Source organism: Streptomyces sp. NPDC087420, from assembly GCF_044744165.1.
GTDB lineage: Bacteria > Actinomycetota > Actinomycetes > Streptomycetales > Streptomycetaceae > Streptomyces.
In genome coordinates, this window is record NZ_JBIUXU010000019.1 from 1 (window position 1) to 55744 (window position 55744).

The 55744-nt window shown below is 70.4% G+C and carries 55 protein-coding genes (1 of these 55 cut by a window edge); 25 read left to right on the top strand and 30 right to left on the bottom strand.

Translation table 11 applies throughout. The annotated features are described in order from the left end of the window. The first annotated feature begins 378 nt into the window (after nt 1-378). A complete protein-coding gene (locus ACIO1C_RS32555; RefSeq protein ID WP_401870465.1) occupies nt 379-1089 on the top strand; it encodes a tRNA-dependent cyclodipeptide synthase in 711 nt (236 codons plus the stop codon). 62 nt (nt 1090-1151) lie between these two features. Next, nucleotides 1152-2393, top strand: a complete 1242-nt coding sequence (locus ACIO1C_RS32560; protein WP_401870468.1) for a cytochrome P450 — start codon at nt 1152-1154, stop codon at nt 2391-2393. 40 nt (nt 2394-2433) lie between these two features. Here ACIO1C_RS32560 and ACIO1C_RS32565 read toward each other — a convergent pair whose 3' ends face one another. Beyond that, nucleotides 2434-3015 carry a CGNR zinc finger domain-containing protein gene (locus ACIO1C_RS32565; RefSeq protein ID WP_401870470.1) on the bottom strand — a complete coding sequence of 194 codons (582 nt, stop codon included), beginning with the start codon at nt 3013-3015 and terminating at the stop codon, nt 2434-2436. 131 nt (nt 3016-3146) lie between these two features. Here ACIO1C_RS32565 and ACIO1C_RS32570 point away from each other — a divergent pair, with 131 nt between their 5' ends. Both ACIO1C_RS32570 and ACIO1C_RS32575 read left to right on the top strand, forming a co-directional pair. Further along, nucleotides 3147-3971 carry an AzlC family ABC transporter permease gene (locus tag ACIO1C_RS32570; RefSeq protein ID WP_401870472.1) on the top strand — a complete coding sequence of 275 codons (825 nt, stop codon included), beginning with the start codon at nt 3147-3149 and terminating at the stop codon, nt 3969-3971. After that, a complete protein-coding gene (locus ACIO1C_RS32575; protein WP_401870474.1) occupies nt 3968-4267 on the top strand; it encodes an AzlD domain-containing protein in 300 nt (99 codons plus the stop codon). The genes ACIO1C_RS32570 and ACIO1C_RS32575 overlap by 4 nt, the downstream gene beginning before the upstream one ends. A gap of 223 nt (nt 4268-4490) precedes the next feature. Here the strand turns inward: ACIO1C_RS32575 and ACIO1C_RS32580 are convergent, their stop codons facing one another. Then, the gene (locus tag ACIO1C_RS32580) at nt 4491-5132 is read right to left on the bottom strand and encodes a hypothetical protein (protein ID WP_401870477.1); all 642 of its coding nucleotides are present in this window, start codon (nt 5130-5132) and stop codon (nt 4491-4493) included. A gap of 287 nt (nt 5133-5419) precedes the next feature. Here ACIO1C_RS32580 and ACIO1C_RS32585 point away from each other — a divergent pair, with 287 nt between their 5' ends. Further along, a complete protein-coding gene (locus ACIO1C_RS32585; protein ID WP_401870480.1) occupies nt 5420-5932 on the top strand; it encodes an SRPBCC family protein in 513 nt (170 codons plus the stop codon). Nucleotides 5933-6013: 81 nt separating this feature from the next. Next, entirely contained in the window at nt 6014-8329 is a 2316-nt protein-coding gene (locus ACIO1C_RS32590; protein ID WP_401870482.1) for an FdhF/YdeP family oxidoreductase, read from the top strand. Nucleotides 8330-8447: 118 nt separating this feature from the next. Here the strand turns inward: ACIO1C_RS32590 and ACIO1C_RS32595 are convergent, their stop codons facing one another. Next, complete coding sequence (locus tag ACIO1C_RS32595; protein ID WP_401870484.1) at nt 8448-8819, bottom strand: hypothetical protein; 372 nt, start codon at nt 8817-8819, stop codon at nt 8448-8450. 159 nt (nt 8820-8978) lie between these two features. Beyond that, nucleotides 8979-9476, bottom strand: a complete 498-nt coding sequence (locus ACIO1C_RS32600) for an SRPBCC family protein (protein ID WP_401870486.1) — start codon at nt 9474-9476, stop codon at nt 8979-8981. A 145-nt stretch (nt 9477-9621) separates the two neighbouring features. On the opposite strand from ACIO1C_RS32600, the gene ACIO1C_RS32605 reads away from it, so the two are divergent. The 4 genes from ACIO1C_RS32605 (at nt 9622) to ACIO1C_RS32620 (ending at nt 14186) form a co-directional block, all read left to right on the top strand. Next, the gene (locus ACIO1C_RS32605) at nt 9622-10521 is read left to right on the top strand and encodes a helix-turn-helix domain-containing protein (protein ID WP_401870489.1); all 900 of its coding nucleotides are present in this window, start codon (nt 9622-9624) and stop codon (nt 10519-10521) included. Nucleotides 10522-10714: 193 nt separating this feature from the next. Beyond that, a complete protein-coding gene (locus ACIO1C_RS32610) occupies nt 10715-11680 on the top strand; it encodes an SMP-30/gluconolactonase/LRE family protein (RefSeq protein ID WP_401870727.1) in 966 nt (321 codons plus the stop codon). Nucleotides 11681-11719: 39 nt separating this feature from the next. Then, entirely contained in the window at nt 11720-12625 is a 906-nt protein-coding gene (locus tag ACIO1C_RS32615) for an MBL fold metallo-hydrolase (RefSeq protein WP_401870491.1), read from the top strand. 97 nt (nt 12626-12722) lie between these two features. Further along, on the top strand, nt 12723-14186 hold the full coding sequence (locus ACIO1C_RS32620; RefSeq protein WP_401870493.1) for a carboxylesterase/lipase family protein: 1464 nt from the start codon (nt 12723-12725) through the stop codon (nt 14184-14186). Nucleotides 14187-14316: 130 nt separating this feature from the next. Here the strand turns inward: ACIO1C_RS32620 and ACIO1C_RS32625 are convergent, their stop codons facing one another. Then, nucleotides 14317-15849, bottom strand: a complete 1533-nt coding sequence (locus ACIO1C_RS32625; RefSeq protein WP_401870496.1) for an MFS transporter — start codon at nt 15847-15849, stop codon at nt 14317-14319. A 115-nt stretch (nt 15850-15964) separates the two neighbouring features. On the opposite strand from ACIO1C_RS32625, the gene ACIO1C_RS32630 reads away from it, so the two are divergent. Together ACIO1C_RS32630 and ACIO1C_RS32635 are read left to right on the top strand one after the other, a co-directional pair. Beyond that, on the top strand, nt 15965-16420 hold the full coding sequence (locus ACIO1C_RS32630; RefSeq protein WP_401870499.1) for an NUDIX hydrolase: 456 nt from the start codon (nt 15965-15967) through the stop codon (nt 16418-16420). 207 nt (nt 16421-16627) lie between these two features. Continuing rightward, nucleotides 16628-17671, top strand: a complete 1044-nt coding sequence (locus tag ACIO1C_RS32635; RefSeq protein ID WP_401870502.1) for a DUF4331 family protein — start codon at nt 16628-16630, stop codon at nt 17669-17671. Nucleotides 17672-17700: 29 nt separating this feature from the next. Here ACIO1C_RS32635 and ACIO1C_RS32640 read toward each other — a convergent pair whose 3' ends face one another. The 8 genes from ACIO1C_RS32640 to ACIO1C_RS32675 all read right to left on the bottom strand — a co-directional run bounded on the left by ACIO1C_RS32640 (nt 17701) and on the right by ACIO1C_RS32675 (nt 29318). Beyond that, nucleotides 17701-18474: a VOC family protein gene (locus tag ACIO1C_RS32640; protein WP_401870505.1), complete on the bottom strand. Its 774-nt coding sequence runs from the start codon at nt 18472-18474 to the stop codon at nt 17701-17703. Nucleotides 18475-18557: 83 nt separating this feature from the next. Then, complete coding sequence (locus ACIO1C_RS32645; RefSeq protein ID WP_401870508.1) at nt 18558-18830, bottom strand: hypothetical protein; 273 nt, start codon at nt 18828-18830, stop codon at nt 18558-18560. 127 nt (nt 18831-18957) lie between these two features. Continuing rightward, the gene (locus ACIO1C_RS32650) at nt 18958-21957 is read right to left on the bottom strand and encodes a glycoside hydrolase family 2 TIM barrel-domain containing protein (RefSeq protein ID WP_401870511.1); all 3000 of its coding nucleotides are present in this window, start codon (nt 21955-21957) and stop codon (nt 18958-18960) included. 124 nt (nt 21958-22081) lie between these two features. Next, nucleotides 22082-24811, bottom strand: coding sequence for an alpha-mannosidase (locus ACIO1C_RS32655; RefSeq protein WP_401870514.1), 2730 nt, complete (start codon nt 24809-24811; stop codon nt 22082-22084). Between the two features lie 71 nt (nt 24812-24882). After that, entirely contained in the window at nt 24883-25689 is an 807-nt protein-coding gene (locus ACIO1C_RS32660) for a carbohydrate ABC transporter permease (RefSeq protein ID WP_401870730.1), read from the bottom strand. Nucleotides 25690-25751: 62 nt separating this feature from the next. Then, nucleotides 25752-26702 carry a carbohydrate ABC transporter permease gene (locus tag ACIO1C_RS32665; protein WP_401870517.1) on the bottom strand — a complete coding sequence of 317 codons (951 nt, stop codon included), beginning with the start codon at nt 26700-26702 and terminating at the stop codon, nt 25752-25754. Nucleotides 26703-26709: 7 nt separating this feature from the next. After that, nucleotides 26710-28047 (bottom strand): ABC transporter substrate-binding protein, encoded by a 1338-nt coding sequence (locus ACIO1C_RS32670; RefSeq protein WP_401870520.1) that lies wholly within the window; start codon nt 28045-28047, stop codon nt 26710-26712. Nucleotides 28048-28313: 266 nt separating this feature from the next. Beyond that, nucleotides 28314-29318, bottom strand: a complete 1005-nt coding sequence (locus tag ACIO1C_RS32675) for a LacI family DNA-binding transcriptional regulator (RefSeq protein ID WP_401870523.1) — start codon at nt 29316-29318, stop codon at nt 28314-28316. Between the two features lie 346 nt (nt 29319-29664). Between ACIO1C_RS32675 and ACIO1C_RS32680 the strand changes: the two genes are divergently transcribed. From ACIO1C_RS32680 to ACIO1C_RS32700, 5 genes are all read left to right on the top strand, one after another. After that, the gene (locus ACIO1C_RS32680; protein WP_327232600.1) at nt 29665-29835 is read left to right on the top strand and encodes a hydrophobic protein; all 171 of its coding nucleotides are present in this window, start codon (nt 29665-29667) and stop codon (nt 29833-29835) included. A gap of 229 nt (nt 29836-30064) precedes the next feature. Continuing rightward, nucleotides 30065-30868 carry an alpha/beta fold hydrolase gene (locus tag ACIO1C_RS32685; protein ID WP_401870525.1) on the top strand — a complete coding sequence of 268 codons (804 nt, stop codon included), beginning with the start codon at nt 30065-30067 and terminating at the stop codon, nt 30866-30868. Next, nucleotides 30868-32169: a PP2C family protein-serine/threonine phosphatase gene (locus ACIO1C_RS32690; RefSeq protein WP_401870733.1), complete on the top strand. Its 1302-nt coding sequence runs from the start codon at nt 30868-30870 to the stop codon at nt 32167-32169. Before ACIO1C_RS32685 ends, ACIO1C_RS32690 begins: the two co-directional genes overlap by 1 nt. Beyond that, entirely contained in the window at nt 32166-32528 is a 363-nt protein-coding gene (locus ACIO1C_RS32695; RefSeq protein WP_401870527.1) for an STAS domain-containing protein, read from the top strand. The genes ACIO1C_RS32690 and ACIO1C_RS32695 overlap by 4 nt, the downstream gene beginning before the upstream one ends. A 207-nt stretch (nt 32529-32735) precedes the next feature. Continuing rightward, entirely contained in the window at nt 32736-33890 is a 1155-nt protein-coding gene (locus tag ACIO1C_RS32700) for an oxygenase MpaB family protein (protein ID WP_401870530.1), read from the top strand. A 36-nt stretch (nt 33891-33926) separates the two neighbouring features. Here the strand turns inward: ACIO1C_RS32700 and ACIO1C_RS32705 are convergent, their stop codons facing one another. The 3 genes from ACIO1C_RS32705 to ACIO1C_RS32715 form a co-directional block, all read right to left on the bottom strand. After that, on the bottom strand, nt 33927-34142 hold the full coding sequence (locus ACIO1C_RS32705; protein ID WP_401870533.1) for a hypothetical protein: 216 nt from the start codon (nt 34140-34142) through the stop codon (nt 33927-33929). A gap of 113 nt (nt 34143-34255) precedes the next feature. Further along, nucleotides 34256-34492, bottom strand: a complete 237-nt coding sequence (locus ACIO1C_RS32710; RefSeq protein WP_401870536.1) for a hypothetical protein — start codon at nt 34490-34492, stop codon at nt 34256-34258. A gap of 128 nt (nt 34493-34620) precedes the next feature. After that, the gene (locus tag ACIO1C_RS32715) at nt 34621-35052 is read right to left on the bottom strand and encodes a PPOX class F420-dependent oxidoreductase (RefSeq protein WP_401870538.1); all 432 of its coding nucleotides are present in this window, start codon (nt 35050-35052) and stop codon (nt 34621-34623) included. A gap of 135 nt (nt 35053-35187) precedes the next feature. Here ACIO1C_RS32715 and ACIO1C_RS32720 point away from each other — a divergent pair, with 135 nt between their 5' ends. Further along, nucleotides 35188-35877: a hypothetical protein gene (locus tag ACIO1C_RS32720; RefSeq protein ID WP_401870540.1), complete on the top strand. Its 690-nt coding sequence runs from the start codon at nt 35188-35190 to the stop codon at nt 35875-35877. 3 nt (nt 35878-35880) lie between these two features. Here the strand turns inward: ACIO1C_RS32720 and ACIO1C_RS32725 are convergent, their stop codons facing one another. The 3 genes from ACIO1C_RS32725 to mptB all read right to left on the bottom strand — a co-directional run bounded on the left by ACIO1C_RS32725 (nt 35881) and on the right by mptB (nt 39777). Continuing rightward, nucleotides 35881-36966, bottom strand: coding sequence for a hypothetical protein (locus ACIO1C_RS32725; RefSeq protein ID WP_401870543.1), 1086 nt, complete (start codon nt 36964-36966; stop codon nt 35881-35883). Beyond that, entirely contained in the window at nt 36963-38129 is a 1167-nt protein-coding gene (locus tag ACIO1C_RS32730) for an FAD-dependent oxidoreductase (protein ID WP_401870546.1), read from the bottom strand. The genes ACIO1C_RS32725 and ACIO1C_RS32730 overlap by 4 nt, the downstream gene beginning before the upstream one ends. 160 nt (nt 38130-38289) lie before the next feature. Further along, nucleotides 38290-39777, bottom strand: a complete 1488-nt coding sequence (mptB, locus tag ACIO1C_RS32735; protein ID WP_401870549.1) for a polyprenol phosphomannose-dependent alpha 1,6 mannosyltransferase MptB — start codon at nt 39775-39777, stop codon at nt 38290-38292. Nucleotides 39778-40044: 267 nt separating this feature from the next. Here mptB and ACIO1C_RS32740 point away from each other — a divergent pair, with 267 nt between their 5' ends. After that, nucleotides 40045-40920: an alpha/beta fold hydrolase gene (locus ACIO1C_RS32740; RefSeq protein ID WP_401870552.1), complete on the top strand. Its 876-nt coding sequence runs from the start codon at nt 40045-40047 to the stop codon at nt 40918-40920. Between the two features lie 21 nt (nt 40921-40941). Here the strand turns inward: ACIO1C_RS32740 and ACIO1C_RS32745 are convergent, their stop codons facing one another. Further along, nucleotides 40942-41781 (bottom strand): class I SAM-dependent methyltransferase, encoded by an 840-nt coding sequence (locus tag ACIO1C_RS32745; RefSeq protein WP_401870554.1) that lies wholly within the window; start codon nt 41779-41781, stop codon nt 40942-40944. 148 nt (nt 41782-41929) lie between these two features. On the opposite strand from ACIO1C_RS32745, the gene ACIO1C_RS32750 reads away from it, so the two are divergent. The 4 genes from ACIO1C_RS32750 (at nt 41930) to ACIO1C_RS32765 (ending at nt 45538) form a co-directional block, all read left to right on the top strand. After that, nucleotides 41930-42835 (top strand): helix-turn-helix transcriptional regulator, encoded by a 906-nt coding sequence (locus ACIO1C_RS32750; RefSeq protein WP_401870556.1) that lies wholly within the window; start codon nt 41930-41932, stop codon nt 42833-42835. Nucleotides 42836-42839: 4 nt separating this feature from the next. After that, on the top strand, nt 42840-43262 hold the full coding sequence (locus ACIO1C_RS32755; RefSeq protein WP_401870558.1) for an aldo/keto reductase: 423 nt from the start codon (nt 42840-42842) through the stop codon (nt 43260-43262). 176 nt (nt 43263-43438) lie between these two features. Beyond that, nucleotides 43439-44383 carry an alpha/beta hydrolase gene (locus tag ACIO1C_RS32760; protein ID WP_401870560.1) on the top strand — a complete coding sequence of 315 codons (945 nt, stop codon included), beginning with the start codon at nt 43439-43441 and terminating at the stop codon, nt 44381-44383. A 96-nt stretch (nt 44384-44479) separates the two neighbouring features. Then, nucleotides 44480-45538, top strand: coding sequence for a protein kinase family protein (locus ACIO1C_RS32765; protein WP_401870735.1), 1059 nt, complete (start codon nt 44480-44482; stop codon nt 45536-45538). Between the two features lie 159 nt (nt 45539-45697). Here ACIO1C_RS32765 and ACIO1C_RS32770 read toward each other — a convergent pair whose 3' ends face one another. From ACIO1C_RS32770 to ACIO1C_RS32805, 8 genes are all read right to left on the bottom strand, one after another. Next, on the bottom strand, nt 45698-46699 hold the full coding sequence (locus tag ACIO1C_RS32770) for a hypothetical protein (protein ID WP_401870562.1): 1002 nt from the start codon (nt 46697-46699) through the stop codon (nt 45698-45700). 298 nt (nt 46700-46997) lie between these two features. Then, nucleotides 46998-47408: a heme-binding protein gene (locus ACIO1C_RS32775; protein WP_401870564.1), complete on the bottom strand. Its 411-nt coding sequence runs from the start codon at nt 47406-47408 to the stop codon at nt 46998-47000. A 140-nt stretch (nt 47409-47548) separates the two neighbouring features. Then, complete coding sequence (locus tag ACIO1C_RS32780; protein WP_401870566.1) at nt 47549-47941, bottom strand: TraR/DksA family transcriptional regulator; 393 nt, start codon at nt 47939-47941, stop codon at nt 47549-47551. Between the two features lie 85 nt (nt 47942-48026). Continuing rightward, a complete protein-coding gene (locus tag ACIO1C_RS32785) occupies nt 48027-48893 on the bottom strand; it encodes an oxidoreductase (protein ID WP_401870568.1) in 867 nt (288 codons plus the stop codon). A gap of 171 nt (nt 48894-49064) precedes the next feature. Further along, nucleotides 49065-49937: a serine hydrolase gene (locus tag ACIO1C_RS32790; RefSeq protein ID WP_401870571.1), complete on the bottom strand. Its 873-nt coding sequence runs from the start codon at nt 49935-49937 to the stop codon at nt 49065-49067. A 371-nt stretch (nt 49938-50308) separates the two neighbouring features. Then, nucleotides 50309-52561, bottom strand: a complete 2253-nt coding sequence (locus ACIO1C_RS32795; protein ID WP_401870574.1) for a PQQ-binding-like beta-propeller repeat protein — start codon at nt 52559-52561, stop codon at nt 50309-50311. A gap of 95 nt (nt 52562-52656) precedes the next feature. Next, nucleotides 52657-53220 (bottom strand): DoxX family protein, encoded by a 564-nt coding sequence (locus ACIO1C_RS32800; protein WP_401870576.1) that lies wholly within the window; start codon nt 53218-53220, stop codon nt 52657-52659. Nucleotides 53221-53321: 101 nt separating this feature from the next. After that, nucleotides 53322-54155, bottom strand: coding sequence for an aldo/keto reductase (locus ACIO1C_RS32805; RefSeq protein ID WP_401870579.1), 834 nt, complete (start codon nt 54153-54155; stop codon nt 53322-53324). A 96-nt stretch (nt 54156-54251) separates the two neighbouring features. On the opposite strand from ACIO1C_RS32805, the gene ACIO1C_RS32810 reads away from it, so the two are divergent. Then, nucleotides 54252-54551, top strand: coding sequence for a DUF1778 domain-containing protein (locus ACIO1C_RS32810; RefSeq protein ID WP_401870582.1), 300 nt, complete (start codon nt 54252-54254; stop codon nt 54549-54551). Then, entirely contained in the window at nt 54548-54928 is a 381-nt protein-coding gene (locus ACIO1C_RS32815; RefSeq protein WP_401870585.1) for a fic family toxin-antitoxin system, toxin component, read from the top strand. Before ACIO1C_RS32810 ends, ACIO1C_RS32815 begins: the two co-directional genes overlap by 4 nt. A gap of 87 nt (nt 54929-55015) precedes the next feature. Here the strand turns inward: ACIO1C_RS32815 and ACIO1C_RS32820 are convergent, their stop codons facing one another. Both ACIO1C_RS32820 and ACIO1C_RS32825 read right to left on the bottom strand, forming a co-directional pair. Beyond that, complete coding sequence (locus tag ACIO1C_RS32820) at nt 55016-55372, bottom strand: DUF2255 family protein (protein ID WP_401870588.1); 357 nt, start codon at nt 55370-55372, stop codon at nt 55016-55018. A 142-nt stretch (nt 55373-55514) separates the two neighbouring features. Beyond that, nucleotides 55515-55744 carry the final stretch of a FecCD family ABC transporter permease gene (locus tag ACIO1C_RS32825; RefSeq protein ID WP_401870591.1) on the bottom strand. 877 nt of this gene lie beyond the right edge of the window, so only the last 230 of its 1107 coding nucleotides appear in the window; its start codon lies beyond the right edge, outside the window; it ends in the stop codon at nt 55515-55517.

Sequence of the window (55744 nt, forward strand, 5' to 3'; positions counted from 1 at the left end):
CCCCCATCACCCCCCAACTCCTCACCACCTACATCCAATTCTTCATCAACCAAGGCCACTACCCCCCACCCCCCAACAACAACAACCCAAACCACTAAACCAACACACCCCCACCCCCCGGCCCCCGGGGGGCAGGGGGCAGGGGGATGGGGCGGCCGATCCCCCCAACCCGGAAACGACACCAACCACATTCGGCCTGGCCTACGCGGGCGTCGCGTCGCCTTCAGTCCGTCACGGCCGGGGCCGCGCCGGCTCATCGTCGGGCTTCGTATTCAGGCCTGACGGGGTTTCACTCGTTCGGGGGAGGTGCCGCATACTTGCCTCCAATCTTGGAATATCACTCATTGTAACGCCTCATTGCTTTGAGTGAGGTGCCTCGTGTCTCCGAACGAGCAGCCATCCCTGACAGAACACGCCGTCGAGGCAGTGCCGTTCGGCGAGCGAAGCGACGCCATCCTCCGCCGAGGGCACCACGCCCTCTTCGGAGTCAGCACGGGCAACAGCTACTTCAGCCGCCAACGGCTGGCGGGTGCGATCTCCTGGGCGACAGCGCGCTTCGACTTGGTCGACGTGATCCATGCCGATCTCTATCTGGACCGGATGTGTGAGGCGTTCGGTTACGAGCGAGCGGATGCGCGCAGGAGCGCGGCCAAGCAGTTACGGGGAGTCCGGCGCCGGATCGAGGGTGCGCTGGAGGATGCCGGTTCGGCCGCGAAGAAGGTACGGGCCAGGCCGTTGTCCGACTTCCTGGAGGACTCCGCGTATCAGGAGGTGCACGCGCGAGCGCGGGCCGCGCTGCGCACCGACGTGGAATTGAGAGCTGTCCGGGACGAGATGGCGTACCACTTCCTCTCGAAAAAGCTGGGCCCGGGTGGGTTTCCCACTGCCATGCAGGTGCGCGTGGCGCAGGACTACGTCGAAGCTGAGCTGCCGTTCTTCGTGGACAGCCCGCACATTCTGGGCGTCGCGTCGTCCGTCCACTGCTACCACTCCGTAATGGCCCTGGGACGCCTTCTGTTCAGCGACCGCGAGGTGGGTCTGAGACCCGCCGACAACCAGGGCTACGCCGTCGTCGCCTGCCAGGACTGACTGTGCGTCCGATCAACTGGTTGGACCCTCTCGAGAAGACATCCCCGGAAGAGAGCAGCCCCATGTCGTCACCCACTGTCCCCTCACCCGAAGCCTGCCCCGTTGTTCCGTACGCCCCGGTGGAATGGCCGTTGTCGCGGCGGGGCGATGTTGTCCCGGCCGAGTGCGCGCTGCTGCGTGAGCAGAGCCCGATCGCCCGGGTACGCACGCTCACCGGGGACGACGCGTGGCTGGTCACCAGCTACGCGCTCGCCAAGCAAGTTCTCGATGACGGCGAACACTTCAGCCTGCGCGCGACGGCCGCCGACAACGTGCCGCGCCAGTACGCCCTGACGATCCCGCCGGAAGTCGTCAACACCATGGGCAACGTCAACAGTGCGGGACTCCACCAGGAGGTGCTCAGGGCCTTCGGCCCCCGGTCCGGCCCGGCGAGTGCCGAGTGGATGCGCGCGCGGGCGTACGAACTGATCGACAGCATGGTCGAGGAAGGACCGCCGGTCGATCTGCGGACACGGTTCGCCGAGCCGTACTCCGCGGCGATGGTCTGTGAAGTGCTCGGCCTGCCGCACGAAGACGGACGGCGCCTCATGGCGGGTCTGGGCCTCGGCTTCGTCACCAGCCCGGCCGTGTTCGACGGATGCACCGCCAACTGGGACAAGGACTACGCGTACGTCCTGCGCCAGGTGCGCGCAGACCGGGACACCCAGCGCGGACTCATCCTTCGGCTGTGCGACCTGAGGGACGACCCGACCCGCGACGGCGGCGCCCTGACCGACGAAATGCTCGCGGCGGTGGTCACCTCTCTGTTCGGGGCCGGCGCCATGAGCACCTACGTGTTCCTGCTCCACGCCGTCCTCACCCTTGTCCAGCACCCCGAGACGATGCAACGCCTCCGGAAGCGGCCCGAGCTGATGCCACAAGCCGTGGAGGAGCTGATGCGCAGCACGCTCTCCATCGGTGACGGGCTGCCCCGGATCGCCCTCGCCGACGTACAGGTCGGTGACGTCTCCGTCCGGGCCGGGGAACTGGTTCTCGTCTGTGTCGAGGGAGCCAACTTTGACCCCGCGCAGTTCGACGATCCCGAGCGGTTCGACATCGACCGCTCGCCCAACCCGCACCTGTCCTTCGGCGCCGGCCCCCACTTCTGTCCCGCCTCGCTCATCTCCCGCGTCCACGCCGCGGAAGCACTCACCGCACTCCTGGACCGCCTGCCCGCGCTGCGGCTGGCCCTGCCCGCCGACCAACTCGTGTGGCGCACCGGCAACATCAAACGAGTCCCCGAACGACTCCACGTCCTCTGGTGAACCCTCGGACCGGCCGCCCCGATCCTCGCCCGCCGCGGGGTCATCCGCCCTGGCGGGTGCGGGAGTAGTGGCGCTTGGCGCGGTCCCGGTTGCCGCAGTCCTGGGAGCTGCACCAGCGCCGGGTCCCGCTCCGGGAGCGGTCCAGGAAGAACCAGCCGCATCCGGGGCCCTCACAGCGCCGGACCCGTCCCAGGGCGTCCCCGCTCAGCAGATCCTCCGTCCGCAGCGCCAGCGCGTGGCGGAGGTCGTCGAAACGGTCCGTGCCGGACTGCCACCGCAGAGGAAAGGCAGGGGGCAGTGTGGTCCTCTCGCGGGCCAGCAGCAGGACCCGGCGCAGTGCCTCCCACTCCCGGGCAGGAGGCTCCTCTTCGTCGACGAGGGCGTCCAGCACCGGCCAGAGGATGGCGCGCAAGTCCATGAGCGCCGCGATCGCGGCCTCCATGCGCGCGGAGTCCGTCATCTCCGTACGGAGCAGCGCCTCCGCGCGGTCGGCGGCGAGCAGCCCGGTGGCGACGGCCCAGCGCGCCCACGCCTCCGCGCCCTGGACACGGTCGGCGGTACGGGCGGGGTCCAGACGCCAGGCAACGGTGTTGACGAAGTCGAGTACCGGGTGGCCGCCCACGAATGACGCGCCGGAGTCGTGAGGGCTTCCTGAGGCGGCGGGAGTGCTAAGGGCCGGTTGCTTGCTCATCACTCCTTCACCTTACTCCTCATCTAACAGCCATAGGCCATTTTGACTGTTAGGCTTGAGCCATGGACAGTCTCCGATCAGCGAAGGGCGCCGTCTCACCGCGTGCGAGCTTCCTCTCCGGGCTCAAGACCGGGTCCGGGCTGGCGACCGCTTCCTTCCTCCTCGCCGTCAGTTTCGGCGCGATCAGCGCCTCACAGGGCTGGGGACATCTCGCACCGGTGATCTGCTCGATGATCGTGTTCTCGGGGTCCGCCCAGTTCGCCCTGCTGGCGACCCTGGGGTCCGGCGGCGGGCTCGCCGGCGCCGTGACGTCCGCGGCGCTGATCAACAGCCGTTTCATCCCCATGGGCATCGCCGTCGCCGGCGATCTGCGCGGCGGCCGGTTCCGCCGCGCGCTCGAAGGCCAGGCGGTGGTCGACGGATCATGGGCCGCCGCCCATCTCGGGGGCGGGCGGTTCGACCGGTACCTGCTTTTCGGCGCCACCGCGATCCAGTGGCCCGCCTGGGTCGCGGGCACCGCCCTGGGCGTCGTGGTGTCCCCCGACCCCGATCTCCTGCACCGGCTCGGGCTGGACGTCCTCACCCCGGCCCTCTTCGTCGCGCTGCTCTTCGACGAAGTCCGCCGGGAACGGATCAACCGGCTGCCGGCCCTGCTCGGCGCCGTACTCGCGGCCGGTCTCATCGTCTTCCTGCCCGCCGGACCGGCCCTGGTGGGCGCGGCGCTCGCGGCACTCGTCGCGCTCTTCAGGGCACCCGCCCCGCCGCGCGTCCGGCCCGAAGAGGCCGGAAGAAGGAACGGCGCCGAAGCGGCGGAAGCAGCCGGCCGGCCCGAAATGGCTGAACAGGCAGCGGAACCCGCCCTCTCCGACGAAGAGGTCACACCATGACTCTCTGGCTCACCATCGGCGCCGTCGCCGTCCTCAGCTTCACCTGCAAAGCCTTCGGCCCTGCCCTCTTCGGCGGGCGCACACTGCCCCCACGCGCACAGTCGGTGATCGCCCTCGCAGCCCCCGCCCTGCTCGCCGGCTTCATCGTCGTGGACGTACTGGGCCCTCGCTGGAGCGCCCTGGACCTCACCGTGATCGCCGGACTCGCGGTCGTACCGCTGCTCCTGTGGCGCAGGGCCCCGCTCCTCGTGGCCCTGGTGGCCGCGGTCGCCGTAACGGCACTCCTGCGCCTCTAGGGCGTGTCCGCGAAGTGGCGTCGTTCGCCCGAAGGGCGTGGCTCGCGGCGTCTGGTGCGTGCGATCGCAAGGCGGAGGACCGAGCGTGTACTGGATGTACTCGCTCGGTCCGACAACGCGGCGAGCGCGCGTGCCAGGCGTCGCGGGCCAGACGCCACTTCGCGGACACGCCCCAGGGCGTGTCCGCGCGGCCGGCGTCGACCGGGTGATGGGCGCCCACGGGTCAGCCGCCGGGGAGTTTGAATCCGGAGGCGACGTTCAGTGTCGTGGAGAAGGTCAGGTACATCAGCCAGATTCCGGTGGCAATGTGGAAGAAACCGAGCCCCTTTTCGCCGTACACCATCGTCCTTCCCTTCGCGGTCGCCGTCCCGCGCCGGCCGAGCGGCACACTCGCGAAGAACTCGAAGACGTAGACGCACGCGAGACCGGTGAACAGCAGGCCGACCGGCCACGCCCCGACCCGGTAGAAGACCACCATGCCCAGGACGGAGATGATGGTGAACGCGATCGACATGCCGCCGTTGGCCCGGGTGTCCGACTGCTGGTAGCGGTTCCAGCCCAGCGCGAACCAGTGGATGCCGTAGACGCTGAAAGCGAGCGCGGCCATGAAGAGGGCCTTGTCGCTGAACACCTGGAACCAGGTGAGCCCGACGAAGAGGTAGATCCCGGCGAGCAGCTGGCACAGGCCGGGCATGAAGATGCCCCACACGCCGGTGGCCCGGTCCACACTGCTGTCGCGCACGGGTGTGCGGAAGAGCTCCTGCGGGCCGTAGATCAGGTAACCCGTGCCGAGGCCGAAAAACCCGAGGACCACGGGCACGAAGGACGACTGGGGAAATACGAGGGCGAATTTGTCGGAACCCATACGGCGCTGCCTTCGTTCGGGGAATCCACGGAATGGTGAGACTCGGGTGTCCGGCCTGCCACAGATGGCCGGACCGTCGTGACGTAAGACCGACGTAAACCCATGTGCGCGGGATCGGTGTCCAGACACGCCGTAATTGCCCCGTTGACGCCCGGGTGGGTGGAGGACGGCGGTCTTCGCCGGGCCCGATGGCCCGGAGCTCCTTACGCTGGTCACGTCGGCCGCTGCGCCGCATCCGCGTGCTGCCGCCTGTCCCCAGGCCGCGAAGAGAACGGGTCAGACACGAGATGAGCACCATCGAGGCATCCATCGACGTCCGCGTCCCGGTCCGTACGGCGTACAACCAGTGGACGCAGTTCGACAGCTTTCCCCGGTTCATGGACGGCGTGCGACGCGTGGACCGGCCGCAGTCGACCCTGACCCACTGGGTGACGCGGTGCGGCGGGGTGACCCGCGAGTTCGACGCCGAGATCCTGGAGCAACGCCCCGACGAGCGTCTGGTCTGGCGCAGTCTGGACAGCCCGCGCCATTCGGGGACGGTGACCTTCGAGTCACTGGACGACGCCCACGCGCGGGTGACTCTGAGGATCGACTTCGCGCCCCGCGGATTGCTTGAGCGGGCCGGTGACTCCTCGGGCTTCGTACGCCGGCGGGTACAGGGGGACCTGAAGAACTTCAAGGCGTTCATTGAGGGGCAGGGCAGCGAGACCGGGCAGTGGCGCGGCGCGATCACCGACAGCCGGGTACGGCCGGACTCCGGGCAGGACCGCCCAGAGGTACCCGACTGGCCGAGTGGCTGACGCCGGGTACTTGCGCGCGGCGTGGGAGCGTAGGGGCGGGGGTGTTCGGGCAACCGGGGGAGCACAGAGAGGCCGACACGGGTGAAGAAACCACCGACCGCCGACCAGGCCGGCGAACCGACCGGTGACCGGGCGGAGATCACCCCGCCCAAGGAGTGGGCGGCGGGTGTGCCCGCGGTGGCCCACGCGCTCGCGTACTCCCTGGCCGAGAATTCCGTCCCGCGCACCACGCGGACGCTGTTCGACATCAACCAGACCAAGGGCTTCGACTGCCCCGGCTGCGCGTGGGCCGACCCCGAGCCCGGCAGCCGGCACAAGAACGAGTACTGCGAGAACGGCGCCAAGCACGTCAACGACGAGGCGACCACGCGCCGGATCACCGCCGACTTCTTCCGCCGCCACCCGGTCGGCGAACTGGCGCGCAGTTCCGACCAATGGCTCAACCAGCAGGGCCGGCTCACCGAACCCATGGTGAAGCGGCCGGGATCCGACCACTACGAGCCGATCAGCTGGCACGACGCGCTCGGACTGATCGCGGGCGAACTGCGGGGCCTGGACTCACCCGACGAGGCGGTCTTCTACACCTCGGGGCGGGCCGGCAACGAATCTGCCTTCGTACTCCAGCTCTTCGCCCGGGCGTTCGGCACCAACAACCTCCCCGACTGCTCCAACATGTGCCACGAGTCGAGCGGCGCCGCGCTGAAGGAGACACTGGGCACCGGGAAGGGCAACGTCAGCCTCACCGATCTCTACCATGCCGACCTGATCCTCATCCTGGGCCAGAACCCGGGCAGCAACCATCCGCGGATGCTCTCCGCTCTGGAGGAGAACAAGCGCAGGGGAGGACGCATCGTCGCGGTCAACCCGATGCCCGAGGCCGGTCTGCTGCGGTTCAAGAACCCGCAGACGCCCCGGGGCGTGATCGGACGCGGCACCCAGATCGCCGACGACTTCCTCCAGATCAGGCTCGGTGGCGATCTCGCGCTCTTCCAGGCGCTGAACCTGCTGCTGCTGGAGGCGGAGGACGCCGCGCCCGGCACCGTCCTGGACCGGGCCTTCATCGACTCGCACACCAGCGGGTTCGCCGAATGCGCCGAGCACCTGCGCAAAACCGTGTCCTGGCCGGAGGTGCTGGCCGCCACCGGGCTGACCCGCGAGGAGATCGAGCACGTACGGGACCTGGTGCTCGACAGTGAGCGGGTCGTGATCTGCTGGGCGATGGGGCTCACCCAGCACAAGCACGGCGTGCCGACCATCCGCGAACTGGTCAACCTCCTGCTGCTGCGGGGGATGATCGGCAAGCCCGGGTCCGGAGTGTGCCCGGTGCGGGGCCACAGCAACGTGCAGGGTGACCGGACCATGGGGATCTGGGAGAAGATGCCGCGCACGTTCATGGACGCCCTGGAGCGGGAGTTCTCCTTCAGCCCGCCGCAGGCGCACGGCCTGGACACGGTGGACTCGATCAGGGCCATGCGCGAGGGCCGGATCAAGGTCTTCATGGGCCTCGCGGGCAACTTCGTCCGGGCCACGCCCGACAGCCGGGTCACCGAGGAGGCGATGCGGCTCTGCCGGCTCACGGTGCACATCTCCACCAAGCTGAACCGCTCGCACACGGTCTGCGGCGACACCGCGCTGATCCTGCCCACGCTCGGCCGCAGCGAGCGGGACGTACAGGCGGGCGGCGAGCAGTTCATCACCGTCGAGGACTCGATGAGCGAGGTGCATGCCTCCCGCGGGCACATCGAACCCGCCTCCAAGCTCCTGCTCAGCGAGGTGGCGATCCTCAGCAGGCTGGCCCGCAGGACGCTGGGTGACCGGGTGGCCGTGCCCTGGGAACAGTTCGAGGCGGACTACGGTTCCATCCGCGACCGGATCGCCCGGGTGGTACCGGGGTTCCAGAACTACAACGCCCGGGCGGCGAAACCCGGCGGGTTCCTGCTGCCGAACCCGGTGAACGAAGGGGTGTTTGCCACCGAGGACGGCAAGGCCCGGTTCAGCCGCAACGCGTTCGCCTCGCTGCACGCCCCCGAGGGGCACCTCATCCTCCAGTCGCTCCGCTCGCACGACCAGTGGAACACTGTCCCGTACACCTCGAACGACCGCTACCGGGGCATCCACGGCTCGCGCCGCGTCGTCATGGTCAACCCGGCCGACCTGGACGCGCTCGGCCTGTCCGACGGCGACCGCGTCGACCTGGTGGGCCAGTGGCACGACGGCGTCGAACGCCGCGCCGAGGATTTCCGCCTGGTCGCCTACCCCACCACCCCCGGCTGCGCCGCCGCCTACTACCCCGAGACCAACGTCCTGGTCCCCCTCGACAGCGTGGCGGAGATCAGCAACACACCCACCTCGAAGGGCATCATCGTCCGCCTCGACCCACGTCGGCCCGCCCCATAACCCCAGTCCCAGCCCTCCCATGCGGCTCACGCGGCGGGGAGCAGTCCATTCCGGCCCCGGGAAGCCGGTGGTGGGTGAGTACGCCTCACGGACCGCCACCAACACCACACTCCGGGAGTCAGTCCCCGTACACGACGATCAGGCACAGTGCCGCGAACGGCACAACGGACAGGCCGAGCAGCGTCAGTGTCGCCGGGACAGCCGCAGTCAGCCGCTCTTTGCCCTTGCGTCGACCCGAGAGGAAGACCACGCGGGCGAGGACCGGCGGCGACGCCACGAGGGCGACGCAGATCACCGGTGCCACGAACCGGCTGAACGTGGTGGTGCCGGTCTCGGTGACCGACTGCCAGGCGATCGCCACGAAGATGTAGGCCGGGCCGACCAGCAGGACGAAGGAGAGGACCGACGCCACGGCGACGGTCAGTCCCTCCGTCAGCCGCTCGGCACGCGTGCGCTCCCGGCGCGCTTCCGGTCTTTCGTTGTACCCCATGCCCATTCCCCCCCCAAGTGCGGCTGTTCGGTGGCTCCCAGAACCACCGGCCGCCATGATCGCATGGGCCCGTCGGCACGCCGGTGATCCCTGCGCCTCCGTACGGCACCGCGGGGGCTGCCCGGATGGGCGGCGGGTGAGGGCGCTCGATGCGTGTGTTCATTGTTCGGCGATCCATTGGGCCAGGGCGATCAGGGTGGTCTCCGCGCTGTTCGTCATGTAGTCGCGCAGCGCTTCCAGGTCGCCTCGGGTGGTGCCCAGGACCGGGTCGAGGCGCAGGAGTTGCCAGGACTGCTCCACGACCGTTCCGCGTCCCTGGGGGCGGAGGGTCCAACTCCAGCGCACGATCCCGTCCTCGGCGCCGCCGACCACGAAGGTGAAGGCGGCGCCGGGGTCGGCTCGTACGATCTGGGAGCGGGTGGTCCACTGCCTGCCGTCCTTGTGGTTGCGGCCGCTGAACCAGGCGCCGGCCCGGGGGCCGGCTCCCTCGTCGAAGGTGACCTCTGTCGCGTTGGGGCTCCAGCGGCCGATCGCGGACACGTCGCTGACCAGGTCGTACACCCGGGGCGGTGGGGCGTCGACCCATACGCGTCGGGTGAAAGCGAAGTCCGATGCGTCCAGGGGCTTGGAAAGGTCGTGTTCGTTGGTGATGGTCACGGGGGGCCTCCTGTGTGTGTGGGGGGGCGGTGCCTCGTCGGCGTACAGCCACGTCATCACTGGTGCCGTCGAGCAGCCACTCCCGCCGGTGCCTATCCACGCCAGGGGCAGGCTGTGCCTTCCGGCTCGGCCCATACTCGGACCCATGAGCGGAAAAGTGCAGCTCGGAGACTTCTTGCAGACGCGGCGCTCCCAGCTGCGTCCCGAGGATCTCGGGGTACCCACCTACGGAGAACGCCGACGGGTGCCTGGCCTCCGGCGCGAGGAGCTGGCGCTGCTGGCGGGGGTGAGCGTCTCGTACTACACCCGGCTGGAACAGGGGCAGTCGCTGAACGCGTCGCCACAGGTGCTGGACGCGATCGCCCGGGCACTACGGCTGGAGGAGGCCGAGCGCCTGCACCTGCACAACCTGGCCCGCTCGGCCAACGGGCCCGGCCGGGGCCGGCGGCCGGCGCCGGAGCGGGTGACGGCGGCGACCGGTCAGTTGCTGGAGGCACTGGCGGACGTCCCGGCCATCGTGATCGGCCGACGCAGCGACGTCCTGGCATGGAACCGTCTGGGGCACGCGCTGTTCGCCGGGCACCTGGACCCGGGCGCCCCGGACCGGCCGGCGGAGCGCCCCAACATGGCCAGGCTGGTGTTCCTCGACGCGCACACCCGTGACCTGTACGCGCACTGGCCGGGCAAGGCAAGGGCCGTGGTGGGGAACCTGCGCCTGGTGGCGGGCCGGTACCCGGACGACGCCTCCCTGCACGAGCTGGTGGGCGAACTGAGCGCGAAGAGCACGGACTTCGCCTCGATGTGGGCCGACCACCGCGTCAAACCCTGCGCCGTCGACACGTACGAAATGCGTCATCCGCTGGTCGGCCCGCTGACCGTCACTCAGCAGACCCTGAGCCAGGGGCCGGGCCAGAACATCGTGGTCGCCACCACGGAGGCCGAATCGCCCTCGCGCACCACGCTGGCCCTGCTCGCCCAGGCCCTCGTCCGGCCCGTCGCCCAGGGAGACCCGGCACCACCGGGAGCCCGGGCCGAGGCGGGCTGACCCTCCACACCACCCACCGGGCCCGGGCCGGGCGCCGGTCGACCTCCGCGATCGTGCGTCCGGCCGGGCGCGGCCGCCCGCCAGCCTCCGCCCGGCGTAACTTCCTGGCGCCTGGTCCTCCGGGCCCAGGCCATCACCCCATCCCTGTGCGTCGGCGTACCGCCGCCGCATGCCCGAAAACAGTGAAGGCATCATGTTCAAGAAGCTGTCCACGACCGCCACCACCGCCGCAGTCCTGTCCGCGGCCGTGATCGCCGCGACCGGTGCCGTACCGGCGTCGGCCGTCTCCGCACCGCTGAGCGACGCCCGTATCGCCGCCCACTTCGACCTGGCCAAGGGCCAGATGCCGGAGAACATCGCCCTGGCCTCCGACGGCAGTGCGTACGTCACCTTCGCCGGCGCCCGCCAGCTCGCCCGCGTCTCCCCCAAGGGAACCGTCCGCGTCCTGGCCACCCTGCCCGCGCCCGCCGACGGCGGCGTCCACACCCCGGTCCTGGGCTTCCCCCTGACCACCGGCGTCGTCCGCGCGGAGGACGGCACCCTGTACTTCTTGTACGCCACCGGCACCGCCGACCTGACCGGCGTGTGGCGCCTGCGTCCCGGCGGCACCCCGAAGCGCATCGCCGCGCTGCCCGCGGCCGGTCTGCCCAACGGCCTGGACCTGGACCGGAGGACCGGGACCCTCTACGCCACCGACTCGGTCCTCGGCACCGTCTGGAGCGTGCCGGTCACCGGCGGGACTCCCACCGCGTGGTCCACGGCCCCCGAGCTGGCCTCCACCGGATTCCTCGGCGCCAACGGCCTGAAGATCCACGACGGGGCGGTGTGGGTCACCAACCTCGACCAGGGCACGGTCCTCCGTATCCCCGTCCTGCGGGACGGGCGCGCCGGCGCGGTCCGGACCCGGGCCACCGGCCTCGCCGGGATCGACGACTTCGCCTTCACCGGCCACGGCGACCGGATCCTGGCCGCCCTCAACGGCTCCAGCGAGGTCGCGCTCGTCCAGCCCGACGGCACCCACTCCATCGTCCTGACCGCCGCCGACGGTCTCCAGAACCCCACCTCCGTCGCGCTGCGCGGCGACACCGTCCATGTCGGCAGTGCCGCGTATGTCACGGGCGAGGACCCCAACCTCGTTCTCGCCCACCTGAACGACTGACACCACGCCCCGAGCGGAACCACACCTCAGGAGAACGCCTTGCAGAGCACGAACGACCTCACCCTCGGCGGTGTCACCCTCACCCGCATCGAGGAGACGCACGGTCCGATCATGCCCGCGGACCAGTTCTTCCCCGACCTGCCCGAGCAGGCCTGGAAGGACCACCGCGAGTCCCTGGTGCCCGACCACCTGGGCGCCGACGACACCATGGTCCACGTGGCCATGCAGACCTGGCTGCTCCGCAGCGGCGGCAGGACCATCCTCGTCGACACCGGCGTCGGCAACAACAAGTCCCGGCCCGCCGTCGGCGCGTGGGACCACCTCGAGCTGGACTACCTGGGCAACCTGGAGCGTGCCGGGGTACGGCCCGAGGACGTCGACCTGGTGGTCAACACCCACCTGCACGTCGACCACGTCGGCTGGAACACCCGGCTGGTCGACGGCGCTTGGGTGCCGACGTTCGCGAACGCCACCTATCTGATGCCCAAAGTGGACTTCGAGTTCTGGAACCCGGCGGACAACCCGGCCGTCGCCGGCGGGGTCAACGAGAACGTCTTCGAGGACAGCGTCGCCCCCGTGCACGCCGCGGGCCAGGTCCGCCTGTGGGAGGGAAGCCACACCATCGACGAACATCTGCGCCTGGAAGCCGCCCCCGGCCACACTCCGGGATCCAGTGTTCTCAAGCTGATATCCGGCGACGAACGGGCCCTGCTGGCGGGTGACTTGCTGCACACTCCGCTCCAGATCGCACACCCGGACCACAACAGCTGCTTCTGCGAGGACCCGGCGCGGGCCCGTACGACCCGCCGCAGGCTGCTCGGCTGGGCCGCCGACGTCAACGCCCTTGTCCTGCCCGCCCACTTCAGCGGTCACAGCGCCCTGGAGGTCGAGAGGACGGACAGCGGCTTCGCGATCAAGAAGTGGGCGCCGTTCACCCGGTACTGACCCTGCTTCCACCCCACCGCCGCTCCGGACGACCCGGAGCGGCGGCCCCCACCGGAGCACACCAGCCCCGAGCACACCAACAGCGAGGAGAAGCGGGATGGCCCCCGCCGGTTCTGTCACGGTCACCACCACCTCCGGCCCGATCCGCGGCCGCCGCGGCGAACACGGCTCGGCCTTTCTCGATGTGCCGTACGCCGCCCCACCCGTCGCGCACGGGCGTTTCGCCCCGCCGGGCCCTCACCCGGGGTGGACCGAGGTCCGTGACGCGACACGGCCGGGGCCGACCGCGCCCCAGCCCGTCCGGGACTCCTTCGGCACCCTCGACATGTCGCCCTACTTCGGCCCCGGCTGGCAGCGCGGCGACGACTATCTCACCGCGAACATCTGGGCCCCGGAGCCGGCCGGCCCGGCCCGCCCGGTCATGGTGTTCGTACACGGCGGAGGATTTGTCGCCGGCTCGGGCCGCGCGCCGCTCTACGACGGAACGGCTTTCGCCCGGGACGGTGTGGTGCTGATCACCGTCAACTACCGGCTGGGCATCCCCGGTTTCCTGCATCTGCCCGACGCCCCGGACAACCGCGGCCTGCTCGACGTCCTGGCCGCCCTGCGGTGGATACGGGAGAACGCCGCCCGCTTCGGCGGCGACCGCGACAACGTCACCCTCTTCGGCCAGTCCGCCGGAGCCATCATCGTCGGCGGCGTCCTCGCCGACCCGGCCTCGTCCGGCCTCCTCCGTCGCGCGATCATCCAGAGCGGCACCGGCACCGGCGCCTTCACCCCCGACCAGGCGGGCATCGTCACCGCCGCTGTCGGACGCGAGCTGGGCCTCGTACCCACCGCCGGATCTCTGGCCGACGTCCCCGACGATCGTCTTGTCGCCGCCACGGCCGCGCTCACCGGGTTGGACCTGCGTACGTCCACCCACCACGACCCGCTCGGCGGCATCACCCCCTTCAGCCTGGTCGGCGAGGAGCAGCCGGCCCGCGCGGTCGCCGCCGGCCGGGGATGCGAGGCCGACCTGCTGATCGGCGGCAATCTGGACGAGGGCTCCCTGTACCTGGCCCCGCTGGGACTCCTCGCGGGCACCACCGACGACGACGTCCGCGACACCGCGGCGAAGTTCCACGCCGATCCCGGCGAAGCGGTCCGCGCCTACCGGGCGCGGCACCCGTCCGCCTCCACCGCCGAGCTCCGTACCCGCATCCTCGGCGATGGGCTGTTCGGAGCCGGCACCCGGCGGATGGCCGCCGCCCACGCGCGGGCAGCGGCCGGGCGGACGTACCACTACGAGTTCGGCTGGCGCTCCGACGCGGTCGGCGGGCGGCTGGGCGCCAGTCATGTCATGGAGCTGCCGTTCGTCTTCGACCACCTGTCCCTGCCGTCGCTGCGCGGCCCGCGCGGGCTCCTCGGCATCGCCGAGCCGCCCGCCGCGCTCGCGTCACATATACACCGATCATGGATACGGTTCGCCGAGACCGGGGATCCTGGCTGGCCCGTCCACGAGCCGCCCGAGGGTCACGTCCAGCCCATCGGCCACGTCCCGCCCGTCGGCCTCGGCTGACCGGGATCCCGGCGCCCCGCTGCCCCCGGGTGGGACCGGACCCGGGGGCAGCGGGGCAGGGCGTCGAAGTGATCACCGGGTGGTGAACCCGGTCGGCGCGTTCGGTGTCAGCGCGCCGGTGTGTTCGGTGTCAGCGCGCCGGTGTGTTCGGGGAGGTCCCGGAGACTGCCTCGTCCTTCGCCTGCCCCGGAGTCTGCGGGTCCTGCTCCCCCTGTCGAGCCGAGAGCGGCGCGGCGATGTCCTCCAGGGATTTGCCCTCGGCCGCGACGGCGAAGAACCAGGCCACGATCCCCGCGAGCACCATCAGCGTCGCGCCGACGCAGAACGCGATCACCGCGTCGCTCACCACTCCGCTGTCGGTGAGTTCGGCGAACAGCAGCGGGCCGGAGATGCCGCCGGCCGCCGTACCGATCGCGTAGAAGAAGGCGATCGCCATGGCACGGGTCTCCATCGGGAAGATCTCGCTGACGGTGAGATACGCGGAACTGGCGCCGGCCGAGGCGAAGAAGAGGACCACGCCCCAACAGATCGTCATGGTGGTGGCGTTGAGCCAGCCGTTGCCGAACAGCCAGGCGGTGACGAACAGCAGAAGCCCGGACACGACGTAGGTGCCCGCGATCATCGGCTTGCGGCCGACGGTGTCGAACAGCCGGCCGAGGAGCAGCGGGCCGAGGAAGTTGCCGAAGGCGATGGCGGCGAAGAAGTACCCGGTCGAGCCGCTGGAGACGTCGAAGAACTTCACCAGGATCGAGCCGAAACCGAAGGTGATCGCGTTGTACAGGAACGCCTGGCCGATGAAGAGCGAGAAGCCCAGCACGGCGCGCTTGGGGTACTCGCGGAAAAGCGTCCTGCCGATCTCGATGAAGCCGATCGATCGCCGCTGCTCGATGGTGAGGGCGCCCGCCGGCTCGGGCAGCGCGCGGCCGATCTCCGTCTCGATCTCCTTCTCCACCCCGTCGACCAGTTCGTTCGCCTCGTCGGACCGGCCATGGATGAACATCCACCGGGGGCTCTCCGGCACGTGGCGCCGTACGAGGAGGATCACCAGGCCCAGGACCACTCCGAGGGCGAAGGTGAGCCGCCATCCCAGGTCCTTCGGGAAGATGTCCGTGTTCAGGGCGAGCACGGAGAGCAGCGCGCCACCCATCGCGCCCAGCCAGTAGCTGCCGTTGATGATGAGGTCGACGCGGCCCCGGTACTTGCTGGGGATCAGTTCGTCGATGGCGGAGTTGATCGCGGCGTACTCCCCGCCGATACCGAAGCCGGTGAGGAAGCGGAAGAGGAAGAACCACCAGACCGAGAACGACACGGCGGTCGCGGCGGTCGCCGCCAGATACACCGCGAGGGTGATGAGGAAGAGCTTCTTGCGTCCGTACCGGTCGGTGAGCCAGCCGAAGAAGAGAGCGCCGGCGCACGACCCCGCGACGTACAACGCGGCCGCCAGGCCGGTGACTTGCGCGTCGGAGATCGGCAGGCCGCTGCCGTCCTCCGAGAGGCGGCTCGCGATGTTGCCGACGACGGTCACTTCCAGGCCGTCGAGGATCCATACGGTTCCCAGGCCGATCACGATCATCCAGTGCCAGCGCGACCACGGGAGCCGGTCGAGCCGCGCCGGAACCTTCGTGGTGATGGTCCCGGTGACCGCGTCTCCGGATGGGGTCATGTTCAGCCTCCTGCCTGACGGCACCCCGGTTGCGCCCGGGGTGCCGCGTCCGGCTACCCGTGACCGAAAGACGCAAACGCGGGTGCGGACCGCGGACGTTCGGTAGCGTGCGGGGATGAGTTTCCGGCTGGCGGCGTACGCCGTGTGTGTCCAGGACGGCCGGGTGCTGCTCGTCCATCACTCATCGGGGAACTGGAGCCTTCCGGGCGGCAAGGTCGAGCACGCGGAGGACCCGTTCGACGCCGTGATCCGGGAGGTCGCCGAGGAGACCGGCTGCGAGGCGGTGGTCGAACGCCTGCTGGGCGTGGACTCCAGGGTGATCCCGGCGGCCGTCGCGCGAGCGGGGATCGCGCACCAGAACGTCGGCGTCTTCTACCGGGTCCGTATCACCGGCGGCCGGCTGCGGCCCGAACCGAATGGCGAGACCACCGGGTCGGTCTGGACTCCGGTCCCGGAGGTCGTACGCCTGCGCCGGTCGTCGCTGGTCGATGTCGGCCTCGCCCTGGCGCGGACCCTTCCGCCGACCGGCCATGCCGCCGCCGTCCCGGTCGGCGGCTTGGTCCAGCACTGAGGCGAGTGGCCCAGCGCGCGTTCCCGCTGCCCGGCCCGACGGGTGATCCGTCTCCACGCGGCTGCGCGTACGCAGGCGAGGTAGTCTGATTTGGGGGGAAAAGTAACCCTTGGGGAAGTCGCCCCCGAGGTGGCCCACGAACATGGCGATTGCGTGCCGGTCCGCGTGTTCTCCACGCGCCTCGGCGCGGTGTTTGGAGTGAGTGCGATGTCTCACCACCTCGATTCGCCCGCCGCCAGGGCTGATGCCCGGTTGAACATCTCGGACCTCTACGTGTTCCGGGGCGACCGCGGCACTGTCCTCGCGATGAACGTCTGCTCCGATGCCGCGGGCCCGGACGTGCCCAAAGGCTTCCACCCGGAGGCCCGGTACGAATTCAAGATCGACAGTACGGGTGACGCCGTCGAGGACGTGTCCTTCCGCCTCCGTTTCGGAGCGACGGACGCGGACGGTTCACAGGCCGTCGAGCTGTGCCGCCTCGTCGGAGCGGAGGCGGCCGACGACGCGGCGGAAGGCACGGTGCTCCTCGCCGGCGCGACGGGGCGGACCCTCCGCACCGGGAGCGGTGTGCGGCTGTGGACCGGTCGGGCCGGTGACCCCTTCTGGATGAATCCGGACGTGGTGGAAGCGGTCGGCCAGGCCTTCCAGCACGGCACCGACGTCGAGCTGCCCGCGCCGGACTCCGGAGAGGCGACCGACGAGGTGACCAGCCTGTTCTCCGGGATGAAGGTACGGTCCATCGTGCTCGAAGTACCGGACGACGACCTGCTGCCCTTCACACGCAACAGGGACATCGGCGTCTGGGGGGTCACCGCGCTGGCCACCGACGCCGGCGGCTGGCACCGTATCAACCGGTGCGGCATCCCGATGGTCTCGCCGATCTTCGCGCAGTTCGACGACGAGCTGGCGGAGAAACTGAACCGGACTCCTCCCGCCGACGACATCCACACGTTCGGCACGGAGATCACCGACCGGGTCGCCGCTGTTGTCGGCACCCGCGGCACCACGTCGGATCCACACGGTTACGGCCTGGAGGTCGCGGAGCGAATCCTCCCGGACATCCTCCCGTACACGATCGGCACTCCCGCGGTGTTCGGTTTCGCGGCGTTCAACGGCCGGGCGCTGAACGACAACGCGGGCGAGGTCATGTTCTCCCTCGCCACCGACAGCGCTCTGAGTATCGGCCTGACCAAGGACTCCGTCGACGCCCTTCCGACACCGTTCTTCCCGTACGTGGCGGCCACCGCCTGACGTAGTGGCCGGGACGGGGAGGCGACGGCCTACGGGGCCGAGGAGTCCGCGGCCCCGTACCGGGCGATCACGGAGAACCGTGTTCTGTACGGGTCGGTCAGGGTGGCCGACCGGCCGTACGCGGTGTCCTCCGGGGTGGTGGAAGTGCCTCCGGCCGACCTGGCCCGTGCCACGGTCACGTCGGTGTCCGCCACCTCGAAGGTGGTCGCCCAGACCGGGGCCGGAGCGGTGTCCAGGCCGAGGATCCCGCCGATCTCGTGGCCGTCCGGCCGGCGCAGGAAGGTGAAGTCAACACCGGGAAGGTCCTCGTTGCCGTCCAGTGTGAAGTCGAAGACGGTGGTGTAGAAGGTACGGGCGGGGCCCGGGTCGGCGGTCACGAGGTCGTTGCGGACCAGGGTGTCGGGCTCGTTGACCAGACGGCAGCCCAGGTGGGTGCGGCCCTGCCAGAGCCCGAACCGCGCGCCGGTGGGATCGACGGCGGCGGCCGCCCGCCCCAGGTCGCCGACTTCGTGCGGAGCTCTGATCAGTTTGCCCCCGGCGTCCGCGATACGACGGGCGGTGCTGTCGCAGTTGTCGGTGGCGAGATGGACGGTCCAGCTGTCGCTCGTGTCCGCCCGGTCGGCGACCTGGCGCAGACCGGCGACCGGCAGACCGCGCACCAGGCAGTCGGTGCCGAGGTCGCCGGAGGTGAAGTCCCAGCCGAACACCGCCCCGTAGAACGCTTTCGCGCCCTCCAGATCCGCCACCGCGAGATCGATCCAGGTGGGGGTGCCCAGCGGCTGGTTCTGGGTGACCTGACTCATCGGGTGCTCCTGCGCTCGCGGTGGGAGTGGCTGACTCGGCCAACGCTAAAGGGGAACTAGGCCAGGTCGTGTCCTATATCGGGTCAGTCCAGGATCACCATGATCATCGCGGCGACGATGGTCAGGACGGCGCCCGCGAGCATCAGCGTCCGTGCCGTGGCCGCCGCTCTGGCGCGAGTCCTTCCGGTCGCCCGTGAGCCGCGGGACGCGGGCGGTGCGGCCGTACTTCGCGGGCAGCTGCGCTTGCCGCAGAAACGGCAGCCGGAACGGGAACGCTGGCCGGCCGAGGGCTCCATCCAGTACGCGCCCAACAGCGCGGCGCCCGAACCCTCTCCCCCGGCAGACAGACCGGACATCTCCATGCCCGGTCCAACGACGCACTCGTCGGCCGGCGTCGGCATGGCCGCGTCCCGCAACCGAATCGACACACGCCGGGCCCCGGCGATCGTGACAGGGCCCGGCGGTGTCAGGGATGAGAGCCCGTCAGATCGCCTCGACGCGCAGTCTGATCGTGCGGGACTCGGGGCGCAGGGCGAATTCGGGCCATACGTCCGGTCCGCAGGCGCGGGAGCCTAGGCCGTGTTGGGCGGCGTCGATGATCAGGTACGTCGTCGACGACTCCGGGAGCTCGTAGGGGTGGGCCGCCCGGGTGATCTGCTGGGGGGTGTGGCGGCTGAGGGTGAAGCCGGGGCGGCGGCCCCGGGTGTCGGGGAGGGCGGTGACGCGCATGACGCCGGTGTCGTCGCTCGTCAGGGTCAACTGGCGCAGTGCGGACCGGTGCCCGGTCTCCTGGGGGCGGGCGTACTCGACGGAGAGGTCGCGCAGGGGGAAGGAGAAGCGTCCGGTCCTGGCCGCGCGCACGCTGTCGGGGTAGGACTCCCGCGGGCCGAGGCCGAACCAGTCGGCGCCGTCGACGGGAGCCGACTCGTCGGGCAGGTCGAAGCGTATGCCGACGCGCGGCCAGACCGTGGGCCAGCCGCTCGACGGGCTGGTTTCCACGCGCAGTTCGACTTCACCGTCCTCCAGGGACCAGACGGATTCCACCATCACCCACAGGGCGGAGTTCGCCGCGGAGACCTTGTCCAGGGTGCGCAGGGCGTCCGGGGTACGTTCCACGCCGACGCGTCGTGTGGTGAGACGGTCGAGTCCATGGCCGCGCCACAGCGCCGCGTTGGAGATTCCGGAGACGCTCGCGTCGCTCTCCTCGATCTCCCCGGAGGTGCCTTCGTCGTTGTCGGTCGGGGCGCGGAACAGTTCCAGCCGCGGGCCCGTCACCGGGCGCCCGGCGAGTCGTGTGAGGGAGCCGCCGGTGAACTCGGCGATGCCCAGTGTCAGTGTCCCGCCGCTCGGCCGCCAATCGGTGCGGGGCCGGACCGCGGGTGCGGGGCGGGGGGCCGAGCGGTCCAGTTGTGCGGTCGCGAGCACGTGCCCCTCGCTCGCCCAGGCGGTTTTGGTCGCCAGGGCCGCGTCGAGGGTGAGCCAGGTTTCCGCGTCGTGCGACACCGGGACCGCGGGGAGGAGTACGCGCGCCGATCCGCCGGCCGGGATCACGGGCGTCTCCAGGTGTCCGGAGGCGGCGGACGTTCCGTCGTGTTCGACGCGCCAGGAGAACCGCAGGTCGGACGTGTCGGCGGAGTGGCGCAGGTTGGTGATCTCCACGTGGTCGGCCGCGTGGCCGGACGCGCCGTCGGCGCCGAAGGTGAAGCGGATCGGCTGCACGACGGCCTTGAACTCGTAGAGGCTGGGGGTGGGGACGTCGTCGCTGAGCAGCATGCCGTCCATCACGAAGTTGCCGTCGTGGACGACCTCGCCGAAGTCGCCGCCGTACGCGAAGTACGGCGTGCCGTCCGGGGCGGTCGTCGCGATTCCGTGGTCGCGCCATTCCCAGACGAAGCCGCCGTGCAGGCGCGGGTGCCGGTGCGTCAGCGCCTCGTACTGGTCGAGCCCTCCCGGTCCGTTGCCCATCGCGTGCGCGTACTCGCAGAGCAGGAACGGCTTGGTGCGCTGCCGGGCGCCCTGCGCGGGAGTGCAGTCCAGCAGCGGGGCGCGTGAGCCGTCGGTGCCGATCTGCTCGGTCTCCGGCACCGAGGAGTACATGCGTGAGTAGAGGTCGGTGTATTCGCCGGTGTGGTCGCCCTCGTAGTGGACGGGCCGTCCGGCGTCGCGGGCGTGGACCCACGCCGACATCGCGGCGAGGTTGCTGCCCGTCCCGGCTTCGTTGCCCAGGGACCAGATCACGACACTGGAGTGGTTCTTGTCCCGTTCGACCGTGCGCCGAATGCGGTCGAGGTACGCCTCGCGCCACGCCGGGTCGTCGCTCGGATTGCCGGTCCAGCCGGTCTGGTCGAAGCCGTGGGTCTCCAGGTCGCATTCGAGGACGACCCAGAACCCGAGCTCGTCGGCCAGGTCGAGCAGCCGGGGGTGCGGCGGGTAGTGGCTGGTGCGGATCGCGTTCACGTTGAAGCGCTTCATCCGGGCCAGGTCCTCGCGGGCGTGCTCCTCGTCGAAGACGCGGCCGCGCTCGGGGTGCGTCTCGTGGCGGTTCATCCCGTGGAAGACGACGCGACGGCCGTTGACGAGGAACCGGTCGCCGCGGATCTCGACCGTACGGAACCCGATCCGCAGGGCGACGCTCTCCGCGGCGGTCGACACGGTGACGTCGTACAGGCGCGGTCGCTCTGCCGACCAGGGCTCCACGGCGTCGAGGTCGAGCGGGATCACGTCGGCCGGGGTCGCCCAGACCCGCTCGACGCCGAGTTCCGGGAGCCGGAGGGTGACGGGGAAGGCCGCCGCGTCGGCGGTGATCTCCGGTTCGATCCGGCCGTGCCCGTCGCCGAAGCCGGTACGCAGCCAGACGTCCTCGACGCCGCCGACCGGGCGGGCGATCAGCGTGACGTCGCGGAAGATGCCCGGCAGCCACCACTGGTCCTGGTCCTCGACATAGCTGGCCGCCGACCACTGGTGCACGCGCACCGCGACGACGTTGTCGCCCGGGCGTACGGACGAGGTCACGTCGAATTCGTGGGCGAGCCGGCTGCCACTTGCGCCACCGATCTCCTCGCCGTTCACCCAGAGCCGGAAGAGCGACTCGACGCCGTCGAACCGGAGGACCACCCGCTCGGCGTCCGTCCACGCGGCGGGGATCTCGATGTGGCGGCGGTAGTCGCCGGTGGGGTTCTCGTCCGGGACGTGCGGCGGGTCGATCGGGAACGGGAACTGCACGTTCGTGTAGATGGGCCGGCCGTACGCCCCGTCGCCCTGGAGCACCCAGTGGGAGGGCACCGGGATGCTGTCCCAGCCGTGGTCGTCGAAGCCTTCGGCCGCGAAGTCCTCCGCCGCGGACGCCGTGGGCGACAGCCGGAACCGCCACGGTCCGTTCAGGGAGAGGGAGGGGGCGTCGGAGTGGAGCCACGAGCGCGCCGGACGCAGCGCGCCGCGCCCTGGCGCGGTGTCCGATACATACCCGGAATGGGGGGAGGGCACGAGGTCACAACTTTCTCGATGGCGGAAGGTCGGTTGGCGGCGTCCGCCGGTCGCGGCGCCCGGGGCCCGGTGGACTCCGGGCGCACGACCGGCGGTGCGCCCCTTTTTGTGCGGTTACGGAGGTCTACCGGACGACAACCGTGCGGATCTCCCACGGGCCGAGGGCGAGGTCGAGCCCGTCGGCGGCCGGTGTGGTGGACAGGGGCCGGCCGAGCAGGTCGACGGTGGTGGCCTCGGTGAACGCGCCGGTCACACGGGCGTCGGCTCCGGTGCCGCTCATCGCGACCAGCCGTATCTCGGTCCCGGTGCCACCGCCCTCGGTGGTGACGCGGCGGACGGCCGACACGAAGACGTCCGCACCGTCGACCCGGATCCCGGCCGCGTCGGGGGGCAGCCGGTCGCCGGCGGGCGCGGTACCGCGGGTGACGAGCACGTCGTTGCGGAAGAGTTCCGCGAGGCCGACCGCGTTCGCCTGCTGCCAGCCGGCCGCCGGGGGCAGGACGGCGAAGCGGTTCTCGACGCGCATGCCGAGGTCCTGCGCGCCCGGTGCGGCGATCTCGGTCGCGGCGGGCTCGTCGCGGAACGGATGGATGTTGACGCTGATCGAGCCGATCGCGCGCAGGAGGGTGACGGCGAGTTCGGAGCCGTCGCCGACCACTTCGTACTCGGAGGAATGGTCGAGCAGGACGTGTGCGGCGCCGGCCGATACGAACGAGTCGGCGGGGAAGGTCGGGATGGGGTATTCGCCCCAGCCTCCCTCGGCGGTGAGTCCGCGCGCGGTGACGGCGAACTGCCCGGCGGAGGCGGACCCGGTCACCGGTTCCGGCAGCGGTACGTGGAAGCGCAGCCGGTGGTCGGCGGAGCGGTTCAGGAACGAGGTGGAGACCCGTACGAACGGCTCACCCGCCCGTACCTCCACCAGCGTCTCCACCGGGGTCGGTACGGTCTCGGCACCGCGCACGTCGCGGTCGGAGGAGAGCGCGGCGGGCCATTCGTAGACGCGGGTGACCCGGGTCCTCGACCGCAGCGGGCCGTTCTCCAGGACCTCGACGGCGACCTCGGCCGGCTCCGAGACGAGCACGTCCCGGGCGGGCGGCCCGTAGTTGTAGCTGTCGCCCCGGTCACCGCCGTCGACCAGGCGGCCGACGCCGCGCAGGACGGAGCCGTCGGCCCCGGTCACGTCGAGGGTGCCGTCGGCGGCGACGGCGACGTCGACCAGTCCGTTCGACAGGGTGCGGTCCGTCGCGGTCGCGGGGACGAGCGCCGCTGGCAGCGCGGGCGTCCGGTCGGTGGGTCCGACCCGGAAGCTCGCGAGCCCGGAGGCGGGAACGTCGACCAGCGCGAGCGCGGTCGCGCGGGCCTCCTCCAGCGTCAGGACCCGCCACTCCCCCGGGTGCGCGGCGGCCGCCTCGGCGACCTTCCCGCGCAGGATCATCAGGTCGAAGGGTCCGCTGCTCGGCACCTCGGCGAGGTGGAAGACCAGGGATCCCGGGGTGAGTTCGTACGTGTCGATCAGCCGGCCGAACAGTTCGCGGCGGTGGATGCGCCGCAGCACACGTTCGAGCTGGGAGGCATCCATGCGCTCGTCGCTGAGCACGGTCGGCGCCTGGGAGATCAGCTGCACGGGGCGTACGGAGCCGTCGGCAGCGGTCGCGGCCAGCCCACGCCCCTCGGGCGGGGCGACAACGTCCACCTCGACCGCCGCCGTACGCGCGAACGGCAGCGGGTTGGCGACCAGGTGACCGTCGCTCGGCACCAGGGCGGCGGCCTCGGCGAGGGCAGCGTCCCTTACGGCCCGCGCGGCCTGCGCGGCCTCGGCGAGCCGCGCGTCCACCTGGTCGCAGGTCTCGTCGGTGCCGGAGCCGACGACCGAGTCGTGTGCGGCCGACTCGATGATCTTGTGCCAGGCGAGTGAGAGGAACGGCGTGTCGTCGCGGCGGGACCACAGGGCGTTCATCCGCTCGGCGTGGTCGATGGTGCGCTCGGCCACGGCCATGCGCTGCTTGAGCCCGAGCCGTACGGAGAGCACACCCGGAAGGATGTTGCCCCGTACGTGGCTGCGGAGTTCGCCGGTGACGACGGTGGAGACCTCGTCGCGTACGTGCGAACGGATGTACTCGTCGAGCGTCGCGATGGTGATGGCGCGCTCGTCGCTCGACGCGCGGCGCAGCCAGGCCGCGAGCCGCGGGTCGGGCGCGTTGTGGTCGGTGCCGGCCATCGCGAGCACCGGGTCGTTGCCCCAGCGGTCGGCGGTCATCTCCGCGTACTGGCCCAGCGCCCGGCCGATCTCGTCGGGCACCAGCAGGACGTCGAGGCCGTTGTCGTACCCGTCGAAGAGGAACTCGGTGCGCACCTCGGAGCCGTCGGGGGCGCGCCAGCGGAAGGCGTGGCCCTCGACGGAGCCGGGAACACCGCGCCACAGCGCGGCGTGCTCGATTCCGGCGCGGGCCAGGATCTGCGGCATCTGCGCGATGTGGCCGAACATGTCCGGCAGGTACCCGATGGGCATCGACCCGCCGAGTTCCGCCGCGGCCGCCCATCCCATCCGGAGATTGCGTACGACGGTCTCGCCGGAGCAGAGGAACTCGTCGAGGAGGATGAGCCACGGGCCGATGGCGAGCCGGCCGCCGGAGACCAGGGCCGCGAGCCGGTCCCTGTTCTCGGGCCGCATCTCCAGGTAGTCCTCGATCGCGGCCATCTGCCCGTCGACGGTGAACCGGAAGTCCGGGTTCGCCTCGGCCGTCTCCAGCACGGTGTCGAGAGCGGCCACGAGCCGGTGCCGGAACACCTGGAAGGGCTCGTACCATTCCCGGTCCCAGTGGAAATGGGGCACGAAGACGGCGGAATTCTGCATGGGTCAGGGACCTTCTGTCGGCGGGTGCGGAGAGAGGCTGGGGCGGAGCTGCGGGACGTCGGGCTACGGCGTCACTTCAGTGAGCCGGTGGCGAGCCCGGTGCGCCAGAACCTCTGGAGGAGGATGAAGACGATGATCACGGGCACGATCGAGACCAGCGAGCCGGTGATCACGGACTGCTGGAGGAGCGGGGCCCTGGCCGTCTGGCCGTTCCACGTGTAGAGGCCGAGGGTGACCGGGAAGAGCGACTCCTTCTGGAGCATCACCATCGGCAGGAAGAAGTTGTTCCAGATGGCGACGAACTGGAAGAGGAAGATCGTCACCAGGGACGGTGCCATCAGCCTGGAGGCCACGGAGAAGAACGTCCGGAACTCTCCCGCGCCGTCGAGGCGCGCCGACTCCAGGAGTTCCTGGGGTACGGCGGCGGAGGCGAAGATCCGGGCCAGGTAGACGCCGAACGGGCTGACGATGCTCGGCAGGAACACCGCCCAGTAGGTATTGACGATCCCGGTCGCCGAGAACAGCAGGAACAGCGGGAGCGCGAGCGCGGTCGTGGGGACCAGGACGCCGCCGAGGATGACGGAGAAGAGGAACTCCCGCCCCCGGAAATGGAACTTGGCGAGCGCGTAGCCGCACAGCGCGGAGACCAGTGTGCCGACGGCCGCGCCGAGCACCGCGTAGATCACACTGTTCAGGGCCCACTGGAGGAAGATGCCGTCGCTGCGGGTGAACAGGGTGTGCAGGTTGCTGAACAGGTTGAAGTGGGAGAACGCCAGGCCGTTGGTGGAGGCGAGGTCTCCTTGCGGTTTGGTCGCCGCGACGATCAGGAAGTAGACCGGCAGCAGGAAGTAGATGGTCAGGAGGACCATCACGGCCATGACCGCCGTACGACTGGCCCTGCTCTCACGGACGGTGGGTTTGTCACTCACGATCAGGTTGTTCACAGTCCGGCCCTCTTCGACGTCAGCCGCATGAACCCGAAGCTCAAGACGAAGGTGATGAGGGCGATGACCACGGAGATCGCCGCCGCCTGCTGGTAGTTGTTCCCCGAGGCCACCGCGTAGGCGAGCATGTTCGGGGTGTAGGTGCTGGAGATGTTCGAGGAGATCTGGCGCAGCACGGCCGGCTCGGCGTAGAGCTGGAGTGTGCCGATGATCGAGAACACCGTGGTGAGGACGATCGACGGGGCGATCATGGGGACCTTGATCTGCCAGGCGATGGCCCAGTTGCTCGCGCCGTCGAGCTTGGCCGCCTCGTACAGCTCCTGCGGGATCGATTGCAGTGCCGAGTACATGATCAGCATGTTGTAGCCGGTCCACAGCCAGGTGGAGATGTTCGCCGCCGACCACAGGACGGCGCCCGGTCCGAGGAAGTCGGGGTGGAGCCCGATGCCGTTCAGCAGGTCGACCACGGGGCTGAGCTGCGGCGAGTAGAGGTACGACCACATGATCGCGGCGATGACGCCGGGTACCGCGTACGGCATGAACACCGCGATGCGGAAGAACGACTTGAGCTTCAGTAGCGGAGTGTCGAGGAGCAGCGCCATGATCAGGGCGACGAACAGCATGACCGGCACCTGCACGATGCCGAAGAGCCCGATGCGCCCGATGCTGGACCAGAACTCGGTGTTCTCAAAGACGTGTGCGTACTGCTGGAAACCGCCGAACGTCGTGTACGAGGTGCCGTACTGGCCGCCGGAGCGGCGCACGACCCGGAAGCTCTGCCAGATCGCGTACCCGACCGGCACCAGGTAGAAGAGCACGAACGGGAGGAAGAACGGGGTCAGGAACGCGGTGATGACGCCCGCCCGGGGCCCGCCGCCGTTGAGACGGCGGCGGGAGCCTCGGGGCGCCGCCACCACGCGTATCACGCGGGTTTCGGTGTCGGTCATGCTGTGGTCACTTGCCTGCCTGGGCGGGGATGGCCAGGTCCTTCATCGATTTGAGCGCGGTCGCCTGGGCGGTCTTGAGCGCGTCGGCGAGGGTGCCCTGGCCGGCGGCGGCCTTGGCCATCGCGTCCTGGAGGCTCAGGTTGACCGTCTTCTGGGTGGGGCCCCAGGTGAAGCTGGTGTCGATGTTCTTGGACGACTCGGCGAAGACGTCGAAGATCTTCTGGTTGTTGTAGTAGGGCACGCCCTTGGAGAGCTGGGGCAGGCCGGTGCCGACGGGGGACGCCGAATAGAGGCCGCCGAGCTTGTTCTCCAGCGCGAGGGCTTCCGGGTCGGTGTTCAGCCAGGTGTTGAACTTGACCGACTCGTACAGGTGCTTGCTGCCCTTCATGAACGCGACGGTGGAGCCGCCCCAGTCGCCGGACGCGGCGCTGGTGCCCCAGGTCGGCATCGGGACGATCGTCCACTTGCCCGACTGCTTGGGCAGGTTGTCGCGGAACATGCTGTAGCCCCAGGCTGCGCCGACGTAGCTGGCGATCTGGTTCTGCTGGTACGCCGCGTACATCTGGGTCGAGCCGTTGGCGAGGTCGGTGCGCACGAGCTTGTCGTCGATCATCTTCTGCCAGTAGTCGGCGACCTGCTTGCTCTGCGGGGACTCGACGGTGACGTGCCACTTGTCGCCGGAGTACGAGTACATCTCCGCGCTGTTCTGCCAGAGCAGGCCGTTGAACCACTCGGCATTGTTCGGGTCGAAGAACGTCATGGTGAGCTTGGGGTCGGCGGCGTGCAGCTTCTTCGCCTCGGCCGCGTACTCGTCCCAGGTCTTCGGTATCGCGAGGCCGTGCTGCTTGAAGATGTCGCTGCGCACGTAGAGGGCCATGGGGCCGGTGTCCTGCGGGAGGGCGAAAACGCCGGTGCCCGCGAAGCTGGTCTGCGACCACGTCCAGGGGACGAACTTCGACTTGGCGGCGGTGGCCTCGGAGCAGGCCGACGCGTCCACGAAGGCGTTCTGGGTCCGCAGGTTGGGCAGCTCGTCATAGCCGACCTGGGCGAGGTCCGGCGCCTTGCCCGCCTTGAGGGCGTTGCTGATGGTGCCGTACTGGTCGTTGGAGATGTTCTTCGTCTGAACCTGGATGTCAGGGTTCTGCTTGTTCCACAGAGCGACAACCTCGTCCATGCCGGGAACGGTGTTCCAGTACTGGAGGGTGACCTTCCCCTTCGCCGGCTCGCAGGAGGTGGCGGCGGAGGAGCTGTCCGGCTGATCGGAGGACGAACAGCCGGCGAGCACGGCGATGCTCGCTGCCGCTGCGACGGCGGCGAGGCGGACGCGCGAGGCGGTGTTTCTCATGATTTCCTTCCAGAGTGTCCAGCTCCAGCGCTGGACGCGTCGACGTTGACACCTCAAGGCACGGGATGCCTTCTGGTTGGAATGCGTGGGTGTGGTCACCGGCGCGACGGCGTCGGACCAAGCGTCGAACGACGTTGCGGGAGTGGCACATCCAGTTCGCGTGAGCGCTCACGTGAACGTTCACGGAAGTCCGTGAATTTTCCGGAAGTTTGCGCTCCGGTCCGGATGTATGTCAAGACATTCGGGTCAAGTACAAGTCCGGCAGGTTAAGCGGAGCCGCCCGGTCTCAGCTCGGCCCGGACGACGAGTTCGTCGGCCTCCAGGGGGTCGACACCGGTCAACAGGCGTCCGACCTGGTCGATCGCGAGGGCGCCGAGCCGGCGTGTGTCGAGCGCGACGCTGGTGAGCGGAGGTTCGACGAGCGCGCCGAGCTGGAGGCCGTCGAAGCCGATGACCGCGAGATCCCGGGGGACGCTCCTGCCCATCCGGCGCGCTTCGCGCAGGGCTCCGATGGCGACGATGTCGTTGAAGGTGAAGAGCGCGGTGACCTCGGGGTGGGCGGTGAGAAGGGCGTTGAGGCCGAGTCCCCCGCCGTCGGCCGACTGGGCCGCCCCGGCCACCAGGCCGGGGTCGACGCCGTGGGCGACGGCGGCCGAGGTGAACCAGACACGCCGGATGCTGGGCTCGGCGCGGTTGTCGTGGTCGAGCATGCCGATCCGCGTGTGGCCCCGGGCGACGAGGTGCGCGATCGCGGCGTGGACGCCGGCCTCGCCGTCGATCCGTATCGAGCTGAACCGTCCCATCCGGGGCTCACGGCCGATGAGGACCATCGGCATGCCCCGGGTGAACCGGTCGAGGTCGCCCTCGGAGCAGCTGAAGTAGCCGACCACCGCGTCCACCTGCGAGCCGATCACCTGGAGCGTGCCCAGTTCCTCCTCGGCCCGGTCGGCGGTGTCGTATACGACCACGTGCCAGCCACGGGCCCGTGCCGCCTCCAGGGCCGCGGCGGCGACCTCTGTGAAGAACGGGTTGAGCAGGTCCGGGATCACCAGGCCGATGGTGGTGGTGTCCTGCCGGACCAGACCGCGCGCGAACCGGCTCGGCCGGTAGCCCAGTTCACGTGCCGCGTCCAGGACACGCTGCTTCGTGGAGCCGTCGATCTCCGCCTTGTCGTTCAGCGCCCGGGACACGGTCTGGCGGGACACTCCGGCCGAGCGGGCGACATCATGGATCGTCACCCTTCGGGGTTCCGACTTCGACGGCGACACCATCGCGCACCTCCCGCTGCTCGCGGGCGCTGACGTGCCCCGCAGGGCCCGAGTATGCCCGACGCGCCGTCGGACCTCCCCTTTCCCCTCGGTCGCCCCCGCCTCCCCGCGCCCGGCCCGGGGCACCCGGCCCCGCGCGGGGAAAGGGCCCGCCCGGGAGCCGCCTCGCCGTGATGCTTTCGTTTCGGAATCGCAACCGAGGACGTGACAGGCGATGAGTCGAATCCCTGATTCTTTCCTCCTGCCGGACACACCCCGGCGACAACTCCGCGCGCCGGAGGAATGACGTGAGATCCGTAGGTGTGGAGTGATCGTCCGGGGGCACACGCTGTCCTGGAGGTTGATAATCATGGTTCCCCTGCTACTCGTTCTTCTGCTCGCCCTGATTCTTTTCGGCGCGGGTTTCGCACTCAAGATTCTGTGGTGGATCGCCATCATCGTGCTGGTCGTCTGGGTGCTCGGATTTGTGGTCCGGCCCGCGGCCGGCGGCGGCAAGCGAGGCCGCTGGTACCGCTGGTAGACAGCGTTTCTCGCACCGTGTGGGTGGGGCCCCGTCAAAGATGCCGGGGCCCCGCCCACGTGTGACGCGAGCCACGTGTGACGTGAGTCCTGAGCTCTTCGCGGGCTGGACAGAGCGGCCGGGCAGAACGTAAGAAAGGCGGGGCGGTCATTGTGCCCCGGCCTGAATAGTGACGAAGCGGCGCGACGTGCGAACTCCGCTGGTATTCCGGTAAGTACGAGGGTGTCAAATGGATATTCGAAGCAGGAACCGCGTCGTGGTGACCGGCCGGGAGGACGGGCCGGTGGTGATGCTGGCGCACGGATTCGGGTGCGACCAGAACATGTGGCGTCTGGTGGTGCCGGCTCTCGCGGAGAATTTCCGTCTGGTCCTCTTCGACCACGTCGGGGCCGGCCGATCGGATCTGGCCGCCTGGAACACCGAGCGGTACTCCTCTTTGGACGGGTATGCGACGGATGTTCTGGAGATCTGCCGCGAACTCGGTCTGGGACCGCTCACGTTCGTCGGGCACTCGGTCAGTTCCATGATCGGGGTACTGGCCGCGAACCGGGAGCCGGAGCACTTCGAGAAGCTGGTCCTCCTCACTCCCTCGCCCTGCTACCTCGATGACGGCGAGTACCGGGGCGGATTCAGCGCCGAGGACATCGACGAGCTGCTGGAGTCTCTCGACAGCAACTATCTGGGCTGGTCGGGGGCGATGGCACCGGTGATCATGGGCAATCCGGAGCGTCCCGAGCTGGGCGAGGAGCTGACGAACAGCTTCTGCCGTACGGATCCGGCGATCGCGCGCGCGTTCGCCCACACGACGTTCCGCTCCGACAACCGGGGCGACCTGCCGGGAGTGAGCGTCCCCACCTTGGTGGCGGAATGCTCCGACGACGCGATCGCCCCGACCGGTGTAGGAGCCTTCGTCCAGGCGCAGATCAAGGGGAGCCGGCTGGTCACGCTGGAGGCGACCGGTCACTGCCCCCAGTTGAGCGCCCCGGAGGCCACCGCCGCGGCCATCACCGCGTTTGTGCGGGACGTCCGATGATGTGCGCGACGGGAGACCCCGCGCCCGGTGTGCCCGAGTCCGGGGCCGGCGAGGAGGAGGACGGGGACGGTGACGGGGACAGGCCGAACAGCGGGAACGGGCGGGCCCTGTTCGCGTCCCTGCTGGAGGACAGTGCGGAGGACCTGTACGAGAACGCCCCGTGCGGCTATCTCTCCACCCTCCTGGACGGCCAGATCGCCAAGATCAACGGCACTCTGCTGGGGTGGCTCGGCTACCGCCGCGAGGATCTCGTGGAACGCAGACGCTTCGCCGACCTCCTGACCGTCGGCGGCCGGCTCTACCACGAGACCCACTTCGCCCCGCTGCTGCGCATGCAGGGCGAGATCAGCGGAATCGCGCTGGAACTCAAGGCCGCCGACGGCAGCCGCCTCCCGGTCCTGGTCACCTCCACGGTGAAGAACAGCGCGGACGGGCAGCCGCTGCTCATCCGCACCACGGTCTTCGACGCGCGTGACCGCCGGGCGTACGAGATGGAACTGCTGCGGGCCCGCCGTGAGTCCGACCAGGAACGCGAACGGCTCCAACGCCTGAACGCGACGCTCCAGCAGACGCTGCTGCCGCCGGCGCTGCCTCCGGTGCCCGGCCTGGAGGTCGCCGCGCACTACCGCATCGCCTCCGCCGACCTGGTCGGCGGTGACTTCTACGACCTGTTCGGCCTGACCCCGGGAACGTGGGGCCTGTTCCTCGGTGACGTCTGCGGCAAAGGCGCCGCGGCGGCGGCCGTCACCTCCCTGGCCCGCTACACCCTGCGCGCCGCGGCCGTCTACGACCCGGCCCCCACCACCGTGCTCGCCAACCTCAACACCGTCCTCAACCATGAGTACCAGGGGCACGACCCGCGGTTCTGCACCGCCATCTTCGGGGTCCTCACCCCGGACGGCGACGAGGGCGGCTTCCACGTCACGCTCGCGGGCGGCGGACATCCGCCCGCCCTGCTGATGCGCGCGGACGGGTCCGCCGACTACCTGCCCACCCCCGGAGGGCAGCTCATCGGCGTCATCCCCGACGCCCACTTCACCACCACCACCGTGCGTCTGGGGGCGGGGGACACCCTCCTCCTGTACACCGACGGCCTGACCGAGGCCCACACTCCCGAGGACGGCGAACGCTTCGGCGACGACGCGCTGCTCGACCTCGCCCAGGACCTGGCACCCACCACCGCGCCCGCCGCCATCGCGCACCTGACCTCTCTCCTCGACTCCTTCGGCGAGGGTCTGGACGACGACACCGCCCTCCTGGCCATCAGCGTGCCCCTGCCTCGTACCGGGGACGCCCGGTGAACCCGCTCAGCGTCCACACCCACAGCTCCACGGCCGGTCCGGTCCTCGAACTCGCCGGCGACCTCGCGTACGACTCCGCCCCGCCGGTCCGCGATCTCCTCTTCACCCTGGACCTGGAACCGGGACAGCAGTTGCTGGTCGATCTCGGCGGCCTGACCTTCTGCGACTCCAGCGGCATCACCGTCCTCATCGCCGCCCGCAACCACGCCCTGGCCGCCCGGGCCACCCTCGCCCTCGCGGCCGTCCCCCACCATGTCGCCCGCATCCTCCGCCTCGTCGGGCTCGAACCGGTCCTCACCACGTACCCGACCGCCCAGGACGCCACCGACTCCTGGACCCGGAGGTCGGCCGGCTCCTGAGACCACCCGGCCCTCGCCGCCAGAAGGCGGGGCGGCCGTTCGGGTGAGAGGGAAACGATTCCTTCGCCGGTGGGGGTTATGGGGCTGCCGCCGCCGGCGCGAGCATGCTGGTGCCCGGTGGTCCGTGCCGGGTCGCCGCCCGCTGATCCGGGTCGACTCGGGTGACCGGTGCGGCGCACGCCCCGCACCCTGAATGTGAGCCCTGCTGTGGCACTGACAACGGCGACGATCGCCGCGGAACTGGAAGCGGCGAACAAGGTCGGTGATCCCAAAGCCGACACACTGGTGTCCGACCTGATCGACAACAAGGAGATCGACGGGGTCAACGCCCTTTTCCGTACCGTCGGAACGCTCAAGCCGGGGCAGGATCTCTCCCCGCTCCCCCCGAGGCTGGCCGAGTTCCTCAAGGAGGCCGCGGCCCCGCCGCCGGACTGGTCCGAGGCGGACGTCAAGGCGGCGGAGAGCTTCTTCGCCCACCACCACGGCGAAGTCAGCATGCTCCAGGGGACGGTGGGCCTGATCGGTACGTACCTCTCCCCCGCCGGCGCCTTCACCCTGCGCTCCACCGGCCGCCTCGGCGGTGTCGAAGGGCCCGGGCGGCGCCTCTCGCAGTCCTCTCGGCTGTTCCTCGACATGGGCGACAAGGACGCGATGAGGGACGGAACGCTCGCGGCGAACGTCACCAAGGTGCGGCTGGTGCACGCCTCCGTACGGCAGTTGCACAGGAAGAGCGGCGAGTGGGACTACGCCACGTGGGGAGAGCCGGTCTCGCAGAAGTACACCACCGGCGCGGCCTGCGTCTTCTCCACCCAGATCCTGCAAGCGATGAAGCGCTTGGGCGTTGACGTGTCGAAGGACGACGCCAACGGGTTCATGTGCGCCTGGCACTACGTCAACCACTACCTCGGCACGGCCGAGAAGTGGTTGCTGCCGAAGGACGCGGAGCAGGTCGAGGCGTTGTGGAACCAGGAACGGGACAAGGAGTGGAAGAGGACCGACGACGGCGTCTTCATGACCGCGCAGGCCGTCGACTTCTACAAGAAGTTCTACCCTCCGGGGGTGCACGACGCGTTTTTCGCGATGGTCCGCCACGCCCTCACCGACAAGTACGCCGACATGGCCGGCCTGCCCAAGAGCGTTCTCGGCGTGGCCGCGGAGCCGCTGTCGGCGGGGCACGGTCTGGTCAGCACGGTGGGCGGCGGCCTTCTGGGCGGCGGCGCCAAGAAGGCCGTGGGTGTCAACCCGTACAAGGAGGTTCTCGGCATCGCGTCCCGGGGGTACAACGGCGTGCAGAAGTTCGCGCTGACGCATGACCAGGACAACCAGCCGCAGATGCATCAGGAACTCCACGACAACCGCTGAGCCGCCTCTCCCCGCCGCCCCGCCGGGTCCTGGGCGTCAGTCCGGTGTGCCGTGTGCGCGCGCCGCGGTGTCCAGTGACTCGGTGAGGGTACGGAGCCGGTTCCGCAGGTCCGCCGCCTCGTCCGGGCCCAGGCCGGTGGCCGCCATGATCTGGGCCGGCACCTGCCGTACCTGCTCACGCAGGGCGTTGCCGTCCGCGGTGGGGCGGACGGTCACGGAGCGCTCGTCGTCCGCGTTGCGCTCCCGCGTCATCAGGCCCGCCAAGGCGGAGGGGGACCCGTGTACTGGATGTACTCGGGTCTCCCGACAACGCGGCGAGCGCGCGTGCCAGGCGTCGCGGGTCGTCGCGCGGTAGGCGACGGCGCTCATCTTCGGCTCCAGCACGCCGGGGGCGACATCGTCGGGGACCCCGTCGAACGTCGCGCGTTGAAGGCTGTCGGCGGCAAGCTGAAGATCAAGGTGCCGCAGGACGTGTCGATCGACGCCTCCGTCTCCTTCGGCCCGATCGAGAACAACGCTTCGGCATCGCGGTCCGCCTGGAGATCCACCTCCCCGGCCTCGACCCCGAGCAGCAGCGTCAGCTGGTGGACGCGGCGCACCACGTGTGCCCGTACTCCAACGCGACCCGCGGCAATGTGGAAGTCGACCTCGTCATCGCCTGAGTCCTCCGCGTCATGCGCGCCGGGGGTGGGCCGGCCGGACGGTTCTCCGCCCGGCCGGCCCGGCCCTGTCAGCCGATTCGGGTGCCGTACACCTTGTCGACCGTCATCGTGATCAGAACCCTCCGGTCGGACACCATCACCGACCGGTACTCGTCCCAGTCCGGGTGTTCGCCCGCGGCCACGCGGTAGTAGTCCACGAGTGCCTCGGCCTCGGGACCGTGCGGGTCGTTCCCCGGCCCGACGAGGGTGGCGGTGCCCTCGACCGTGGCCCACGCCCAGCCGTCCTGGCTGGTCACCTCCAGTGTGGCCCGCGGATCCCGGCGCAAATTCGCGATCTTGGCGGTCTTCTCGGTCGTGGACACCCAGATGACACCGGTGTCCGGATCGTATGACGGCATGACAGGCGAAAGCTGGGGGCGGCCGTCGGACTTGATCGTCGCGAGGACGCCGAGCCTGCTTTGCGCGAGCAGCTCGTACGGGTCGAAGATTTTGTCTGTCATGGTGACTACAACCCGTGACCGGACGCTGCGTATTCCAGGTGCGGCAGCCCCCGGGCAGTCGCCGCCTGACAGCCTTTCAGGACGGTGAGTACGCGTGCTCATGTGCGGGCGGCCGCTCGGTCGAAGACTGGGCACATGACGCGAACTCCCGTACCGACCAGCTCGATTGCCCCCTCCCCGCGCCGTTCGCGGCTCGCCGTCGCGGGCACGGTCCTGGCGGTCGCCGCCCTCGCCGCGCTGGCGCTGACCGCGTGCGGCACCGCGAAGCCGGGGGCAGGGGGCTCACGGGGCGCGTCCGCCGGCCCGGTCGGGGTGCGGCTCGACGCCCCGTCGCCCGGGCCGGATCCGGAGATGGCCTTCCTGAGGATGCTCACCACGGTCGCGGAGCCGTGCACGTTCGACAGCCCGACCGGGGACGACTCGATCCCCGAGGGAGACAGGCCGCGGAGCGGTCCGCCGGGCAGGCTGCCGGTCGGCGACGCCCCGTCCGGCCTTCCTCCCGCTCCCACGCCGGAGCGGGGAACGGAGTTGAACGACGTCGACCGGTGCGAGAGGCACCTCCACGAGGAGCGCGTCGGCCGGGCGCTCTCGGACCTGGCGGATCCCACCCCCGCGCGGGTCAGGAGAATCCTGAACGACCTCGGGTACATCGACACGCGCATCCACGGCCTCAAGCGGTCCGGCGCGACCACCCGGTTCTTCGTGGACCTGCGGTTCATGGGCGGCCGGCTCGCCCTGAAGGGCTCTGCGGCCGGCGCCAGGACCGTCGTCGAAGGATTCGGGGTGCGCGAGACAGGCCCGTTCGACCCGGGCGCGTCCCGGTGACGGCTACGCGAGGTGCCCCTGGAGATCGCCCTCCGCCCCGGTCGTAGGGAATCGCAGACCGCAGAACGGCCGCGCGGTCAGGTCCCGCGCGTGGCGGAGGACCGTGGACGGGGCCGGTCCCGGCGCCGTGTCGAGCAGGTCCCTCACCGCCGTGCGTACCGTCTGCCTGACAAACGCGTACACCCGGTCCGGGGACGCGGCGCGGAACGCCGTACGCGCGTAGTGCTCGATCGAGTCGACGATGACCGCACCCGCGCCGACCAGGGGTGTCGGTACGTAGTCGACGCCGCGGCGGCGCAGGATCGCGGCGGTGGTGTCCTCCTCGGCGAGCACCGCGTTGGCGGATCCGATGACGGCTCCGCAGCGCAACCGCCCGGCCAGCGCCGGGTCGACGAGGTCGCTCACCGAGCAGGGCACCAGCACGTCCACGTCCTGCTCGGCCCAGTCCCGGACGGACCGGCTTCCCGGGATGTCCGGGACTCGTGGATCCGTGTCGTACGTGAGGACCGTGGCGCCCGCCGCGACCAGTTCCCCGGCCAGTACTCCGCCGACCTTGCCGACGCCGTGCACCAGGACGCGCAGTCCCGTGACGGGGCCGCGGGTCCACGCCTCGACGGCGCCCAGCACGCCGAAGGCGGTGGCCGTATGGGGTTCGACACTGCTTCCGATCGCGTTGAGCACGTACGGCGTCATGCGCGACAACCGCTCCATGTCCGCGGTGCTCACCCCCATGTCGGCGCCGGTGTACAGCGTGCCCGCGTGGGTGTTCAGCACCCGGGCGACGGCCGCGAGCAGGTTGTCGTCCACCGCGTCGGCGCCCGTGACCAGCATCTTGGCTCCCCAGAAGCCGGTGTGATGCAGGCGGTGCTTGAGCAGCATCTCGGTGGCCAGCCGGCGGGTGAGACGCCTCGGGTCGGGGACGGGGGGTCCGCCGGCCTGTACGCGCAACCCTCCGTTGGCGGGCAGCGGTTGAGCCGGGTCCCCGGTGGCGAACGCCAGGTGGAGGGTGGTGCCCCGGGGGCCGGTGAACCGGCTGACCCGTACGGCTCCTTCCGGTCCGGCCGGTCCGGCTCCGGCCCGGCCCGTCATGTGAGCGCCGAGGCGGGGTGGTGGTGGGCGCTGTGGCCGTCGAGTGCCAGGTCGGCGCAGATCCGGCCGAACATGGGGACGAACTTGAAGGCCCATCCCGCCGACTGCACCACCACACGCTCCCCGTGCGGGACCGTCGCGGGCAGGGTCCCGAGGTGGAACTGACGGCCGGAATCGGCGGGCAGCGAGGCGAGGCAGGTGCCCGCGCGGATGCCCCGGGGAACGAGACCGGGGATGTGGTCGCGTACCCAGGCGGCGGTGGTGGCGAGATCGCCGCCGTGCGGGAGACGGGGCGCCGCCGGATCGTCCTCCTCGACCGGCCGCTCGGCGTCCGACGCGGCCCGGACGAGACCGCTGCCGGTCCATGGGTTGTGACCGAATCCGTAGAAGGAGCCGTTGCCGACGCCGTCCTCCGGTTCCAGGAAGGCGTACCAGGTCGGCAGGTCCATCTCCGCCGTACGCCGGGCGAAGTAGGCGGAACTCATGCGGAAGACACGCGGATTCAGCGGGCAGCCGAGCGGTGCGAGCACCTCGTCGGCGAACGCCCCGGCGTTCACGATGACCGCGCCGGCCCGGTGTACTCCGTCGTCGGTCCGGACCGTCACGCCGTCGCCGTCGGGTTCGACGGCCCGTACCCGTTCCCGCCCCCGGATCCGTACCCCCGTCAGAGCGCACAGCCGTGACAGGGCGCCAATGGTCCCCTTCACGTCGATCACACCGCCGTCGCGCTGGTGGAAACCCTCGTGGTCGGCGGGGAGCCGGGCGAAGCCGAAGCGCGACTCGATCTCCGGCGCCGACAGCCATTCATAGGGCACGCCGAGGCGTTCGAGGACCGCGCCCGCCGCCCGTAGCTCTCCCTCGCTCGTCGCCAGGCCGACCCGCCCGAACCACAGACTGCCGGTCGCGTGGACCAGCCGCCGGTCCGCCGCGGACTCCAGGGCGTGCCAGAGGGGCAGGGTCTCCAGCGCGAGGCGTGACCAGCGCTCCTCGCTGTACTGGATGCGCCACTGGCGTTCGAGACCCGCGGAACTGGCCCTGTCGTGCCCCGTGTCGAACCGTTCCAGCACGGTCACCGAGCGCCCGCGCCGGGCCACCTCCCACGCGGACGCCAGCCCTATGGCTCCGCCGCCCACCACGATCACATCCGCGTCGTCCGACGACATTCCCCACCCCATCGCCCGTCACCCCGGCCGGAATTCAGCACGGACGGCGCATTACTTCCCCTCTCGCCCCGGCGCGGGAACGCAACCGCTCCCGGCGTGCGGAAGCGTGTGTGCGCGGTGTTCGCACCTCGCGCGCCCTGGATACGGGATCCCGGGTCGTCTACGTACCGCCGGCCGCCCCGACCACACCGTCCGCCGAGCGGTCGGCCTCGTCCTCCGCGCGGCGCGGGCCCGGTACGCGCGCGCCGGGCGGGGCGGCCGGTTCGCGGCGCACCAGCAGCGTGCCGATCACGCACACGACCCCTGCCAGTACAAAACCGTGCGGCGGGGTGCCCCCCGAGGGATGGGTCTCGTACACGAGGGCCGCCGACAGCACCGCCAGTACGCTGCCGGCCCGGCCGTGCCGGCTGGTGGCGGCGATCACCGTCATGCCCCACAGCAGGTACCAGGGCTGCACCATCGGGGAGAGCGCGACCAGGGCCAGCAGCGCGAGCCCCAGCGCGTGGACCGGGTCCAGGCGGCCGCGCGCCGCCCGCCACGCGAGGTGGGCGATCACCGCGAGTGCCGCCGCCAGGCCCAGCGTCTGGACGGCACCCTTGATCACGTCCGGATCGGTGCCGATGAGCGTGTGCAGCACCTTCCCGAGTCCCAGGCCCAGGTCGCTGGTGGCCGACAGCGGGGTGTGTATGTCACCCGCGACACTCTGGGTCCTGAGCCAGCCGAAGCCGGTGCCGGCGATCAGTGTCACCGCGACGGCGACCGCGACGGCGACCAGGCCGGGCCCCAGCAGACCCTTCGCCGTCCGGCGTACGAGCGGGCCGCTCGCCGCCCTGCCGACGAGCACGCCGATGAACAACAGGGCGAGCGCGGCAGGGGACTTGACCATCAGGGCGAGCCCGACCAGCGCGCTGCCCGCGATCCATCTCCCGCGCAGGGCGAACACCACACCGGCCAGCAGGAGACCGATCATCAGGCCATCGTTGTGCGTGCCGCCGATCACATGGATGAGCAGCAGCGGATTGAGCGCCCCGAACCAGAGAGCGCCGCTCTCGCTCCTGCCCTGCTCCCGGGCGAGGTGGCGCAGCGCCCACACGATCAGCACCAGTGCGCCGAGGGCCAGCAGTCGCATGCCCAGCACCGCGGGGACGATCGCCCCGTCCGCCGTCCAGGTCACGCCCCGGGCGAGGATCAGGAAGAACGGGCCGTACGGGGCGGGGGTGTCGGTCCAGTTGCCCCCGACGCTCGCGGCGGCGTCGCCGCCGAGGCCGCCGGGGTCGACGACCGCCGGCCCGGCGGTGTAGACGTCGTGCCCTTCGAGGACCATGGCGCCCTGGGCGATGTAGCTGTACACGTCGGCGCTGTAGAGCGGCGGTGCGAGCAGAAGCGGGGTCACCCACCAGGCGAGGGTGACCAGCGTGTCCCGTACGCGGGCTCCGGCCTTGCCGTACCGCCACCAGGCCACGACGAGCAGGGTCAGGCCGAGGTACGCGAGGACGGCGCCCGCCACGCCGACGGCGGAACCGTGCCGTACCCAGAGTCCCCACGGGTCACGGGCCGGCAGTGCTCCCGCGACCCAGCCGCCCACGGCGATCGCGACGGAGCCGACCGCGCCCAGCCGACGGCATCCGCCACCGCTCATTGCCCACATGAGCGGTCAACCTATCGAAGTTTCATCGAACGAATGCACGGGGCTTCACGCTTTCGTGGACGCCGTCCCGGCGCGGCAACGGACCCCGTCACGGCCCCGATGAATTCCACGTGCCTGCCACCCGCGGGACCAACCCCTGCCGAGTGGTTGAGCCCGGCGGGCCGCCGCCTGCTCCGCCTCCGTGAGAAGGCCGGGGCTGACATGCTGACGCGTCGCTCCTGCGGCACACTGGAACAGGGCGGGTCTCAGGCGTGAGGGAGCAGTATCGTGTCTCATTCGTCGAATGAATCCATTCAGCCCCGGTTTCGTACCGTCGAGGGGTTGTCCGTCCGCTTCGCGGAGAGCGAGGACCGCGGTGAGGACGCTCTTCTGCTCAGCCCGTGGCCGGAGAGTCTGTTCGCCTATCGGCCCACGTGGTCGCGGCTGGCCGAGCATCATCATCTGGTGGCCATTGACCTGCCGGGGTTCGGTCATTCCGAACGCCGTGACGCGCTGATGTCACCACGGGCGATGGGAGAATTCCTGCTTCACGTCGCCGAGGCCTTCGGCCTTGACCACCCGCACGTCGTCGGCCCCGACGTAGGCACCGGGGCTGCTCTGTTCGCCGCGGCGCTCCACCCGGGGAAATGGCGCAGTCTGGTGGTCGGGAGCGGAGGGGCGGCGTTTCCTCTTCAGCTCGGCGGCGTATTGAAAGAGTGGGTCGAGGACGCCGACATCGAGCGATATCGCGGCGCCGACCCGCGAGCCATAGTCGCCGCCGCGCTGGCGACTCTTGAACGGTATGTGATTCCTGACGACATCACCGAGGATTACCTTTCCGCCTACGAGGGCGATCGATTTGTTGAATCGATGAGTTATGTGCGTACGTACCCCACAGATCTTCGCGCTCTCGGGGATTTGCTGCCGGGGATACAGACACCGGTACAGCACATCGCCGGCGGCCGGGACGGAGTCGTACCACCGGCCAACTCCGAATACCTTCACGCGCGGCTGCCGCACAGCAAACTCGACATCGTCGACGCGGGGCACTTCACCTGGGAGGACGCCGCCGACGCCTACGCGGCGATCGTCACGGCGTGGTGGGACGGAGGGTACGCGGCCACGGGCTCCGGGTCGGTGGGAGCGCGTCGCGGGCGCGGGTAGGTACGTGAATCGACGGTGTTGTTATTCCGGCCTGCGCCATACGAAGACTTCGGTGCTTGGTCCTCGTTCGGAGAACCGGCCGGACGGGGAGACCTCCCGGAGCAGCCGTTCGAGGTCCGCCTCGAAGGCGTCGCGCCGGCCGCCGAACAGGTGGGGCGCGGAGAACGAGTGGGAGAACACCCATGCGGCGACGTCCTCGCAGGTGCGTACCAGCGGCTGACCGCCCGGCACCACGAACCGCTGGGGACCGGCGAAGCCGGCACGGGTGAGTACGGCCGCCTCGTCGCCGGGTGTTCCGTGGAGGAGCACTCCCCTGCCCGCCCGCCGGACCGGCCCGAGGTAGCGCTCGGTCAGGCTGCCGACGGCGTCATACGGGACTCCGGGGTGGGGCAGGCCGTCGGCCGTCCGGGTCTCCGTCTTCAGGTCCGCGATGTGCAGGAGAGCCCCGCCGGGTACGAGCATGTCCTTGACGGTGGACGCCACCAGGCCGCGATCCATCCAGTGGAAGGACTGGCCGAAGGCCGCGACGGTGAAGGTCCCGAGGTCCGTGGGGAGTTCCTCGGCGCGGGCCAGGACCCACCGGGTTCTCTCGGCGATACCCACCTCGCCCGCCCGCCGCCCGGCCTCCGCGACCATGCCGTGGTCCGGGTCCACACCGACCACCTCACCGAACAGGTGCGCCAGGCTCAGGGCGAGGGTGCCCGGTCCGCATCCCACATCGAGGAGGCGTCCCCGGCCGTCGAGCGTGAGAGCCTCGGCCAGTACGTCCGGGAGTCCTGGCGCGTACGGGAGCCTCCCCCGCCGGTAGTAGGGGGCCGACCCCAGGAACAAGGTGTCGTCCCACTCCCACCCCTCAGGCATGCTGGTTCCTTTCCCTGCCCGTCCCACCGTGGACGGTCCGCCCCGCCACCGTGATGATTCCACGGCGCCGAGGTGGGGGTTGGGGAGCGGCCCCGCGTATGCAAACCAGTACCAGGCACGCGCCACCGACCCGACGCACACTGGAACCATGGAGCACCACGACAACTCACCCGACCGGAACGAGCTGGCCGGCTTCCTGCGCGCACGCCGCGCCGCGCTCGACCCCCGGCGGATGGGTATGCCGGACGACGGCCGCCCGCGCCGGGTGCCGGGCCTGCGCAGGGAGGAGCTGGCCCAGCTGGCGCATGTGAGCATCGACTACATCGTGCGGCTGGAGCAGGGCAGGACCCGCCAGGTGTCCCGGCCTGTCCTCGACGCGCTCGCGGACGCGCTGCGACTGGCGCCGGACGAACGGTCGTACCTCTTCGCCGTGGCCGACGTCACCCAGACCCCGCCCGCGCGGCAGCCCGCCGAGCAGCGCGTCGATCCGCAGCTGCTGCGGCTGCTCGACGGCATGCCCGACATCCCGGCCCTGGTCCTCGGGCGCCGACAGGACGTCCTGGCCTGGAATTCCGCCGCGGTGGCCCTGCTGACCGACTTCGGCGCGCTGCCGCCACGCGAGCGCAACCTGTACCGGCTGACGTTCCTCGATGAGGCGTTTCGTGCCCTGTACGCGGACTGGCCCCGCGTCGCGCGTGAGTGCGTCGCGGTGTTGCGGATGGAGGCGGGCCGCCACCCCGACGATCCCGTCCTGACCTCACTGGTGGGCGAACTCAGCGTCCGCGACCCGGACTTCAGGGCCTGGTGGGGAAGCCATCAGGTACGGGGGCCCCGAGAGCTGACCAAGACCTATCGCCACCCGGTCGTGGGCACCCTCACCCTCGACGTACAGCAGCTCTCCGTCGACACCCGGCCCGACCAGCGTCTGATCACCTACACCGCACCACCCGGCAGCCCGGCCGAGGAGGCCCTTCACTTCCTCCTCCACTGGTCCGCCCGGACCACCGGCCGGCGGAACGACCGGCCCACGGAACGGCCCCGGCGCGACCGCTAGTGCCGTGACCTGCCGGGAACTGGGCATCGGCGTCGTCCCGTACAGCCCGCTCGGCCGGGGCATGCTCACCGGCAAGCTCACCTCGCGCGACGCGCTGGCCGAGAACGACTACCGGCGCGGGATGCCGCGCTTCGCCCAGGCCGCGTTCGACGCCAATCTCGCGGCCGTCGAGACGGTACGACAAGTCGCCGGCGCCCATGAGGCCGCGCCGGGACAGGTCGCGCCGGCCTGGCTGCTGGCCAAGGCCCCGGACGTCGTACCGATCCCCGGCACCCTGCACTCCTCCCGCCTGGCGGAGAACAGTGCCGCTGCCGACCTGGCCCTCACCGCGCAGGAGATCGGCCGCCTCGACGCGATCCCCGTGAGCGGCGACCGGGAGAGCGAACTCGGGCAGAACTGGTCGTACGGGGTCACGCCCCAGCGCTGATCAGGCTTCGACCCGCCTGGTACCGGCCCGCATGGGCAACACCCTCCCTGGCACCCCGCCCGCCACGGCGTGACAGTGGATTGAGGGCCGTCGGACGGATCCCCCGCCCGCCGGAGCACCCGCCTTCGGTGGGCGCCGCCGGTCTCCCGGTTCGGACAAGCTCGGAGAAGATCATCATGAAGACTGACGTCACGTTCCCCAGCAGCGGGCTGAAGCTCGCCGGCCATCTCTACACCCCGGACGGCCTCACCTCCGGTGACGGGAACCCCAGCCCCCTCCCCGCCATCGTCGTCGGTCATCCCGCCAGCGGCGTCAAGGAACAGGCAGCGGGCCTGTACGCCGAACGCCTGGCCCGCGAGGGATTCGTCGCCCTCGCCTTCGACGCCGCCCACCAGGGCGAGAGCGAAGGCACCCCGCGCGGCCTGGAGGACCCCGCCCACCGCGTCGAGGACATCAAGGCCGCCGTGTCCTTCCTCAGCGTGCGCCCCGAGGTGGACCCGGACCGTATCGGGGCTCTCGGGATCTGCGCCTCCGGCGGCTACGTCGTCCCGGCCGCCGCCACCGACCACCGGATCAGGGCGGTCGCCACCGTCAGCGCCGCCGATGTCGGCCGCCAGTTCCGTGAGGGCGCCGACGGTACGCAGGACCCCGCCGTCATCCAGGGGATGCTCGACGCGGCCGCCGCGGCCCGGACCGCCGAGGCCCGTGGCGAGGGTGTCGGGGAGTTCCCGGTCTTCCCGGCCACGGAGGAAGAGGCCAGGGCGCTCGGCCGGCACGCCTTCGAGGGCTGGGAGTACTACTGCACCGACCGCGCGCGGCACCCGCGCTCCGCGAAGTCGTTCACCTGGAACAGCGTCGACCGCATCGTGCCCTTCGAGCCGTTCCGCTTCATCTCCCTGATCGCCCCGCGCCCGCTGCTCATGATCGTCGGAACGGAGGCGGTCACCTCGCACATGACCACGGAGGCGTTCGCGGACGCGCGGGAGCCCAAACGGCTCCACTGGATCGACGGTGCCGGCCACGTCGACCTGTACGACAAGGACACGTACGTCACCCCGGCGGTGGCCGAGCTGACCGACTTCTTCGGGAGCCGGTTGAGCAGTCCGGTGTCGGTGAACTGACAAGGGGAACGTACGGGGGTCACGCGACCGTTGACCGTTCGGCAGGAGTGCGCCGAAGTCGATGCGGAGAGGGAGGCCCCGGTGGCTGGGACCGACATGACGCGCGGTGCGCGCTTGGCCGCCCATGGCGCCGTCTCCACGTCCCTCGCCCTGCTGAGTGACGACGAGCTGCACGCGCTTGTGGACACCGCCGCGCCGCTGGGTACCGGCATCGGAGGGAAGTCGGCCTTGTTGGACGTGGACGGGACCCCTGTCTTCGTCAAGCGGGTTCCTCTCACCGACCGGGACCGTCAGCCGGACAACGTGCGGTCCACGGCGAACGTGTTCGGGTTGCCCGCCTTCTGCCACTACGGCCTCGGCGGCCCGGGCTTCGGGGTCTGGCGAGAGCTCGCCGTCCACACGATGACGACGAACTGGGTGCTGGCGGGGGACCACGAGGGCTTCCCCCTGATGCACCACTGGCGGGTACTGCCGGACTCGACGCCTCTGCCCGGGGAACTGGCCGACGTCGAAAAGACCGTCGCCTTCTGGGGTGGCGGATCGCAGGTGCGCGATCGGATCGAGGGCCTCCGGCGGTCGTCGGCGAGCGTCGCGCTGTTCCTGGAGTACATCCCGCGCACGCTCCACGCGTGGCTGGGCGAGCAGATGGACGCCGGAGACGAGGCCGCGGACCGGGCCTGCGCCATGGTGGAGCGGGGCCTGGAAGCCGGAACCTCATTCATGAACGCCCGTGGACTCCTGCACTTCGACGTCCACTTCGAGAACATCCTCACCGACGGCCGGCGCCTCTACTTCGCGGACTACGGCCTCGCGATCTCCTCCCGCTTCGAACTGGCGCGGGCCGAGGCCGGCTTCTTCGCCCGTCACCAGACCTATGACCGCTGTTACAGCGTCTCGTACCTGGTCAACTGGCTGGTGACCGACGTGTACGGGTACGGGAGGGACGACCGCGAGGCGCAGGTGCGCGCGTACGCCCGAGGTGAACGTCCCACGGGAATGCCGGAGACGGCCGCCGCGATCCTCGCGCGCCACGCGCCGCTCACCGCGGTGATGGCGGACTTCTTCCGCGAACTCCGGGACGGGAGCAGGGAGACTCCGTACCCGCTGGAGGAGATCCGCCGTACGGAACGGATCAGTCGTGGGCGCAGGCGCTGAACCCCACGGACCGGTCCCGCGGGGGCCCCGGCCGACAAGGGGGCCCCTACCCGGTTGTCGCCCGGGTCGGGGCCCCTGCGGTCCGTGGGAGGAAAGCGACTTCGACAGCTCAGTGGCTGTCGGGCGTCATCACCGCGTGCTCTGTGGCAGGACCGCCCCTCACAGGGCAGCGTCACCGGCGGCCGACCCGAGGAAGCTCTCCAGCAACTCGTCCAGCTTCACCTCGGTGGCTCCGGCCGGCGCTGTGGTCTTCTCGCCCTTGCCCATACGAAGGACCAGCGCGAGCTTCTTCACCTTCGCGTTCTCGGCCAGTTTGGCGAGGTCCACGGACACCTCGGTGAGCTCACCGTTCCTGAGGGCGAAGTCCGCCCCGACCTTCACGTCGGGGGCGTCCTTGAAGTCCTTGTCCGCCGGCAGTTCGACGCCCGCCGGAAGTTCCTTGGCAAGCGGGCGGATCCCGTCGAAGAGGCCGGTGATCAGCGTACGGAAGGGAGCGGTGGCGGTGACGTGGTCCGTACCGTCCTTCTCGCCCGCGGTCTTGAACTCGACCTCACGGGAGATGACTCCGCGCAGGGCCTTCACCATCTTGTTCTGCGTCTTGGCGTCGAGCGTGGGTTCCGCCGACGGCTCGCCCTGGCTCAAGGCGTCCTGCTGAAGGTCCTTGGTCGCGACCTTGACCCATTCGCCCTCAAGAATCTTCTTGAACGCGCCTGCCTCCTTGGGCAGTTCGTCCGCCGGCGGCGCCGGGGTGCCCGTCGCGGCGGCAAGGGTGGCCACGTCCGCGCGGAAGTAGGTGTAGTCGCCGACAACCCGGTATTCCAGCAGGTCACCCTCGGGGCCGCTGACCTTCATCGCCACGCCCGTGAAGTCCTTCTCGCCGGACTCGGAGAGCGGCTTCTTCGACTGCACGGACAGCGAGATCTTGGCGCCGCTGAGCAACTCGGCGACCTGGTCGGGCAGTTCCTCGCCCGGTGCCGCGTTGGCGTCCAGCGCCTGCAACGTCTTGGCGTCGGCGTCCAGGTCCAGCTCGAAGGAGAGCGAGCGCTCGGCGCCGAGCTTGTCGAAGGCACGGTCGAGCTTCTGCCCGGCGGAAAGGTTCTCCACCGTGCCGCAGGCGGCGGAACCCGCCAGGACCGCCGTGACGACGGCGGTGGCGGTCAAGGTCTTGCGTATGACAGAAATGGTGGACTCCTCATAGGTACGACCAAGGTGCTGGTCATCCCTAAGACCCCCCAGCCTGGTGCGAAGTTGCACGTGCACGCACAGTCGTGACCAGTTCGTTGCCGTACGGAACCTTTCCAGCCACGCGAATGCGGCCGCGTCTATGGCCACGCCGAGGCCGCACTTGAGTAAGGCGACCGCGCCGTCCTCCCCGGCATGCGCTCCCGCCGCGGCGGGGGGAGTGATCCCGGGCCGGACCTGAGGAGAGGGCTCTGGTACGAGGAGTGTGTCGCCGGTTTCAGAAGCCGGCCGCTGCGGCTTCCGCCACGGCCTGGTCCTGTTCGCCCGAGCCGCCGCTGACGCCGACTCCGCCGATCACCTTGCCGTCGCGGTGGAGCGGGATGCCACCGGCGAAGATCATGATGCGGCCCTGGTTGGATCCGCTGATACCGAAGAACTGCGCACCCGGCCCCGCGTTGTCCGCGAGATCCCTGGTGGTGATGTCGAAGGCGCGGGCGGTGAAGGCCTTGTTGATGGAGATGTCGATACTGCCGATCCAGGCGTCGTCCATCCGTATGTGAGCCACGAGATTTCCTCCGTGGTCCACCACGGCGATATTGCTGGGCCGGCCGATGTCACGGGCCTTTTTCTCCCCGGCCTCGATCACCCGGCGGGCATCGTCCAGGGAAACCGTCTCAATGGTGGTCATGCCGCCCTGCCTCCCATGGTCAGCGTTGCCGTCGTCCGGCCCGCAAAAAGACGCCGGGTCCCGGCAACTCCGTCCCCCTCACGCTTTCCAGCGTCCCATGGCGGAAGAACCTGTCAACTCATGGCTTCGGCCGCGGCTCGTCACCTTCTCGCCTTGCGGGCCGCGCAGCTGATGCACGTGCGCGCCGTGGGGCGGGCGGTCAGCCTTTCCGGGGAGATGGGGCCTCCGCAACGCTCGCAGACCCAGTATTCGCCGGTACGGATGCGCTCGGCGGCTTGTTCCAGGTCGTCGAGGTCGGCGTGTGCCTGCTTCAGGACATCCCTCAGCTGGGCCCGCTCGAACGCGACCGTGGCACCTTCCGGATCGTGCTCGTCGTCGTTGGCCACCAGCGCCGACGCCTGGACGACGTCGTCCCACAGGCGCGTCAACGACTCGATCAGCCGCCCGCTGCCCGCCCGGGCCTCATTGATCGCTTCCGTGGCCGCCCTCCGCTGGGTCGGGGAGCCTCCGGCACTGTTCGTACGACCTTCCATAGCAGACCGTAACAAAACTCGACAATCAGCTATTCCGGTGGCCCGGTAGGCCGGCGGTGAAGCTACCCCTGCGGTCTCCGGCGTGTCACGTGCCGATGGCGTCCAGCTCCGCGACCGCGTCGGCCGGCAGTTCCAGCTCCGCCGCGGCGACGTTCTCGCGCAAGTGGGCGACCGAGGAGGTACCGGGGATCAGGACGGTGGTGGCGGAGCGCTGGAGCAGCCAGGCCAGGGCGACCTGCTGGGGCGAGGCGTCCAGGCGGGCGGCGACGTCGGTGAGTGTCCGGGACTGGAGCGGGGTGTAGCCGCCGAGGGGGAAGAAGGAGGCGAAGGCGATGTTCTCGGCCGCGCAGCGGTCCACCAGGGCGTCGTCCTGGCGGTTCGCGAGGTTGTAGAGGTTCTGCACGGTGACGACGGGCGCGATCGTCTGCGCCTCGGTCAGCTGGGCGCCGGAGACGCCGCTGAGACCCAGGTGACGGATCAGGCCCTCCTCCTGGAGCTCCGCGAGCGCGCCGAACTCCTCCGCGATGGACTGGTCGGACGTGCCCTCGACCGACCCGAGACGCAGATTGACCACGTCCAAGGTCTCCAGGCCGAGGTGTTCCAGGTTCCCCCGGACCTGGGCCTTGAGTTTCCCGGGCTCCAGCGAGGGGACCCAGCCCCCGTCCTCGGTCCTGCGGGCGCCGACCTTGGTGACGATGTGCAGATCGGCCGGGTACGGGAACAGGGCTTCCTTGATGATCTCGTTCACGACGACGGGACCGTAGTAGTCGCTGGTGTCGATGTGCGTGATCCCGAGGTCGACCGCCGCGCGCACCACCGCGACCGCCTCGTCCCGGTTCCCGGGCGGCCCGAAGACACCGGGGCCGGCCAGCTGCATGGCACCGTAACCGGCGCGGCTGAGGGTGAGATCGTCGGCGAGGGTGAGGGCCCCGCCGGGGAGGTTCCGGCTCATTTCTTCCTCCTGGAGGGTTTTGCGGCTTTCGCTTGGTTCATTCTGTCCCGGGCCGGCCGGTTTGCCTGTTTTCACCGTGCCGGGACCGTCATCCCTCCGTGCGGGTGCTCGATGCGGCGGCCACCGCCTGGGTTGCCCGCGTCCCCGCGTCCCCGCGTCCGGCGCACGCGGTCAGCGCAGGGCCGCGATCTCCGAGACCGCGGCTCGTGATGCTTCCTCCACCAGCCGGATGCCGGCTTCCTGGGTGGTGTGGCCGTTCGTCAGGACGGCCAGGAAGTAGGCCCTGCCGTCGATCTCGATCCGGCCGATGCTGTTGACGTCCCACTTCTTGGTCAGGGTCCGTTCCAGCCAGCCGTTCTTGAGGGCGGTCGCCGCCGGGTCGTCCGCCGCGGCGGAGACGCCCCAGTCCTGTGTCGGCGCTATGTGGCGCATGAGCTTCTGGATGTACGCCCGCGATTCCGGCGTGAGCGGCGACTTGGCGTCGAACACGCTCTGGAGCAGCCGTACTTGGTCCTCGGCCGTCGTCTGGCTCACGCCCCAGACCGTACCGTCGCCGCCCTGGGTCCCGATGAGGCCGAGCCGCTTGTTGGCCGCGTCGAGCCCGGTCGCGCTGCCGATGACGGTCCACAGCGCGCTTGTCGCGTCGTTGTCGCTGTTCTCGATCATGTCGGTGGCGTAGGTCCGCTCCTTCGCCGTCAGCTCACGCTCGGCGTCCTGCGCCTGGAGCAGGAGCGTGGCGAGAATGTCGACCTTGACGATGCTGGCGGTGTCGAAGGCGCCGTCCCCGTACGTGGCCCACTTGCCGCTCGTCGTGTCCAGCAGCGCCACGGACAGCTCCCTCCCGGCCAGGTCCGCGGTGACGGTGGCGAGGGCCGGTGCCAGATCCGCCGGGGCGGGTGTCGGGGACGCGGTCGGCGCGATGCCGGAGGACGTCTCGTTCTTGGCTTCGGCACTCTCGCCGCCGCCCTCGCCCTGACTGCTCGCGGCGCCGTACACCGCGGCGGCGACCGCCAGCAGCGCGGCACCGGTCGCCGTCCACACCACCCGCCGTCTCCTGGCCCTTCGACGGCGCCGCTGCTCCCTGCGGGAGCGGGTGCGGGAATGGCGCCGACCAGGCATGTCCTCATGCACGCGTTCGATGGTAATCGAGGGTCAGTTCGACACGGTTCAGCCCATTCATCCCGGGATGTCGGCACGCATGAAGCGCGTCTCGCCTTGTGCGCGCACGGGCCCATGTCGCCCTGCGGCAAGCCCTCTTGGGCGGCGCCATCGGCATGATCGGGCCGGGCTACGGGGCCGGCGTCCGGAGTCGTACGGCACCGTCACGGACGACCATGTCGTACGCGTCACACCAGCGGCGGCGTTGGATCCGCCGATTCACGGACCCATCGGACGGAGGCTCGCATTCCGCCCTTTTAGATCTTTAGGGCCCACAGCGTGCCGTCCTTGTCCGCGACGAAGACCCGGCCGTCGCCGGATTGCGGGGCCGCGGCGAAGGTCGTGTCGAAGTCGCCGGACCAGACCTCACGGCCGGTCCGGGCGTCGAGGACGCGCAGGCGTCCCCATGAGGTGAACAACCGGTCGCGGGGCGTGGTGAACAGCAGGTATCCGCCGGTGAGGCCCGCGCTCTCGCCGGCGCAGTGCCAGCGCTCCCGGCCGTCGTCGGCGTCCAGGTACACCGTGCCCTTACCGGTCGGCAGGGCGAATCCGCCCGCGACACCCAGCACGGACTGAACGCCCGCGACCCGTTTCACCGAGCCGTCGTCGCCGTATTCGGAGGCCTGCCGGTAGGGCCCGTCGTAGGTCCACTTCACCGTGCCGGTGGCCGCGTCCACGGCCGTGGGCCCGCGGCGGTCTCCGGCCGCCAGCGGCAGGAAGACAGTGGTGCCCGACACGACCGCCTGCCAGGTGGGCCCGACCGAGCCCGCGGGTTCCTCGTTGTTGTTGAACGGCGTGCGCCAGACCACGTCCCCGGTGTGCGCGGAGCGGCAGACGAGATCGGTGGCGGCCTGCTTGCCGGCCTCGTAGCAGAGAAAGAACTTTCCGAGCGAATGCGCCAGGCGGCCCTTCGCGACGAGGCCTCGCTGCTGCCACACCGTCTTGCCGGTCCGGCCCGACAGCGCCGTACCGCCCCTGACCACCAGATCCCCCACGCCCAGTGCCTCTCCCGGCCCGTCGGGACGGAAGCTCCACCGGTCCTGGCCGGTGCGTGGGTCGAGGCCGATCACGCTGTTCTCACCCGCCACGACGATGAGGCCGCTGGGCCGGTGCACGTCCCAGCTCTGGGAGTCGAGCGGGTGGCGCCACAGTCTTCTGCCTCCGGCGGCGTCGAAGGCAGTGAGGGAGGGGCTCGGTTCGTCGGTCTGCGTGGTCCCGAGGATGGCCGCGCCTCCGGCCACCGTGAATCGTGGGCCGCCGCCCGCGCTCCCGCTCTGCCCGTTCTGCTCGGCCCTCCACAATCGCTTGCCCCGGGCGGTGTCGAACGCGTGCACCATGACCGGGTCGTTGCCGCCGGCCACGTACCAGCGGCCATCGCTGACGATCGACGTGGGGTCGTTCCTGTCGAGCTTCTGGCCGTCTCCGACGCTCTGCGACCAGGCGACCGGGCCCTTGCCCGGTTCCTGGGTGAGATACAGGCCGGCCGCGGTGCCGACGGCTCCGAGCGCCACCACTCCCGCGCCCCACCGCAGTGCGCCGCGCCGGGTGAGCGCGGGCGGACGTGGGGGCTCAGGAGCCGAAGCCGTCGTGGCGCCCGGGGAGGGCTGAGGGGGCGGGCCGCCCGGATCCACGACCGTCGGCGTGCGCCGCGCGGGCACCCGGGGCGGGTGCCCGTACAACGCGCGAAGCGCCGCTCCGAGCTCCGCGGCCGACGTGAATCGCCGGGCGGGTTCCTTCTCCAGCAGCCGCAGGACGAGTTCGTCCCACACGGCCGGGACACCGGGCAGGACGCTGCTCGGTGCCGGGGGCGTGTCGTTGAGGTGCGCGGTGAGATGACCCAGCGTGTCCGGAGCGCTGAACGGCAGCGTACCGGTGAGCAGTTCGAAGAGCAGGCATCCCACGGCGTACAGGTCACTGCGTTCCTCGGGGCGGCCGCGGGCCTGCTCCGGCGCCATGTAGGCGGCCGTCCCCACGACAACGCCCGTGCGGGTCAGCAGGTCACCCGTGCCCGAGGGATCCGCGGCGCGGGCGATCCCGAAGTCTAGTACCTTCACCCCGCCGTTCGCCGTGACGAACACGTTCGCCGGCTTGATGTCACGGTGCAGGATGCCGGCGGCGTGTGCCTCGGCCAGCGCGTCGCAGATCTGCGCGCCCCACCGCGCGGCCTCCTGCCCGGACACCGGACCGCTGCGTACGACCGTCTCCAGCCCGTTGCCCCGCAGGAACTCCATCACCAGGAACGGCACGCTGCCCTCTGCCGTGACCGTCTCTCCGAGATCGTGGACGGCCACGATGCGGGGGTGTTCGAGCGCCGCGGTGATCCGCGCCTCGCGCAGGAAGCGCGCACGCAGTTCACCGGCCGCGCTGCCGCCGCCCGCCAGGAGCGAGACGACCTTGACGGCGACGGCGCGTCCGAGCCGTTCGTCGAACGCCTCCCACACCTCGCCCATCCCGCCGCGCCCGACCAGCCGCCGCAGCTGATAACGCCCGGCCAGCAACACATCGCCCACCACACAGCCCCCGCCCATTGACTCAGCGGCCGCATGTTATCCCGACGCCCCCGGCACACGTTCCCCTCCCGCACACACCTCCATAACCCCTTCGCCTACGGCCTTCCACCGTCCGCGTCGGCGTCGGCGTCCTCGTCCGCGTCCAGCCTCTCCGCCGCCAGTGCCGCCGTGCGCCGGCCGACCACGGCGGTCGCCGCGGCCGCGCTGGCCGTGAAGGCCAGCAGCAGGAACAGCGGGCGGTCCAGCTTGTGGCTGGTGAAGTGGTCCAGCGAGTAGCGACCGGGACCGGCGAGCCCGAGCGACGCCGCGACATAGCCGAGGAAGGCCGGGTGCTCGACACCGCCCTGGTGGGCGAAGAATCCCGACGGCACGTGGACCGAAGCGGCTCCCGCCATGGCCCCCGCGGCGGCCGCGCCGGCCATCGGGGTGGCGAGTCCCAGTGCGAGCAGCACGCCGCCGCCGACCTCACCGAGCCCCGACGCGATCGCGCTCTGCCGGCCGGGCCGGAAGCCCATCTGCTCCATGCCCTTGGCCGTGCCTTCGATTCCGGCCCCGCCGAACCAGCCGAAGAGCTTCTGCGAACCGTGCGCGGCGAGCACGCTTCCCGTACCGAGCCGGACGGCCAGCAGTCCGAGATCCTTGCGATTGATCAGCGACATGGTCAGGCCTCTCCCGTGACGTGGGCTGTGGGTCCTCTCATCAGCCTGACGCGAACGCGCCTTCTCCGCACACGAGGAGTCCTGAGGGGGCGGCCACCACCTCACAGCACGTCGAGGGACCGCTTGCGGACCGGGGCGGGAAAGGCCCGGTCGAGGGTACGGAGATCGTCGTCCGTCAGGTGGATGTCCAGGGCCGCGTGGTTCTCCTCGACATGCGCGACGGTCGACGCCTTGGGGATCGCGACCACGTCGTCCCGGCGCAGCACCCAGGCCAGGGCCACCTGGGCGGGCGAGGCGCCGCGAGCGGCGGCCACCGCGTTCAGCGTCTTGTGGCCGAGGAGCCGGCCCTGTTCCACCGGTGAATACGCCATGATCGGGACGGCGAGTTCCCGGCAACGGGGAAAGAGGTCGAACTCCGGGCCCCGCCTGCTGAGGTTGTAGAGCACCTGATCGGTCTCCAGGTGGGCGCCGGCGGGCAGATCCGCGAGGTCGTCGACGTCCAGATTGCTCACCCCCCAGGCACCGATACTGCCCTCCGACACCAGTGCTTCCATGGCCTCGACGGTCTCGTGCAGGGGCACGCTCCCCCGCCAGTGCAGCAGGTAGAGATCCATCCGGTCGGTCCCCAGGCGGCGCAGGCTCGCGTGGCAGGCCTCGGCCGTACCCCTCCTGTCGGCGTTGTACGGGAGCACCTTGCTCACGAGGAACGTGTCGTCCCTCCGGCCTCGGATCGCTTCGCCGACCAGTTCCTCGGCGGCGCCGCTTCCGTACATCTCCGCCGTGTCGATCACGGTCAGCCCCAGGTCCAGGCCCCTCCGAAGCGCGGCGATCTCCTCGGAGCGCCGCGCGGGATCCTCGCCCATGTGCCAGGTGCCCTGTCCAAGTGCCGGAACCTCCACCCCGGAGGGGAACCGTACGGTCCGTACCGCTGTCATCGTCAGCTCCTTCTCGGCGAACGGGTGGTCACCATGCTCGCAGCCCCCGATCTCCCCTCTCCCCTCCCGCTTGGTATCAGTGGTAGCTTCGATACCATGAGTGAGTCCAAAGGAGCCATGAGCCTGCGTTTCCCCGACCCACGGCAGCGCTCCGCCATCGCGGCGGCGGCCAAGGCCGCGGGGATCAGCATGCAGGAGTACATCCTGTCCGCCGCCTACGAGCGCGCCACCGCCGTCGAGAACACCTTCCTCGACGGCTTCAAGACGTCGATGGCCCGGAGCGGCGCGGCCTTCGACGCCGAGCCCAGCAGCATCGACCCCACGCCCGAGCAGCGGTCCGCGGACCAGCAGGCCCGCCAGGAACTGGCGCGGCGGGAACAGGGTCACGCCGCGTGAGTGAGCCGGAACCACAGATCGACGTCTCGTACCTGCTGCACGCCGCTGAGCTGCTCCCCCGTGATCCGCAGGTCGACGACTACGGCCCGCTCCACGCGGCCGTCGCGCGCGTCCACGCGCGGGCCATGGACCGTGACATCTACGGCTCGCACCACCTCAAGGCCGCGGCCCTGCTCCAGACGCTCGTCAAGCTGCCCTGCCTCGAACACTCCAACGAGGCGTTCGCCTGGCACGCCACGGAGGCGTTCCTCTCCCTGTACGGCCACCGCCTCGACTACGAGCCGAAGGCGGCGCCCGTCCTGGTCCGTGACACGGCCGCGGGGACGGTGGGGGTCGCGCAGATCGCCCGCCAGCTCCACGCGTGGACCGTGGGCTGAGCGGTGGGGGGCGGCTGAGCGGCGTCCGGGCCGGCCGTCCCCACCGCTCACCTGATCACGTACGTCACGCACTCACTCCTCACGCACTCACTGCGGAGTGATCCGCATGGTGTACTCGCGCACCTGCGGCGCGACCACCTGGTCCAGCGCCGCGGCCTGGCGGGCGTACTTGGCCCGGTACGCCTCGTCGACCTTGCCGATGACGGCTTCGTCGTCCAGGTTCTCGACCGTCACGGGGTAGCGCTGCGAGCCGTCGACGAAGGCGGCCCGGCCGGTGCGCTGCACGCGGCGGTACCACTTCGATCCGTCGCCGTAGCCGCTGCGGATGTACGGCACGCCGTCCACGACAACCGCCCAGATCGGGGTCTCGACCTCACCCCCGTCCTCCCGCTCGGTGGCGATGTGCACGGTGTCCGTTCCGGCCAGGTAGTCGATCGTATTCATGCAGCACATCATGGTCGCGGCGGCGGCCCCAGGGATGGAGCGACGCTCTGGGGTCCCCCGGTCGAGCACCCCGCCGGCCGCGCCTCCCTCTCGGGCCGCGATTGGCGTTTCCCGCCGCGTGCCGGGGCGAGCGCGGACAGCTTTACGACCGTCCCGGGCGCCCCAGGAGCCACAGCAGGTACGGGCCTCCGACCAGCGCGGTGAGCGCCCCGACGGGGATCTCCAGCGGGGGCACCAGCGTACGGGCCGCGAGGTCCGCGGCGACCACGATGACCGCGCCCGTCAACGCCGACCCGAGGAGCGGCAGTTGGGGGGTACGGGTGAGGCGCCGGGCCAGCTGCGGGGCCGTGAGCGCGACAAAGCCGATCGGCC

Bases quoted from the DNA above. Each gene is read 5' to 3' on its own strand.
- ACIO1C_RS32665 (WP_401870517.1), bottom strand. From the start codon at position 26,702: ATGACCGACACCGAAACCCGCGTGATACGCGTGGTGGCGGCGCCCCGA.
- ACIO1C_RS32575 (WP_401870474.1), top strand. From the start codon at position 3,968: ATGACTCTCTGGCTCACCATCGGCGCCGTCGCCGTCCTCAGCTTCACC.
- ACIO1C_RS32620 (WP_401870493.1), top strand. From the start codon at position 12,723: ATGGCCCCCGCCGGTTCTGTCACGGTCACCACCACCTCCGGCCCGATC.
- ACIO1C_RS32760 (WP_401870560.1), top strand. From the start codon at position 43,439: ATGAAGACTGACGTCACGTTCCCCAGCAGCGGGCTGAAGCTCGCCGGC.
- ACIO1C_RS32690 (WP_401870733.1), top strand. From the start codon at position 30,868: ATGTGCGCGACGGGAGACCCCGCGCCCGGTGTGCCCGAGTCCGGGGCC.
- ACIO1C_RS32640 (WP_401870505.1), bottom strand. From the start codon at position 18,474: ATGAGTCAGGTCACCCAGAACCAGCCGCTGGGCACCCCCACCTGGATC.
- ACIO1C_RS32670 (WP_401870520.1), bottom strand. From the start codon at position 28,047: ATGAGAAACACCGCCTCGCGCGTCCGCCTCGCCGCCGTCGCAGCGGCA.
- ACIO1C_RS32765 (WP_401870735.1), top strand. From the start codon at position 44,480: ATGACGCGCGGTGCGCGCTTGGCCGCCCATGGCGCCGTCTCCACGTCC.
- ACIO1C_RS32595 (WP_401870484.1), bottom strand. From the start codon at position 8,819: ATGGGGTACAACGAAAGACCGGAAGCGCGCCGGGAGCGCACGCGTGCC.
- ACIO1C_RS32725 (WP_401870543.1), bottom strand. From the start codon at position 36,966: ATGACGGGCCGGGCCGGAGCCGGACCGGCCGGACCGGAAGGAGCCGTA.
- ACIO1C_RS32810 (WP_401870582.1), top strand. From the start codon at position 54,252: ATGAGTGAGTCCAAAGGAGCCATGAGCCTGCGTTTCCCCGACCCACGG.
- ACIO1C_RS32750 (WP_401870556.1), top strand. From the start codon at position 41,930: ATGGAGCACCACGACAACTCACCCGACCGGAACGAGCTGGCCGGCTTC.
- mptB (WP_401870549.1), bottom strand. From the start codon at position 39,777: ATGTGGGCAATGAGCGGTGGCGGATGCCGTCGGCTGGGCGCGGTCGGC.
- ACIO1C_RS32800 (WP_401870576.1), bottom strand. From the start codon at position 53,220: ATGTCGCTGATCAATCGCAAGGATCTCGGACTGCTGGCCGTCCGGCTC.
- ACIO1C_RS32720 (WP_401870540.1), top strand. From the start codon at position 35,188: ATGACGCGAACTCCCGTACCGACCAGCTCGATTGCCCCCTCCCCGCGC.
- ACIO1C_RS32655 (WP_401870514.1), bottom strand. From the start codon at position 24,811: ATGCAGAATTCCGCCGTCTTCGTGCCCCATTTCCACTGGGACCGGGAA.
- ACIO1C_RS32580 (WP_401870477.1), bottom strand. From the start codon at position 5,132: ATGGGTTCCGACAAATTCGCCCTCGTATTTCCCCAGTCGTCCTTCGTG.
- ACIO1C_RS32605 (WP_401870489.1), top strand. From the start codon at position 9,622: ATGAGCGGAAAAGTGCAGCTCGGAGACTTCTTGCAGACGCGGCGCTCC.
- ACIO1C_RS32635 (WP_401870502.1), top strand. From the start codon at position 16,628: ATGTCTCACCACCTCGATTCGCCCGCCGCCAGGGCTGATGCCCGGTTG.
- ACIO1C_RS32715 (WP_401870538.1), bottom strand. From the start codon at position 35,052: ATGACAGACAAAATCTTCGACCCGTACGAGCTGCTCGCGCAAAGCAGG.
- ACIO1C_RS32730 (WP_401870546.1), bottom strand. From the start codon at position 38,129: ATGTCGTCGGACGACGCGGATGTGATCGTGGTGGGCGGCGGAGCCATA.
- ACIO1C_RS32570 (WP_401870472.1), top strand. From the start codon at position 3,147: ATGGACAGTCTCCGATCAGCGAAGGGCGCCGTCTCACCGCGTGCGAGC.
- ACIO1C_RS32660 (WP_401870730.1), bottom strand. From the start codon at position 25,689: ATGGCCGTGATGGTCCTCCTGACCATCTACTTCCTGCTGCCGGTCTAC.
- ACIO1C_RS32585 (WP_401870480.1), top strand. From the start codon at position 5,420: ATGAGCACCATCGAGGCATCCATCGACGTCCGCGTCCCGGTCCGTACG.
- ACIO1C_RS32630 (WP_401870499.1), top strand. From the start codon at position 15,965: ATGAGTTTCCGGCTGGCGGCGTACGCCGTGTGTGTCCAGGACGGCCGG.
- ACIO1C_RS32645 (WP_401870508.1), bottom strand. From the start codon at position 18,830: ATGTCCGGTCTGTCTGCCGGGGGAGAGGGTTCGGGCGCCGCGCTGTTG.
- ACIO1C_RS32610 (WP_401870727.1), top strand. From the start codon at position 10,715: ATGTTCAAGAAGCTGTCCACGACCGCCACCACCGCCGCAGTCCTGTCC.
- ACIO1C_RS32625 (WP_401870496.1), bottom strand. From the start codon at position 15,849: ATGACCCCATCCGGAGACGCGGTCACCGGGACCATCACCACGAAGGTT.
- ACIO1C_RS32685 (WP_401870525.1), top strand. From the start codon at position 30,065: ATGGATATTCGAAGCAGGAACCGCGTCGTGGTGACCGGCCGGGAGGAC.
- ACIO1C_RS32780 (WP_401870566.1), bottom strand. From the start codon at position 47,941: ATGGAAGGTCGTACGAACAGTGCCGGAGGCTCCCCGACCCAGCGGAGG.
- ACIO1C_RS32560 (WP_401870468.1), top strand. From the start codon at position 1,152: ATGTCGTCACCCACTGTCCCCTCACCCGAAGCCTGCCCCGTTGTTCCG.
- ACIO1C_RS32820 (WP_401870588.1), bottom strand. From the start codon at position 55,372: ATGAATACGATCGACTACCTGGCCGGAACGGACACCGTGCACATCGCC.
- ACIO1C_RS32675 (WP_401870523.1), bottom strand. From the start codon at position 29,318: ATGGTGTCGCCGTCGAAGTCGGAACCCCGAAGGGTGACGATCCATGAT.
- ACIO1C_RS32785 (WP_401870568.1), bottom strand. From the start codon at position 48,893: ATGAGCCGGAACCTCCCCGGCGGGGCCCTCACCCTCGCCGACGATCTC.
- ACIO1C_RS32745 (WP_401870554.1), bottom strand. From the start codon at position 41,781: ATGCCTGAGGGGTGGGAGTGGGACGACACCTTGTTCCTGGGGTCGGCC.
- ACIO1C_RS32805 (WP_401870579.1), bottom strand. From the start codon at position 54,155: ATGACAGCGGTACGGACCGTACGGTTCCCCTCCGGGGTGGAGGTTCCG.
- ACIO1C_RS32705 (WP_401870533.1), bottom strand. From the start codon at position 34,142: ATGACGCGGGAGCGCAACGCGGACGACGAGCGCTCCGTGACCGTCCGC.
- ACIO1C_RS32680 (WP_327232600.1), top strand. From the start codon at position 29,665: ATGGTTCCCCTGCTACTCGTTCTTCTGCTCGCCCTGATTCTTTTCGGC.
- ACIO1C_RS32775 (WP_401870564.1), bottom strand. From the start codon at position 47,408: ATGACCACCATTGAGACGGTTTCCCTGGACGATGCCCGCCGGGTGATC.